Consider the following 57553-nt stretch of genomic DNA (forward strand, 5'->3'; position numbering starts at 1 on the left):
TAAATGATGATAATGAAGAAATAAAACTTAGAGAATCAGTAGAAGATGAAATAGAAGATATAGGTGTTAATATAGAAGGAAATGAAGAATTTATTCCACCAACTCCAAGTGATGAGTATATAGAAAATGAGGAAGTTGAAGAAGAACTGGAAATTGATTATGATGATTTACCTTTAGATGAACTTGAAGGTGATTTAGAAATAGATGATTTTAATGATGAACATTAGGAAGGGAGGATGTACCCTTGTTTGAATTAAACAATTTTGATGCACTACAAATAGGCTTAGCGTCACCAGAAAAAATTAGAGAGTGGTCAAGAGGTGAGGTTAAGAAACCTGAGACTATAAATTATAGAACCTTAAAACCTGAAAGAGACGGATTATTTTGTGAGAGAATTTTTGGACCAATTAAAGATTGGGAATGTCACTGTGGTAAATATAAGAGAATAAGATATAAAGGAATAGTTTGTGACAGATGTGGTGTAGAGGTAACTAAAGCTAAGGTAAGACGTGAGAGAATGGGTCATATTGAGCTTGCAGCGCCTGTATCTCATATATGGTACTTTAAAGGAATACCATCACGTATGGGACTCATACTTGATATGTCTCCAAGAGCACTAGAAAAAATACTATATTTTGCATCTTATGTTGTTCTAGATCCAAAGGAAACACCATTATTAAAGAAACAACTATTAAATGAGAAAGAGTATAGAGAAGCAGCAGATAAATATGGGGAAGAAAATTTCGTAGCTGGCATGGGAGCAGAGTCTGTTAAAAGGCTTTTAGAGGAAATACACCTTGAAAATTTATCTGTTGAATTAAAAGAAGACCTAAAAAACAGCACAGGACAGAAAAAAGTAAGAATAATTAGAAGACTTGAGGTTGTAGAATCCTTCAGAAAATCTGGAAATCGACCAGAGTGGATGATTATAGATGTAATACCTGTAATACCTCCAGACTTAAGACCTATGGTTCAGCTTGATGGAGGAAGATTTGCAACATCTGACTTAAATGACCTTTATAGAAGAGTTATTAATAGAAATAACAGACTTAAAAAACTTCTAGATTTAGGTGCGCCTGACATCATTGTTAGAAATGAAAAAAGAATGCTGCAAGAAGCAGTAGATGCACTAATAGATAATGGAAGAAGAGGAAGACCAGTAACAGGCCCAGGAAATAGACCTTTAAAATCATTATCTGATATGCTCAAAGGTAAGCAAGGAAGATTTAGACAAAATCTACTAGGAAAGCGTGTTGACTACTCAGGACGTTCGGTTATAGTTGTTGGACCAGAACTTAAAATGTATCAATGCGGACTTCCAAAAGAAATGGCACTAGAATTATTCAAGCCTTTTGTAATGAAAAAGCTTGTTGAAAGTGGTGTTGCACATAATATAAAGAGTGCGAAGAGAATGGTTGAGAGAGTTCAAGCACAAGTGTGGGATGTTCTTGAAGAAGTAATAGCAGACCATCCAGTTCTTCTGAACCGTGCTCCTACTCTTCATAGACTAGGAATTCAAGCTTTCCAACCTGTGCTTGTTGAAGGTAGAGCGATAAAGCTTCATCCTTTATCATGTACAGCATATAATGCTGACTTTGATGGAGACCAGATGGCGGTACACGTTCCATTATCTGTTGAAGCGCAGGCAGAAGCTAGATTTTTAATGCTTGCAGCACATAATATAATGAAACCATCAGATGGTAAGCCAGTTGTAGTTCCTACACAGGATATGGTACTTGGTTCATATTATCTAACTATAGATAAAGATGGTGAAAAAGGTGAGGGAAGAATGTTCTCATCACCAGATGAAGTAATTATGGCATATCAACTTAGTGAAATAAGTATTCATGCAAAAATTAAAGTTAAAATGACAAAGATTAAGGATGGTAAAGAAGTAAGAGGAATAATTGAAACTACTCCTGGAAGAATAATATTCAATGAAGCTATACCTCAAGATTTAGGATTCATTGATAGAAGCAATCCAGAAAATGAGTTTAAGCTAGAGGTTAATTTCCTTGTTACCAAGAAAAATCTTGGAAATGTTATAGATAAGTGTTATATGAAGCATGGTGCAACAAAGACATCTATAATGCTTGATTTAATAAAAGCTAAAGGCTATCACTATTCAAGTATAGGAGCTATAACGGTTTCTACATCAGATATGGTGGTTCCAGAAGCTAAGAAGAGATTACTTGCTGAAGCGGATGCTGCAGTTGATAAGATTGAAAAGATGTATAGAAGAGGATTCATATCAGAGGAAGAAAGATATGAAAGAGTTATAGAAAAGTGGACTAAAACTACTGAAGATGTAGCAGATGAGCTTATGAGTAATTTGGATAAATTTAATCCAATATTCATGATGGCAGATTCAGGGGCCAGAGGTTCAAAGAGTCAGATCAAACAGCTTGCTGGTATGAGAGGTCTTATGGCTAACCCATCTGGTAAGATTATAGAATTACCTATAAGAGCTTCATTTAGAGAAGGTCTTGATGTAATTGAGTATTTTATATCAACCCATGGAGCTAGAAAGGGTAATGCCGATACAGCTTTAAAAACAGCAGACTCTGGATACTTAACAAGAAGACTTGTTGATGTAAGCCAAGATGTAATAGTAAGAGAAGAAGACTGCGGAAGTAATGAAGGTTTTGAAGTTTCTGAAATAAAAGAAGGTAATGAAGTAATAGAAAGTATAGCGGAAAGACTTACAGGAAGATATCCAGCTGAAGATATTATACATCCACAAACTGGCGAAGTATTAGTAGTAAGAAATACTTATATGGACCCTAAAATAGCTGAGATGGTTCAAGATGCAGGTGTTAAGAAGATTAAGATTAGATCTGTATTCACATGTAAATCAAAGCATGGAGTATGTTCTAAGTGTTATGGAATGAACATGGCTACCGCAGAAAAGATTAATATAGGTGAAGCCGTTGGTATAGTAGCAGCACAGAGTATAGGAGAACCGGGTACTCAGCTTACAATGAGAACCTTCCATACTGGTGGAGTTGCTGGATCAGATATTACACAAGGTCTTCCTAGAGTTGAAGAGTTATTTGAAGCTAGAAAGCCTAAGGGTCTAGCTATAGTAAGTGAAGTTGCTGGAACTGTAAGAATGGAAGAAACTAAAAAGAAGAGAACAATTTCTGTTATCACAGAAGGCGGCGAAGAAGTTACTTACGATATACCATTTGGTTCAAGACTGAAGGTATCTAATGGGGATGTAATCGAAGCTGGAGATGAAATAACAGAAGGATCTGTTAACCCACATGACGTTCTAAGAATTAAGGGTGTTCTTGGTGTTAAAAATTATCTTTTGTCAGAAGTTCAAAAAGTTTATAGACTACAAGGTGTTGATATTAATGATAAGCATCTTGAAGTTGTAGTAAGACAAATGACTAGAAAAGTTAAAATAGAAGAATCAGGAGATACAGAGTTATTACCTGGTACTATGATTGATATATTTGATTTTGATGAGGCAAATGAAAAAGTTATAGCTGAAGGTGGAAGTCCTGCTCAAGGTAGAATCGCTTTACTTGGTATAACTAAAGCAGCACTAGCTACAGATTCATTCCTTTCAGCAGCATCATTCCAAGAGACTACAAGAGTTCTTACTGATGCAGCTATTAAGGGAAAGATTGATCCATTATTAGGATTGAAAGAAAATGTTATAATTGGTAAGCTGATACCAGCAGGTACAGGTATGACAAGATACAGATCTATCAGAATAAACACTGAAAGAGAAATAGAGGAAAAAAAGTTAAATAATGAATTGCAAGCTTAGCGTTTAATTTATTGACATAGTAGTGCTAAAATGATAAAATACATCTGTATGTTTCAAATGGAGACAAAGTTTTTAATCTTTGTCTCTGTAGCACTGTAAGGGGGAACAGAGATTATGGTTTACAGACTTGAGGGAAACAAAGTTGTCGGTGTAAAGCAAACCATAAAAGCTATAAAAAATGGTGTTGTAAAAACAGTATATATAGCAAAGGATGCTGATAACAAGTTATTACAGTCAGTAAAGGTATTAGTTGATGAAAATTCCCTAGAACTAGTATATATAAATACTATGAAGGAATTAGGAAAACTCTGTGGAATAGATGTTGGAGCTGCTACAGCTGCAATACTAAAAGAGTAGTTTTCCAAGTTTAATTGCTTACAGATTAAATTAACATAAATTTTCAATATGTAAGTCTTGGGATTAATTATGGCAATATGCCTAATTAGCTCATATCTTTGAAGGAGGTGTAAACATGCCAACTATAAGCCAATTAGTAAGAAAAGGCAGAAAGACAGTAGGTACAAAATCAACAGCACCAGCACTAAAGGAATGTCCTCAAAAAAGAGGAGTTTGTACAGTAGTAAAAACTACAACACCTAAGAAACCAAACTCAGCGTTAAGAAAAATTGCTAGGGTTAGATTAACAAATGGTTTCGAAGTTACTGCATACATTCCAGGTGTAGGCCACAACTTACAAGAGCACAGCGTTGTTCTTATAAGAGGTGGAAGAGTTAAAGACCTTCCAGGTGTTAGATACCACATAGTAAGAGGCGCATTAGACTCAGCTGGAGTAGCTAACAGATTACAAAGTAGGTCAAAATATGGTGCTAAAAGACCAAAACAAAAATAGGTTTTGGTTAAATTAAGTTGAAAAGTGGTGCGATGTCTTCAGCATTTATATATAGATTTTATAAATAATCTGCAGAAGTACAGAGCGCTTTACGGTTAAGTGCATTATAAAGTAAGCAGTTAATCGAGTACCGATGAACTTAAAAGTTTTAAATTGTTAAGGAGGGAAGAAAAGTGCCAAGAAAAGGACATATAGCTAAAAGAGATGTATTACCAGATCCAATGTACAATAGCAAGGTTCTAACAAAGTTTATAAACAACCTAATGGAAGACGGTAAAAAAGGGGTTGCACAAAAAGTTTGCTATGCTGCTTTTGATATAATCCGTGAAAAAACAAGTAAAGAACCAATGGAAGTTTTTGAAGAGGCAATGAATAATGTAATGCCACTACTTGAAGTAAAAGCAAGAAGAATAGGTGGTGCTACATATCAAGTTCCTATGGAAGTTAGACCTGAAAGAAGACAGACTCTAGGAATAAGATGGATGCTTGCTGCAGCAAGAAAAAGAGGCGAGAAGTACATGAGAGACAGACTTGCTGGAGAATTAATGGATGCTGCTAACAATACTGGCGCAGCTGTTAAGAAAAGAGAAGATACTCATAAAATGGCTGAAGCTAATAAAGCTTTTGCACATTATAGATATTAATATTAAAAACTGTTTTGGTATTGACCAAAACAGTTTTGTCAAATTTAAAATTCATATTCAAGGGAGGAAACTTAAGTGGGAAGACAATATCCATTAGAAAAGTTCCGTAATATCGGAATAATGGCACACATTGACGCTGGTAAAACTACAACAACTGAACGTATACTTTTCTACACTGGAAGAACTCATAAAATAGGAGAAGTTCACGAAGGTCAGGCTACAATGGACTGGATGGTTCAAGAGCAAGAAAGAGGTATAACAATAACTTCTGCAGCGACTTTCTGTATGTGGAAAGGTCACGCTGTAAACATAATAGATACACCAGGACACGTGGATTTTACAGTAGAAGTTGAAAGATCATTAAGAGTTCTTGACGGAGCAGTTACTGTACTAGATGCAAAAGGCGGAGTTGAGCCACAAACAGAAACAGTATGGAGACAGGCGGATAATTACAAAGTTCCTAGAATGGTTTATGTAAATAAGATGGACTCAACAGGCGCAGATTTCTTTATGTGTGTAAACATGTTAAGAGATAGACTACACTGTAATGCAGTTCCAATTCAACTTCCAATAGGAGCAGAAGATCAATTCAAGGGAATTGTAGATCTTGTAAAGAATGAAGCAATAATATATGAAGATGATTTAGGAAAAGTTCTTGATACTGTTGAAATACCAGCAGAATTAAAGGATAAGGCAGCTGAATACAGAACGGCTTTAATGGAAGCAGTAGCTGAGCAAGATGAAGAATTAATGATGAAATATCTTGAAGGAGAAGAGCTAACTGAAGAAGAAATAAGAGGAGCTCTTAGAAAAGGTGTTATAGCAAATACTATAGTACCAGTTACATGTGGATCATCATATAAAAATAAAGGCGTTCAGCCAATGATAGATGCTGTTGTTGACTATATGCCATCACCAGTTGATATTCCAGCAATTAAGGGTACAAATCCAGATACTGGTGCAGACGATGAAAGACCAGCAGATGATAATGCACCAATGTCAGCATTAGCATTTAAGATTGCAACTGACCCATTTGTAGGAAGACTTGCATTTACAAGAGTTTATTCTGGAGTTATGAAGAGTGGTACTTATGTATACAACTCAACTAAAGGAAAGAAAGAAAGAATAGGAAGACTTGTTAAGATGCATGCAAATCATAGAGAGGAAGTTGAAGAACTTCTTGCTGGTGATTTAGGAGCAGTAGTTGGATTAAAAGAGACTACTACAGGTAATACTCTTTGTGATGAAGCAAATCCAATCGTTCTTGAAAGTATGGAATTCCCAGAACCAGTTATAGACGTTGCTATAGAGCCAAAGACTAAAGCTGGTCAAGAAAAGATGGGTATAGCATTAGCTAAGCTTGCTGAAGAAGATCCAACATTTAGAACATTTACTAACCAAGAAACAGGTCAAACAATTATATCAGGAATGGGTGAGCTTCACCTTGAAATAATTGTTGATAGACTTCAAAGAGAATTTAAAGTTGAATGTAACGTTGGTAAACCACAAGTTGCATACAAAGAAACAATTAAGAAGACTGTTAAGGCTGAAGGTAAGTTTGTTAGACAATCCGGTGGACGTGGTCAATACGGTCACTGCTGGATAGAAATGATACCTACAGAAGAACCATATTCATTTGAAAATGCTGTTGTTGGTGGAGCTATTCCAAAAGAATATATCTCACCAATTGATAATGGAATTAGAGAAGCTGCAGATACAGGGGTAGTTGCTGGATATCCAGTTATTAACTTCAAAATCAGACTTGTTGATGGTTCATATCATGATGTTGACTCATCAGAGATGGCATTTAAGATAGCTGGTTCTATGGCATTTAAGAATGCAATGGCGAAAGCAACTCCAGTATTACTTGAACCGATGATGAAAGTTGAAGTTGTAATACCAGAAGAATATATGGGAGACGTAATGGGAGACATTAACTCAAGAAGAGGAAGAGTTGAAGGTATGGACCCAAGAGCAGGTGCTCAAGTAATAAGAGCTTTTGTACCACTTTCAGAAATGTTTGGTTATGCAACAACTTTAAGATCAAGAACTCAAGGTAGAGGAGTTTACTCAATGGTATTTGATCATTATGAAGAAGTTCCAAAGAGTATTCAAGAACAAGTTACAGGAAGCAAAAATAATTAATTATAAATAGATTACTTAAATTTAAGGAGGAATACAAAAATGTCAAAAGCAAAATTTGAAAGAAATAAGCCACACGTAAACATAGGAACAATAGGACACGTAGACCATGGTAAGACAACATTAACAGCAGCAATCACAACAGTATTATCAAAAAAGGGATTTGCAGAAGCATTTGATTATGCTGCAATAGATAAAGCGCCAGAAGAAAGAGAAAGAGGAATCACAATCAACACAGCACACGTTGAGTATGAAACAGAAAACAGACACTATGCTCACGTTGACTGTCCAGGACACGCTGACTATGTAAAGAACATGATAACAGGAGCAGCGCAAATGGATGGAGCAATACTAGTTGTAAGTGCAGCAGATGGTCCAATGCCACAAACAAGAGAACATATACTACTAGCATCAAGAGTTGGAGTACAATATATAGTAGTATTCTTAAACAAAGCTGATATGGTAGACGATGCTGAATTATTAGAGTTAGTTGAAATGGAAGTTAGAGAATTACTTAGCGAGTATGATTTCCCAGGAGATGATACACCAATAGTTGCAGGATCAGCATTAAAAGCATTAGAAAACCCAACAGATGAAGAAGCAATAAAGCCAATAATGGATTTAATGGATGCAGTAGATAGCTATATCCCAACTCCAGAAAGAGCAACAGATAAGACATTCTTAATGCCTGTAGAAGATGTATTCACAATCACAGGAAGAGGAACAGTTGCAACAGGAAGAGTTGAAAGTGGAATATTAAAAGTTGGAGACGAAGTAGAAATCGTTGGATTAAAAGAAGAAAAAGGCAAAACTGTATGTACAGGAGTAGAAATGTTCAGAAAGCTTCTTGATCAAGCGATGGCAGGAGATAACATCGGAGCATTATTAAGAGGTGTTCAAAGAGATGATATCGAAAGAGGTCAAGTATTAGCAAAACCAGGTTCAGTTCAACCACACAAAAAATTCGTAGGTCAAGTATACGTACTTAAGAAAGAAGAAGGCGGAAGACACACACCATTCTTCGATGGATACAGACCACAATTCTATTTCAGAACAACAGACGTTACAGGATCAATCAAATTACCAGATGGAATGGAAATGGTTATGCCTGGAGACCACATAGACATGAAAGTTGAATTAATCACTCCAGTAGCAATGGATGAAGGATTAAGATTCGCTATAAGAGAAGGCGGAAGAACTGTTGGTTCAGGAGTTGTTACTACAATATCTGAGTAATTAGATGTTAAACTAAAGGCCTTTAAAGTTAAGAAATGGAAAAGGAAAGAGGACGCTCTTTCCTTTTTATAAAGTTGCTTAAAGTTAAAAAAATGTGCTTGTCAAAAATAAAAATATATTGTATAATTAAGAAGTTGTAAAGTGATAACAGCGATGAGGCAAGAGGTTGCCGGGCTTCCGGGTAATTCTTGACTGAGTATGCTAGGGTCTTGAACCAGGCGACGGGGGTTCTGTGTTTAGTGTTGCTTTGATTTAAAACATGCAACGCGTGGAACAGTTTACAGAATACATCCGCTGTTGTACGTAGGAAGTAAAGCGTGCATGAAAAGGAGGGAAATAGTAATGGCAAAACAAAAAATAAGAATCAGATTAAAAGCTTTTGATCACAATATATTAGATCAATCAGCTGAGAAGATTGTAGAAACTGCAAAAACAACTGGAGCGAAGGTAGCAGGTCCAGTGCCACTACCAACTGAAAAAGATATTGTAACAATATTAAGAGCTCCACATAAATATAAAGACTCAAGAGAGCAGTTCGAAATAAGAACTCACAAGAGACTTATCGATATAATAAGTCCATCACCAAAAACTGTTGATGCTTTAATGAGACTTGATTTACCAGCAGGCGTTGATATTGAAATAAAATTATAATTGTAATAGATACTACTATTACTAACTATTATGATCGCTAAGGCGATCCGCTAATATGTTGAGGAGGTGCAAGATAATGAAAAAAGGTATACTAGGTAGAAAACTTGGTATGACTCAAATATTTGATGAAAACGGAAAAATAATTCCTGTTACAGTAATTGAAGCAGGCCCATGTGTGGTTGTTCAAAAGAAAACTGTAGAAAAAGACGGATATGATGCTATACAGGTAGGATTTGATGATATAAGAGAAAAACTTGCTAACAAACCTAAAAAGGGACATTTTGCTAAAGCGGGTGCTTCTTTAAAGAGATTTGTGAAAGAATTCAGACTTGAAGACACAAGCTCATATGAAGTTGGTCAAGAAATAAAAGCAGACGTATTTGCTGCTGGAGAAAAAATTGATGTTTCTGGAATATCCAAAGGTAAGGGATTCCAAGGTACAATCAAGAGATGGAATGGACACAGAGGACCTATGTCTCACGGATCTAAGTTCCACAGAGCAGTTGGTTCTATGGGAGCTTCATCAAGTCCATCAAGAACATTTAAAAACAAGAAATTACCAGGACATATGGGTAATGTAAATACAACAGTATTAAATCTACAAGTAGCTAAGGTTATGCCTGAAAAGAACATAATATTAATAAAAGGCGGAGTACCAGGACCTAATAAAGGCTTTGTAGTAATAAGAAACTCAGTTAAAGCTTAAGTTTCGGTAGAAAGGAGGATGCAGAATGCCTACAGTAGGATTATTTAACAAAGAAGGTCAAAAAGTTGGAGATTTTCAACTATCAGATAATGTGTTCGGAGTTGAAGTAAATCAATATGCTTTACATCAAGTAGTTGTTGCTTTACTTGCAAACAAAAGACAAGGAACTCAATCAGCAAAAACAAGAGCTGAAGTTTCTGGAGGCGGAATTAAGCCTTGGAGACAAAAAGGAACTGGTAGAGCAAGACAGGGTTCAACAAGAGCACCACAATGGATTCATGGTGGTATGGTTTTTGCTGTAAAACCGAGAAGTTACAGAACTTCTGTTCCAAAATCAATGAGAAGATTAGCTATGAAATCTGCTCTTACAAGCAAAGTTAACGATAATGAAATTTTTGTTTTAGAAAGTTTAGAACTAGACGCTCCAAAAACAAAGGAAATTGTAAAAATGTTAACAGCATTAGATGCAAAGAAAACATTAATCGTTACTGCTGAATCAAATGAAAATGTATATAAATCAGCAAGAAACATAGAGGGAGTTGCTGTATTACCAGTAAATAACTTAAATGTTTATGATTTATTAAAATATGAGAACCTTATAGTAACTAAGGAAGCTGTATCAAAAATTGAGGAGGTGTATGTATAATGAAGCTAACTAATTATGATATCATCAGAAGACCAGTTGTTACTGAAAAAAGTATGGCTTCTATGAGTGAAAAAAAATACACCTTTATAGTTGATATACATGCTAATAAGTCAATGATAAAAAGAGCTGTTGAAGATGTATTCGGAGTAAAAGTAGAAGACGTTAAGACTGCTAGATATATAGGAAAAACTAAAAGAGTTGGCGTACATGTTGGAAAAAGACCTGACTATAAGAAAGCAGTTATTAAGTTAGCTGAAGATAGCAAGTCAATAGAGTTCTTTGAAGGTATGTAATAAAATAAAGCAGTTATTGGCTAAAAGCCAGATAAGCTAAAAGAAGGAGGGAATACCGAAATGGCAGTTAAAGGTTTTAGACCTACTACCCCTTCAAGAAGAGAAATGACAATGAGTACTTTTGAAGAAATAACTACAAATGTACCTGAGAAATCACTTCTTGTTGCTAAAAAGAGAACTGGTGGTAGAAACGCAAACGGTAAAATAACAGTTCGTCATATTGGTGGCGGAGCGAAACAAAAGTACAGAATAATAGATTTCAAGAGAAATAAAGATGCAGTACCTGCAAAGGTAGCAACTATAGAATATGATCCAAACAGATCAGCATACATAGCTCTTGTAGTTTATGCAGATGGTGAAAAGAGATATATAATAGCTCCAGTTGGATTAAAAGTTGGAGATGTTATAGTTTCAGGACCAGACTCAGATATAAAAGTTGGTAACTGTCTTCCGATGAAGAACATACCAGTTGGTACAGTTGTTCATAACGTTGAGTTATCAATAGGTAAGGGAGCACAGCTTGTTAGATCAGCTGGAACTTCAGCTCAGCTTATGGCTAAAGAGGGAGACTATGCTACTTTAAGATTACCAAGTGGTGAAATGAGATATGTTAGAATAGAATGTAGAGCAACTATAGGAACAGTTTCTAACCTAACACATGAAATCATTAATATTGGTAAGGCTGGTAGAAAGAGACACATGGGTATAAGACCAACAGTAAGAGGTTCTGTAATGAATCCTAACGACCATCCACACGGTGGTGGTGAAGGTAAATCACCTATAGGACACCCAGGTCCACTTACTCCATGGGGTAAACCAGCACTTGGATATAAAACAAGAAAACATAAAAAATATTCAGATAGATTTATCATTAAGAGAAGAAATACTAAATAGTAGGAAGAGAATATTTTATTCTCTTCACTAACTATTAATCTCATTGTATGAAGGGAGGCCAACAAAGTGAGCAGATCAGTTAAAAAAGGACCTTTTGTTCAAGAAGCACTTTTAAAAAGAATAAACGAAATGAATAAGGCTGGGGAAAAGAAAGTTGTAAAGACTTGGTCAAGAAGTTCAACTATATTCCCACAAATGATCGGTCATACTATAGCAGTTCATGACGGAAGAAAACATGTGCCTGTATACATATCAGAAGATATGGTGGGACACAAATTAGGAGAATTTGTGTTAACTAGAACTTATAAGGGTCATGTAGCTAAAACTGAAAGATCATCAAAAGCAAGATAACTCAGAAAGGAGGTAACATACAATGGAAGCTAAGGCTATAGTTAAATACGTAAGAATGTCCTCAATGAAAATAGGGATTGTTCTTGATTTAATAAGAGGAAAGAATGTTAATGAAGCTTTTGCTATATTAAAATATACTCCAAAGGATGCAGCTGAGGTTGTTTACAAACTTCTTAAATCAGCTGTTGCAAATGCAGAGAACAATCTGAACCTAGATAAAGCTAACTTATATGTTGCGGAAGCATATGCTTGTCAAGGACCAACATTAAAGAGATTTAGACCACATGCTCAAGGTAGAGCGTTTAGAATAAAGAAGAGAAGTAGTCATATAACTCTAGTAGTTAAAGAAAGAGCTTAAGAAGGAGGGAAACAGATGGGACAGAAAGTACATCCACATGGCCTAAGAGTTGGCGTTATTAAAGATTGGGATGCTAAATGGTATGCAGATAAGAAGAATTTTGCAGATAATCTAGTTGAAGACAACAAAGTTAGAGAATTTGTAAAGAAAAAGACTGCTGCTGCTGGAGTTTCAAGAATTCAAATTGAAAGAGCAGCTAAAAGAGTTAAATTAAATATACACACTGCTAAACCTGGTATGATAATAGGAAGAGGCGGTTCAGGAATAGATGCTTTAAAAGCTGAAATAGTAAAAATGGTTGGAGAAAAGAACGTTTTAATCAACATAGTTGAAGTTAAAACTGCAGAGTCAAATGCTCAGTTAATGGCTGAAAGCATAGCACAACAGCTTGAAAAGAGAATTTCATTCAGAAGAGCTATGAAACAGACAATTCAAAGAGCAATGAAGACTGGTGTTAAGGGAGTTAAAACTGCATGTGCAGGAAGACTTGGTGGAGCTGAAATAGCAAGAAGTGAATCTTATCATGAAGGTACAATTCCACTACAAACACTAAGAGCCGATATAGATTATGGATTTGCTGAAGCAGATACAACATACGGGAAAATTGGTGTAAAAGTTTGGGTATACAAGGGAGAAGTACTTCCTACTAAGAAAGTTGTTCAAAGCAAGGAAGAAGCTAACGCATAAGGAAGGAGGAATATGACATGTTAATGCCTAAAAGAGTTAAACATCGTAAGGTACAGCGTGGCAGAATGAAGGGTAAGGCTACAAGAGGTAATTTTATAGCATACGGAGATTATGCTATACAGGCTACTGAATGTGGATGGATTACTAGCAACCAAATAGAATCTGCCAGAATAGCTATAAATAGATATATCAAAAGAGGAGGAAAACTTTGGATAAAGATTTTCCCAGATAAACCAGTAACAGAAAAGCCAGCTGAAACTCGTATGGGTTCCGGTAAAGGTTCACCAGAATACTGGGTAGCAGTTGTTAAACCAGGTAGAGTATTATTCGAACTATCAGGAGTTAACGAAACAGTTGCAAGAGAAGCTATGAGACTTGCAATGCATAAGTTACCTATTAAGACTAAGTTCGTTACAAGAAGAGATTTTGAAGAAGTGGGTGGTGAAATCAATGAAGGCTAAAGAATTGCAAGAATTAAGACAAAGCAGCCCTCAAGATTTGCAGGCAAAACTTGATGATCTTAAGGCGGAATTATTTAACTTAAGATTTCAGTTAGCTACAGGTCAATTGGAAAACCCAATGAGAATAAGAGAAGTAAAAAAATCTATAGCCCAAATTAAAACCATCCTTAGAGAAGAAGAACTAAGGGCGTTTGAACAGTAGGCTGAAAGGAGGTTTGTCCTGTGGAAAGAAATAATAGAAAGACAAAAATAGGTAGAGTCGTTTCTGATAAAATGGATAAAACTGTAGTAGTTGCTGTAGAAACAAAGGTTCGTCATCCTTTATATGGCAAGACAGTTAACAGAACTACAAAATTTAAGGCTCATGATGAAAATAATGAGGCTCAAGTTAATGATAGAGTTTTAATAATGGAAACAAGACCATTATCAAAAGATAAGAGATGGAGACTTGTAGAAATAGTAGAAAAGGCTAAATAGTTAGAAAGCTGAAAGGAGGGTATTTTCAATGATTCAGCAACAAACATTGTTGAAAGTTGCAGATAATTCCGGTGCTAAGGAAATTATGTGTATAAGAGTATTAGGTGGATCCACAAGAAAGTGGGGAAACATTGGAGATATAATAGTTGCTAGCGTTAAAAGTGCAACACCAGGCGGTGTTGTTAAAAAAGGTGACGTTGTAAAGGCAGTTATAGTAAGATCAGTTAAAGGATTAAGAAGAGCAGATGGATCATACATCAGATTTGATGAAAATGCTGCTGTTATAATAAAAGACGATAAGCAACCAAAGGGAACTCGTATCTTTGGACCAGTTGCAAGAGAGCTAAGAGATAAAGATTTTACAAAAATATTATCATTAGCACCTGAAGTTCTATAGAATAAGGAGGTGGCTATAATGGCAACAAATAAGATGCACGTTAGAAAAAACGATACGGTTATGGTTATATCCGGAAAAGATAAAGGTAAAACAGGTGAGGTTTTATCAGTAATGCCTAAAACAGGCAAGATAATCGTTAAGGGTATAAATGTAGTAACAAAACATCAAAAACCAAATAGAGCTAATATGCAGGGCGGAATAATTCAAAAAGAAGCTCCAGTATATAGTTCAAAAGTAATGTTATACTGTGATAAATGCAAATCAGTAACAAGAATAAGCCATAAATTACTAGAAGATGGAACTAAAGTTAGAGTTTGTAAAAAGTGCGGAGAAACATTCTAATCTTTGAAAGGAGGGCTACAAATGACTTTAAGATTACAAGAAAAATATGAAAATGAAGTAGTTAAAGCTTTGATGGATAAATTCGGATATAAGAATATAATGGAAGTGCCAAAGCTTGAAAAAATAGTTATAAACATGGGTGTTGGAGAAGCAAAAGATAATCCAAAAGTTCTAGAATCAGCAGTAAGTGATTTAACAATCATTACAGGACAAAAACCAATCTTAACTAGAGCTAAGAAATCTATAGCTAACTTCAAGATAAGAGAAAACATGGCTATAGGTTGTAAAGTTACATTAAGAAAGCAAATGATGTATGAGTTTGCTGATAAGTTAATGAGTGTTGCACTACCTAGAGTTAGAGATTTCTCTGGTGTTTCAGATAAAGCATTTGATGGAAGAGGAAACTATTCATTAGGAATTAAGGAACAGTTAATATTCCCTGAAATAGAGTATGATAAGATAGATAAAGTAAGAGGTATGGATATAATCTTCGTTACAACTGCAAAAACAGACGAAGAAGCAAGAGAATTATTAAGATTTCTTGGTATGCCATTTGCTCAAAAATAAGGAGGGAAAAACGTGGCACGTAAGGCTTTAATAGAAAAATGGAATAAAGAACCTAAATATTCAACTAGAGCTTACACAAGATGCAGAATATGTGGAAGACCACATGCTGTATTAAGCAAGTTTGGAATATGCCGTATTTGTTTTAGAGAACTAGCATACAAAGGTGAAATACCTGGATGTAGAAAAGCAAGTTGGTAATCTTAGTTATTGATGAAAGGAGGCACAATAAATGGTAATGACTGATCCTATAGCAGATTTACTTACGCGTGTAAGAAACGCAAACATAGTTAGACATCAAGTAGTAGAAGTTCCTTCTTCAACTATAAAGAAGGCTATATTAAATATAATGCTTCAGGAAGGATACATAAAGGATGTAGAGGAATATACCGATGGTTCCGTAAACATGCTAAGACTTTCAATGAAGTATGGTCAAAATAAAGAAAGAGTTATAACAGGACTTAAGAGAATATCTAAGCCAGGTTTAAGAGTTTACTGTCAAAAAGAAGAAATTCCTAAAGTATTGAACGGACTTGGAATTGCTATAATATCAACTTCAAAGGGAATTGTTACAGATAGAGAAGCAAGAAAACTTGGAGTAGGTGGAGAAGTACTTTGCTACCTTTGGTAGTAAGTATAATGAATCACAGGTAGATTAGTAAATGATACTTATTCAAAGCCTGGAGAAAATACAGAAAGCATAACAAAGCATATTTGTTATGAGCTTTTTAGGAATACAGGAGGTGTAATCATGTCAAGAGTAGGAAAGCTTCCAATAGCTGTACCAAATGGCGTAACGGTTACAGTAACACCAGATAACGTTGTTACTGTAAAAGGACCTAAAGGCCAACTTGTTAGAGCTATGAGAACTGAAGTTAAAATAACTGTTGAAGATAATGCAGTAGTAGTTACAAGAGACAATGATCAAAAGCAAACTAGAGCTCTTCATGGCTTAACTAGAGCTTTAATTAATAATATGGTAGTTGGAGTAACTGAAGGATATGCTAAAACATTAGAATTAGTAGGTGTTGGTTACAGAGCTCAATTACAAGGTAAGAAATTAGTTATGAATCTTGGATATTCACATCCAGTTGAAATAGAACCAGTTGAAGGTGTAACATTTGAAACACCTGCTGCTACAAAAGTTATTGTTAGAGGTATCGACAAAGAACTAGTTGGTGCTGTTGCAGCAGATGTAAGAACTTGGAGAAAACCTGAACCTTACAAAGGAAAAGGAATCAAGTACGATAACGAAGTTATAAGACGTAAGGAAGGTAAAACTGGTAAGAAGTAATAGAAAGGAGTGACCTTTATGTTTAATAAAGATGACAGAAAAAAGGCAAGAGTAAGACGTCATTTAAGAGTTCGTAAGAAAGTTTCTGGAACGACTGAAAGACCAAGACTTGCAGTTTATAGAAGTGAAAAAAACATATATGCTCAAATTATAGATGATATAAACGGAATCACTTTAGTTTCTGCTTCAACCTTAGATAAAGAATTCGAAGGATTAGGAAGCAATAAGGAAGCAGCGAAAGTTGTTGGCGAAACAGTAGCTAAGAGAGCTATTGAAAAAGGAATTAAAGAAGTTGTTTTTGATAGAGGCGGATACGTATATCATGGAAGAATACAGAATCTTGCAGAAGGCGCAAGAGAGGCTGGCTTGCAGTTCTAGAGAAGGAGGGAAATAAATGAGAATCGATCCTAGCACTTTAAATCTTAAAGAAAAAGTTGTATTTATAAACAGAGTTGCTAAGGTTGTTAAAGGTGGTAGAAATTTTAGATTTAGTGCCCTTGTCGTTGTTGGTGACGAAGAAGGTCATGTTGGTGTAGGAACTGGTAAATCTATAGAAATACCTGAAGCAATCAGAAAAGCAGTAGAAGATGCTAAAAAGAATTTAATAGAGGTTCCAATAGTTGGTACAACAGTACCACATAATATAGCAGGTGAATTTGGTACTGGTAAAGTACTTATAATGACAGCTTCAGAAGGTACTGGAGTTATCGCTGGTGGTCCTGCAAGAGCAGTACTTGAGCTTGCTGGATTAAAAGACGTTAGAGCTAAGTCATTAGGTTCTAATAACCCAAGAAATATGGTTAATGCTACTTTAGACGGTTTATCAAGATTAAGAACAGCAGAGCATATTGCAAGTCTTAGAGGTAAATCCGTTGAAGAGATTTTAGGTTAGGAGGGAATGACCTTGGCTAAACTTAAAATAACTTTGAAAAAGAGTTTAATAGGAAGAAAAAAGGACCACATTGCTACTGTTAATGCTTTAGGATTAAAGAAAATAGGCAAAACTGTAGAACATGAGGAGACTCCTCAAATCAGAGGTATGATAAATAAAGTTAGCTATCTTCTATGTGTAGAAGAGGCATAATACAGAGGAGGTGTAGATACAAATGAAACTTCATGAGTTAAAACCAGCAGCAGGCGCTAAAAAAGCACCAAAAAGAGTTGGTAGAGGTACTGGTTCAGGATTAGGAAGAAATGCTGGTAAAGGTGAAAAAGGTCAGAAGGCTAGATCAGGTGGTGGAGTAAGACCAGGTTTTGAAGGTGGTCAGATGCCATTATACAGAAGACTTCCAAAAAGAGGATTTACTAACATATTCGCTAAAGATTATGCTGAGATAAATGTTGAAAGATTAAATATATTTGAAGATGGTACAGAAGTTACACCTGAATTACTATTACAAAAAGGAATAGTAAAAAAATCTAAAAATGGAGTTAAGGTTCTAGGTAATGGTGAATTACAAAAGAACATAACAGTTAAGGCAGCAAAATTCACAAAAGCTGCGGCAGAGAAAATAGAAGCAGCTGGAGGAAAAGTTGAGGTGATATAGATGCTATCAACTTTACGTAATGCTTGGAAGGTTCCTGATCTTAGAAAAAGATTATTATTTACATTATTTATGGTAGCAATTTTCAGGATGGGAAATTTTATTCCTGTTCCTGGAATTGACACAGCAAAGCTTACTAATCTGACTCAGAGTGGATCACTATTTGGATTTTATGATTTAATATCCGGTGGTGCATTTAGTAGATTTAGCATATTTGCAATGGGAGTAGTTCCTTTTATAAATTCATCTATAATAATGCAGTTGTTGACAATTGCAGTTCCTCGTTTGGAACAGCTTTCAAAAGAGGGCGAAGATGGAAGAAAGAAGATACAACAGTATACTAGATATGCTGCAGTACCTTTAGGGATAATACAAGCATTTAGTACATATGCAATTATAACTAGAGCAAATGCACTTCAAGATCCATCTAATAAGCTTAATGTATTCTTAATAATACTTACTTTGACCACAGCTTCAACTTTTTTAATGTGGTTTGGAGATAAGATTACGGAAAAAGGACTTGGAAATGGTATATCGTTATTGATCTTTGTGAATATCATTTCAAGATTTCCACAAACACTTTTTCAAATTGCAGGCCTACAGAAGGCTGAGACTATTAACTTTGTTGAAGTTATGATACTTGGTGTAGGTATATTAGCTTTATTTATAGCTGTTGTAATTATGAGTCTGTCAGAAAGAAGAATTCCTGTGCAATATGCAGGAAAAACTACTGGTGGAAAAGTGTATAAAGGACAATCAACTCATATTCCTATTAATGTAAATGGAGCAGCTGTTATTGGAATAATATTTGCAATATCAGTTATGCAATTCCCAATGACTATAGGACAGTTTTGGCCAGAGTCAGCTTTCTATAAATTTATAACTACAAGTCAGTTTAGTTTATTTAGAGAAAGTAGTTGGCCTTATGCTATAACCTATTTTATATTGACAATTTTCTTCACTTGGTTTTATACTGTGGTTACATTTAAACCAGATGAAATGGCTGAGAATATGCATAAATCATCAGGTTTTATACCAGGAATTAGACCAGGAGAACAGACAGCTAACTATATAGAAAAAGTTCTAGGAAGAGTTTCAATATTAGGAGGAGCTTTCGCTGGAATAATAGCAATTACTCCTATCATTGTTGAAGCATACTCAAATTTTAAAGGAATATATTTTGGTGGTACGGGTTTACTAATTATTGTTGGCGTTGCTCTAGATACTCTAAGGCAAATGGAGTCACAATTGGTAATGCGTCATTATCAAGGATTTTTGAGATAATGAAGATATTTGGAGATGATGCGGTTTGAAAATAATTTTACTAGGTCCTCCGGGAGCTGGAAAAGGAACACAGGCTAAGTTAATTAGTGAAAAATATGTTATTCCTCATATATCAACTGGGGACATTTTTAGGAAAAATATTTCAGAAAAAACCCCTCTTGGAATTGAGGCTAAGAGATATATAGATAACGGTCAGCTAGTACCTGACGAAGTTACTATAGGAATAGTAAAAGACAGGTTGAGCATGGATGACTGTGAGAATGGATTTTTATTAGATGGCTTTCCAAGAACGGCTATGCAAGCTGATGCTTTAGATTCATTTTTAAATGACAATGGACAGAAAATTAATACTGCACTTTTAATAGATGTTCCAAAGGAATTTATATTAGAAAGAATGACAGGAAGAAGAGTTTGTCCATCATGCGGAGCTAGTTATCATATAAAATTTAATCCTCCTAAAGTTGAGATGAAGTGTGATATTTGCAACAATTCATTAATTCAAAGAAAAGACGATACTGAATCAACAGTAAAGGAAAGACTTGACGTTTATGATAAGCAAACACAGCCACTTATCCAATACTACAAAGATCAGAATAACCTGTCAGTAGTAAATGGAACGGGAGAAATTAATGAAGTGTTTGGAGATATTTGCAACATCTTAGGAGCAGTTAAATAGATGATACTAATTAAGACCGATAATGAAATTGAATATATGAGGCAGGCTGGTAAAATTGTTGGTGATACCTTGTTGAAACTTGAAGAGGTAATAAAACCTGGTATAACCACTGCAGAATTGGATAGAATTGCAGAAGAGTACATTGTAAAGCAAGGTGCAAGGCCATCTTTTAAAGGCTATTGTGGCTTTCCAGCCTCAATTTGTGCCTCAGTTAATGAGGAAGTAGTTCATGGAATACCATCGAATAAGCTTGTTTTACAAGAAGGCGACATAATAAGTATTGATTGTGGAGCTATGTTAAATGGCTTTCACGGAGATGCAGCAAGAACTTTTCCAGTTGGAAAAATTTCTGAAGAAGCAAATCGCTTGATTGAAGTTACTAAAGAAAGCTTCTTTAAAGGTGTTAAAAATGCAGTTGTAGGTAATAGACTAACTGACATATCTGCTGAAATTCAGAAATATGCTGAAAGTTTTGGGTATTCTCTAGTAAGAGAATATGTAGGGCATGGTATAGGTAAAGATATGCATGAAGATCCCGAGGTTCCTAATTTTGGGATGCCAGGAAGAGGGCCTAAGTTATGCAAGGGTATGGTATTAGCTATAGAACCTATGGTTAATATGGGAAAATATCATGTAAGAGTAGAACCCAATAACTGGACTGTTGTGACAGAAGATGGAAGTTTATCAGCTCATTATGAAAATACTGTTGCTATATTAGAAAATGGACCTGAAATACTTACCCTAATTTAACAGAGGTGAATATATTGTTGGACACTAATGACTATTTTGGAAGAGTGGTTTTTTCAAAAGCAGGAAGAGATAAGGATAAGTTTTTTATAATACTAGATGTAGTAGACAGTAACTATGTATACATTAGTGATGGTTTACTTAGAAGTGTTGAAAAACCAAAGAAGAAAAAAGTGAAACATTTGGCTTTTACTCATGTAATAGCTGAAGAAATAAGAAACTTATTGATGGCAAGTGAAAAAGTTAGTAATGCAGTGATAAGAAAATTTTTGCAGTCTTACGACAACGATAAGGAGGTTTGATTACCTTATGTCAAAAGATGATGTTATAGAAATGCAAGGTACCGTTTTAGAATCATTACCTAATGCAATGTTTGAAGTAGAGTTGGAAAGCGGACACAAAATACTAGCACATATATCAGGCAAGTTAAGAATGAATTTTATAAGAATTCTGCCAGGTGATAAAGTTACAGTAGAACTTTCTCCATATGATTTAACTCGTGGAAGAATAACCTGGAGAGCAAAGTAATTAAGGAGGGTTAGCTATGAAAGTAAGACCATCAGTTAAGCCTATTTGTGAAAAATGCAAAGTTATAAAGAGAAAAGGAAGAGTAATGGTTATCTGTGAAAATCCTAAACATAAGCAAAAACAAGGCTAATAGAATTTTTAATACTTAAAAGTTCTATGAAATAAACTGGAGTTAATAATGCTTTAGGTGCGGCTGTAATAGAATGCATAACATTCTATTAACCTAAAACTTTATATAAAAAAATATAAAGAGATTAAATGATCTTTATCAATTAGATATTCAGGAGGTGTAAATTTTAATGGCAAGAATAGCAGGTGTCGACCTACCAAAGGAAAAAAGAGTAGAGATAGGTCTAACTTATATATATGGCATAGGATTACCAACTTCTCACAAAATTCTTAACGATACTGGAGTTAATCCAGATACAAGAGTTAAAGAGTTAACTGAAGAAGAGGTTAATGCTTTAAGAGATTATATAAACAAGAACGTTAAAGTTGAGGGTGATTTAAGAAGAGAAATAGCTCTTAACATAAAGAGATTAATGGAAATTGGTTGTTATAGAGGAATAAGACACAGAAGAGGACTTCCTGTGAGAGGACAAAGAACTAAGACAAATGCAAGAACAAGAAAAGGTCCTAAGAGAACAATTGCAGGTAAGAAGAAATAAATAACCGTATAAGGAGGGAAAATGATGGCAGCTGGATCAAAGGCTAAAAAGACAAGAAGAAAAAGAGAGAGAAAAAATGTTGAGCACGGTTGTGCACACATAAAATCTACTTTTAATAATTCAATAGTTACACTAACAGATGCTGTTGGAAATACTTTATCATGGGCTAGTGCGGGTGGATTAGGCTTTAGAGGCTCAAGAAAGAGTACTCCATTTGCAGCTCAAATGGCAGCTGAAACATCAGCTAAAGCAGCTATGGAACACGGATTAAAGAGTGTTGAAGTTTATGTAAAAGGACCAGGAGCAGGTAGAGAAGCTGCAATAAGATCATTACAGGCTGCTGGATTAGAAGTTACATTGATAAAAGATGTTACTCCAATTCCACACAATGGATGTAGACCACCAAAAAGAAGAAGAGTTTAGTAATAGGAGGTGTAATTTAAATGGCAAGATATACTGGAGCGGAATGCAGAATTTGCAGAAGAGAAGGTTTAAAACTATTCCTTAAGGGGGATAGATGCTATACAGATAAGTGTGCATTCTCAAGAAGAGGCTATGCACCAGGACAGCACGGTCAAGGTAGAAAGAAATTATCTAACTATGGCTTACAATTAAGAGAAAAGCAAAAAGCTAGAAAAATATACGGAGTACTAGAAGGACAATTTAGAAAGTACTACGAAAGAGCTGAAAGAATGAGAGGAATATCAGGTGAAAACCTATTAAAGCTTCTTGAATTAAGACTTGATAACGTAGTATATAGACTAGGATTTGGTGGATCAAGAAGTGAAGCTAGACAGCTAGTTACACACGGACATTTCTTAGTTAATGGCAAGAAAGTAGATATTTGTTCTTACACTGTATCAGCTAATGATGTTATCACAGTACGTGAAAAGAGCAGAGCATCAGAAAAGTTTAAGACTTTTGCTGAAAATCCAAAGACTTTACCAGCTTGGTTAGAGGGAAGCACAGAAAACTTTGAAGGAAAAGTAGTTAGAGAGCCTTCAAGAGAAGATATAGATGTTCCTGTTAACGAAACATTAATAGTAGAGTTATATAGTAAGTAATTAATATAGAATCAGTTGCCCTCAAAATACATTAATAGATAAATAGAAGGAGGGTTATATTCATGTTAGAGATAGAAAAGCCTAAAATAGAGTGTGTTGAAGTTAGTGAAGATGGTACCTATGGTAAGTTTGTCGTTGAACCATTAGAAAGAGGTTATGGTATTACTCTTGGCAATGCACTTAGAAGAATTCTACTTTCTTCATTGCCAGGAGTTGCTGCTAACCACATAAAAATCGATGGAGTACTTCATGAGTTCTCAACTGTTCGTGGAGTAAAAGAAGATGTTTCTGAGTTAATTCTAAACATAAAAGGTCTTGCTTTAAAGATGAATGGAGACGGTCCTAAAACTATATACATAGATTCTCAAGGACCAGGAGAAGTTACTTCAGGTGACATTAAAACCGATGGTGACGTAGAAATAATTAATAAAGATTTACATATAGCAACTCTTGATGATGATGGAAAGTTATATATGGAAATCATAATTAATAGAGGAAGAGGATACGTTTCTCAGACTAAAAATAAAGCTGAAGAAATGCCTATAGGCACTATTCCTGTAGATTCAATATATACTCCTATCAAAAGAGTTAACTTTGTTGTAGAAAATACAAGAGTAGGTCAGATTACTGATTATGATAAGTTATCTCTTGAAGTATGGACTAATGGAACAATTATGCCAGATGAAGCTATAGGTTTATCTGCAAAGATTCTTATAGAACACTTTAAACTATTTATGACTTTAACTGACCATGCAAATAATGTTGAGATAATGGTTGAGAAAGAAGAAGACAAAAAAGAAAAAGTTCTAGAAATGACAATTGAAGAACTTGATCTTTCTGTTAGAAGTTATAACTGTTTAAAGAGAGCTGGTATAAACACAGTTCAGGAATTAACTGAAAGAACTATGGATGATATGATGAAAGTTAGAAATCTAGGTAAGAAATCTTTAGAAGAAGTTGAACAAAAACTTGAAGCTTTAGGATTATCACTAAAGCAAAGTGAAGAGTAAAATATAGCATAAATATTTTACCCGTGAAGAAGAGTTAAGATAAGGAGGTATAGAGATGGCAGGATATCGTAAATTAGGTCGTCCAAGTGATCAAAGAAGAGCAATGCTTAGAAACCTTGTTACTAGTTTTTTAAAGCATGGCAAAATCGAAACTACAGAAACTAGAGCCAAAGAAACAAGAAGCATAGCAGAAAAAATGATTACTCTTGCAAAAAGAGGAGATCTTCATGCTAGAAGACAGGTGCTTTCTTTTGTAACTGAAGAGGAAGTAGTAAGAGATTTATTTGATAATGTTGCTCCTAAATATGCTGAGAGAAACGGTGGATATACAAGAATCTATAAAGTAGGTCCAAGAAGAGGCGACGGAGCTGAAGTAGTTATACTAGAATTAGTATAAGTTAAAACTTGTATCAGTAGGGAATATCCAAACTGATACTAAGTTTTAATTGTCTTTAAGGTTACGCCACTTAATCTTCTTTGATTAAGTATGATGATAGTGGTGACAATCTGTAGGATAAAAAAACAGGGATTAAGTACTTTAGCTTAATCCCTGTTTTGCTATAATTATTACAGGGTTTTCTTTATTGCTTTATTAAGTTTGTGGGGTGTTTCCATGGAGGAAAAAATGATAGAATGTAAGAATGTTACTTATAAATATGAAAATAGTGATAAAGATGATATAAAGTTAGCATTAGATGATGTTAACCTTCAAGTTAAAAAGGGAGAATTTCTTGTTATCTTAGGTAGAAATGGGTCAGGCAAGTCTACTATAGCAAAACATATGAATGCATTGCTAATACCAAGTGGTGGCAATGTATATGTTAATGGCCTAGATACATCAGATGAAAAAAACATCTGGGATATAAGAAATAAAGCTGGCATGGTATTTCAAAATCCTGACAATCAAATAGTTGCAACAATAGTAGAAGAAGATGTAGCTTTTGGACCAGAGAATTTAGGGGTTGAGTCTTCCGAGATTAGAAAAAGAGTGGATGATTGTTTAAGAAAAGTAAATATGTATGACTACAAAAAACATGCACCACATTTATTATCTGGAGGACAAAAGCAAAGAGTTGCAATAGCTGGTGTATTAGCAATGATGCCAGAGTGTGTAGTATTTGATGAATCAACTGCAATGCTTGATCCATCTGGGAGAAGAGAAGTAATAAATACAATTAAAGAGATAAATAGTAATCATAATATCACTGTAGTACTTATTACTCACTATATGGAAGAAGCAGTAGAGGCAGATAGAATTATTGTTATGGATAGTGGAAAAATCATAACAGAGGGTGTTCCTAGAGATGTCTTTAGTAATGTAGAAAAAATGAAGAATATAGGGCTTGATGTACCGCAAATGACGGAATTATCATATGAACTGAGGAAAAATGGTATGAATGTCAGCGCTAATATATTAACTATAGATGAGATGGTGAATGAATTATGTCGATTAAAATAGAGAATTTAACGCATATATATATGAAGGGATCACCCTTTGAAAAAAAGGCACTTGATAACGTTAATATTACCATTAATCAAGGGGAATTTGTTGCCTTAATAGGACATACTGGTTCAGGTAAGTCTACACTTATTCAGCACATAAATGGACTTTTAAAGCCAGATTCAGGCAAGATAATAATAGAAGATATAGATATTACTCAGAAAAAGATTAACTTAAACTTTATAAGAAAAAAAGTAGGGCTTGTGTTTCAATATCCTGAATACCAGTTATTTGAGGAAACAATAGAAAAGGACATTGCTTTCGGTCCTAAAAATTTAGGCTTGAGTGATGATGAGATAAATAGAAGAGTAAAAAGAGCTATGGTGATGGTTGGTCTTGAATATGAAAAGTATAAAGATAAATCACCTTTTGAGCTTAGTGGCGGTCAAAAAAGGAGAGTAGCTATAGCTGGAGTTGTAGCTATGGAGCCAAAGATTTTAATATTAGACGAACCAACAGCAGGGCTTGATCCTAAAGGTAGAGATGATATCTTAGGAAAGATAAAAGATTTGCGTAAAGAATATAACATGACTATAATATTAGTTTCACATAGTATGGAAGATGTAGCAAAACTAGCTGATAGGGTACTTGTTATGCATAAAGGAAGATGTATTTTGGATGGAACTCCGAGCAAAGTATTTAAAGAAGCTGATACATTAGAAAGCGTTGGCCTTGCGGTACCACAGGTAACTTATCTTGTAAAAAACCTAAGAGAAAAAGGGTTTAACATATCTGAAGATATATTTACTGTAGAACAAGCTAAAAATGAGATACTTAAAATATTAAATAAAGGGTAGGGGAGCTAATAAATGATTAAAGATATTACAATAGGCCAATATGTTCCCGGTGATTCATTTGTACATAAGTTAGATTCAAGAGTTAAAATATTAATATCTTTAATATATATTATAGATTTATTTATAGTTAACAATTTCAAGGGATACATATTCATAGTAGCGTTTGCTTTACTCTCAATAATTATATCCAAGGTTCAATTTACATATATTTACAAGGGTCTTAAACCTATATTAATTTTAGTACTAATAACAGCAGCTTTAAATATACTCATGACATCAGGAAGTAACCCACCATTATACCATTGGAAATTCATAACTATATATAAAGAAGGGTTAACGTTAGCAGCATTTATGGTTTTAAGGCTTGTATTTTTAATAATAGGAACGTCTTTGCTAACATTAACTACATCTCCAATAGAACTGACAGATGGCATTGAAAAGCTTCTGAATCCTTTAAAAAGAATAGGCATACCAGCTCATGAACTTGCAATGATGATGACTATTGCATTGAGATTTATTCCAACATTAATGGATGAAACTGATAAGATTATGAAAGCACAAATGGCAAGAGGTGCAGATTTTGAATCAGGAAACCTTCTTCAAAGAGCTAAAAGTCTAATTCCTATATTAGTTCCTCTCTTTATAAGTTCATTTAGACGTGCTGATGAGCTAGCTATGGCTATGGAGGCAAGATGTTATAGAGGGGGAGAGGGTAGAACTAGAATGAATATTCTAAAGCTATCTAGTAAGGATTTTATTGCATCTATATGTACAATATTATTGGTTGCTGTTTCTATATGGAGTAGGATGTGGAGCTAATGAGAAATATTAAGTTGACAATTGAATATGATGGAACTAATTATGCAGGGTGGCAGAGGCAAAATAATGCAGTTACAATTCAACAAAAAGTTGAAGAAGCAATAAGAGATGTCACTGGTAAAGTTTCAGAGGTTATTGGTTCAAGTCGAACAGATTCAGGGGTACATGCGAAAGGGTTTGTGTGTAACTTTTTAACTGAAAGTAAAATACCTGCTGAAAAGTTTAAAAAGGCTTTAAATAGTTTTCTTCCAGAAGATATTGTTATCTTACAATCTGAAGAAGTAGAAATAAGTTTTCATGCAAGGTTTAATAGTATAGGTAAAAGATATGAATATACTATTATAACAGGAGACCAAAGGCCTGCAATAGGTAGAAATTATATGTACTATTTTTATAGAAAACTAGATATAGAGAACATGAGAAGTGCATCAAAGTATATTTTGGGAACACATGATTTTTCAGCGTTTAAAAATGCTGGAAGTTCTGTAAAGACATCTGTTAGAACTATAAAAGAAATAAATATAGTTGAAGATGGAAATATGATAAGATTTATAGTTATGGGAGATGGTTTCCTATACAATATGGTTAGAATTATTGTAGGAACTTTACTGGAAGTAGGAACTGGTAGATTTAAACCTGAGTATGTAGTAGATATACTTAAATCCAAAGACAGATCTAAAGCTGGTAAATCAGTGCCGGCTAATGGATTGTGCCTAAAAGAAGTTTTTTATTAAATTTTATTTTACTAGTAATATAAAAGCTAATGTGTATAACTAGGAAGTTTTTACTTGGATGTTGCTACGTATATATTCTAAAATATACAAGTAATCATCAAGAAGTTTTTCTTTAATTTAAGGGCTAGAGCATGATTTAATATATAAAAGAAAAAAATTTATAATAGTGAAACTTGTTGACACACCCGGCTGATTGTATTATAATATATTGTGTTTGTATCTAAAGTATAAAAGATCCACTAGCCCCGGATCTTTATATATAGAAACGTATTTTATGTAGAAGAATTCAGGGAGGGAAAATGATGAAATCATACATAGCAAAACCACAAGAAGTTGAAAGAAAATGGTATGTTGTTGATGCTGCTGGAAAGCCATTAGGAAGAGTAGCAAGTCAGGTTGCAACAATATTAAGAGGAAAAAACAAACCTACATTTACACCAAATGTTGATACTGGAGATTTTGTTATAATAATAAATGCAGAGAAGATTGTTTTAACTGGTAAGAAGTTAGATCAAAAAATGTTAAGACATCACTCATTATACCCAGGTGGATTAAAAGAGACTCCATATAGAGAAGCTATAGCAAAGAAGCCTGAGTTTGTATTCACAGAAGCTGTTAGAAGAATGCTTCCAAAAGGAGTATTAGGAAAACAAATGCTTAAAAAGCTAAAAGTATACAGAGGTGCTGAGCACAATAATGAAGCTCAAAAACCAGAAGTATTAGAATTAAGATATTAATTGGAAGCTGGAAGGAGGAAGAAAAATGGCTAAAGTTCAGTATTTCGGAACAGGAAGAAGAAAAAAATCTGTTGCAAGAGTAAGACTTGTACCTGGTGAAGGTAAAGTAGTAGTAAATAAAAGAGATATAGAAAACTATTTTGGATTAGAAACTCTAAGAGTTATAGTTAACCAACCATTAGTTTTAACTGGAACTAAGGAAAAATTTGATGTATTAGTAAATGTTCACGGTGGTGGATTTACTGGTCAAGCGGGTGCTATAAGACATGGAGTATCAAGAGCACTTTTAAAAGCTGATGAAAACTTAAGACCAGAGCTTAAAAAAGCTGGTTTCTTAACAAGAGACCCAAGAATGAAAGAAAGAAAGAAATATGGTCTTAAAAAAGCAAGAAAAGCATCACAGTTCTCAAAGAGATAATGAAAAGAGAGGAATATCCTCTCTTTTTTTATTTGTAAAAGATCCTGCTATTCAGGTTAAGGCACAAAAATTCTAATAATGAATTAAAAACAAAGATATTTAAGTTTATTTATATTAAAATTATATTAATTAAATGGTATTTTCACAGCATAAAATATATATGAAGTTCTATTTCGGAGGGGGTAAAAGTGTACTATAAAAGTAGAAAACTAATAACAATCATATTGGTTATATTTTTAGGAATGGTCTCTGTATTTTATGCGAATATAAAGTTCTCAACACCTGCAGCTAAAAATAAATTTCATAATAATGATATCAAGTATAAAGTTATACTTCTAGATCCAGGACATGGTGGAGTTGATGGCGGAGCGGTGTCTAAAAGCGGTATTATGGAAAAGGATATTAATCTAAAAATTAGCTTAAAACTAAGGGACAAGTTAACAAAGGAAGGTTATAAAGTGCTAATGACTAGGGAAGAGGATAAGGGATTATATGAAGATGAAGGAAGAATAAGAAAGAAGAAAATAGAGGATTTAAATAATAGGTGCAAAATAAAAGAGCAGTCTAATTGCGATATGTTTATTAGTATACACCTAAATGCATTCCCTGAATCTAAATATTATGGAGCACAAGTTTGGTACTCTAGAAATAGAGATAGCCAAAAGCTAGCGAGGATAATTCAAGAAAACTTTAAAAACGATTTAGACTCAAGTAATAATAGGCATCAGAAGTCAGCGCTTGATTCATATAAGGTATTACGTGTTAATGATGATATGCCTAGCGTATTAGTCGAATGTGGATTTTTATCCAATACAATTGAAGAGGCAAAATTGAATAGTGATGAGTATCAAAGTAAAATAGCCGATTGCATAACTAAATCTATAAAATTATATTATAATCAATAGAATAAATAAAAGTGCTGCATTAGTATAAAATAAAGTGCAGCTTTTTTCCTTTGCTTAATCAAAACGTATTAAGGATAAAGTGGAAATTTATTAACCTTATTAATGAAATAAAATAAATTATTAGTACAAGAGTAAAGTTTTTCAATGATTAGGAATAATGGATAACTATTAAGTAACAATAAATAATCAATCAGAAAAATTTTATTCACTGGTGAATTTTCTGAATATTGCAGCTTATGAAAAAGTTATTGATGTCCATTTTGGACTATGATATTATTAAAGCATAAAATGGAATGATCCATTAATCCAATGAACTTTGAGGTGATTATCATAGAAATTAGAATAAATAAGGATAGTGGTGTTCCACTATATGTGCAAGTAAAAAAACAAATAATGAACTTAATTAGAAATGGTATTTTAAAGGTTGGAAATAAAATGCCTACAGAAAGAGAACTATCGGAAACACTGAAGGTAAGCAGGAATACCGTAAGTACAGCTTATAACGAATTAGAGCAAGAAGGTGTTTTAAAATCTTACCAAGGTAGAGGAACCTTTGTTGCGGAAGAAGCAACTCCCTGGAAGGCACAAAATATAAAAGATAAGATTAATAAATTTATAGATTTGGGATTAGAAGAAGCTATAGAGACAGGAATGGATGTTGATGAATTTTTAGAAATAGTTACCCAAAGAGTAAAAGAGAAAAAAGAAATAATGAGTAAAATAACAGCATTATATATAGAGTGTAATATAGAGCAATCTAGAATGTTTAGCAAGCAGTTAATGGATAGTACCAATATGAATGTGATTCCATTTACACTAGATGATATAAGAAGCATCAGTAGTGAAAATCAAGAGATGCTAGAGAAAGCTCAAGTTATAATAGCTACATTTAATCATGTTAATGAAGTAGTAAAGCTGACAAGGCCATTTAATAAAGAGGTAATAGGGGTAGCTATTAATATAGATTTAGAAACTATTGTGAAAATTGCTAGATATTCAAATGATACTAAATTTGGTTTTGTATGTATATCACAGGAGTTTATGTTTAAGGCTAGGGGGGCTTTAGAAAAAGCGGGACTAGGTAATATAAACATTCAATATACTAATACTACTGATACTAATGAACTATCCAAACTTTTAAGTAACTCAGATGTGATAATAGTTTCACCAGGTAGGTATAAAGATGTAAAGCAAATTATAGGTGAAGAAAAAGAAATACTACGATTCTTATATAGCTTGGATGATAGTTCAGTAAAGGCATTAAAATCTAAGATAATGGAATTAAAATATCAAAAATAAATTGGGGGAAGCTCATAATGAAAACTTTAGTTATAGGTGTAATTGGCTCTGATTGTCATGCAGTTGGGAATAAAATATTAGAGCATGCATTTACGGAGGCAGGCTTCAATGTTGTTAACATTGGAGTTCTATCTCCCCAAGAGGATTTCATAAATGCAGCAATAGAAACCAATGCAGATGCAATAATAGTTTCATCACTTTATGGACATGGAGAAATAGATTGTAGAGGATTAAGAGAAAAATGTGATGAAGCAGGTCTAAAAGACATACTGATGTATGTAGGGGGAAACTTGGTGGTAGGAAAACAAGACTGGAAGGAAGTATATGCAAGATTTAAAGATATGGGATTTGATAAGGTGTATCCACCAGGAACATCGCCAGAAACTACAATTGCAGACCTAAAGGTTGATCTAAAAGTTAAGCAATGAAGTGGAAAATTGAATCAGATGGGGTTCAAACACCGACTGATTGTTGAATAAATAAAATAAATCTCTGTGGGGAAAAACAGGAGTGATGGAGTTGGATAGTTATTTGCTCATAGATTTCGGCAGCACATATACAAAACTTACTGCTGTAGATATAGAGAGTGAAGAGATAATTGCCACTGCAAAAGACATAACAACGGTTGAAAACGATATAATGGTTGGTTTTAACAATGCTTTTGAAAAACTTCAACAGCAGTTAAGAGGAAAGAGTGTTAACTTTGTAAGAAAGTTGGCTTGTTCTTCTGCAGCAGGTGGATTAAAAATGGTTGCTATTGGGCTTGTACCAGAACTGACAGCTGAAGCAGCCAAGAGAGCTGCATTAGGAGCAGGCGCAAGAGTGCTAAATGTTTATAGTTACGATTTAACATCTAAAGAGATAGAAGAAATAAAGAAATCAAAGCTGGATATTATTCTTTTGGCTGGCGGGACAGATGGAGGAAATAAAGATTGTATTATCCATAATGCAAGGATGCTTGCTGAAAGTGGAATAAAACTTCCAATTGTAGTAGCTGGAAATAAGGTGGCTGTAGACACGGTAGAAAAAATACTAAAAGATGCAGGTATGTTTTATAAGATAACTGATAATGTAATGCCTAAGCTTAATGTTTTAAATGTAGAACCTGCAAGAGAAGAAATAAGAAAGATGTTTATGGAAAAAATAGTTGAAGCTAAAGGAATGAAAAAGGCAGAAGGCTATACAAGTGGAATATTGATGCCAACACCAGCAGCGGTATTAAAAGCTGCAAGAGTTTTAAGTCAAGGAACAGATAAGGAAGATGGTATAGGAGATTTGGTAGTTGTAGATATAGGCGGAGCTACTACAGATGTGCATTCATTAGCGGAAGGTGAGCCATCAAAACCAGGAGTAACTTTAAAAGGACTTCAAGAACCTTTTGCGAAAAGAACTGTAGAGGGAGATTTAGGAATGAGGTACTCTGCAGTTTCATTATGGGAAGCTGCAACAACTAAAAAAATACAAAGATATTTAGAGGATAAAAGCATAGATGTAGAAACTAATTGTAGGTACAGGGCTGAGAATATAGGAATGATACCTAAAACTGAAGTAGAAATAAAATTTGATGAAGCAATGGCAAAAACCGCAACAGAATTGGCATTGGAAAGGCATGTAGGGGCGCTTGAGATGTTATATACACCATGTGGAGTAATATACTCTCAGGAGGGAAAAGACCTGCTAGAGGTTAAGTATATAATAGGGACTGGAGGAGTATTAGTTCATAGTGAAAATCCAGCCTCAATATTAAAGGCAGGGGTCTTTGACGAAAACACCCCCACATATTTAAAGCCTAAAAATCCGGAATGTTTAATAGACAAAACCTATATATTATCTGCTATGGGACTATTGGCAGAAGATCATCCAAATATGGCGGTAAGAATAATGAAAAAGTATTTGGTTAAGGTTAATTAGGAGGTAATTGCATTGAAGCTTAAAAATAAAAAATGGACTGACGAAGAATTTTTTAGCATGAGAAAAGAAGTCTTAAGTCAATGGCCTACTGGGAAAGAAGTGAATTTAGAAGAAGCAGTGGAATATTTAAAAAAGATACCTGAACACAAAAGTTTTCCTGATAAACTAAGAAAAGCTAAGGGATTAGGTATAACGCTAGCTCAGCCAAGAGCAGGTGTTGCTTTAATAAAGGAACACATAGAACTTTTAATACATCTTCAAAATGAAGGTGAAGCAGATTTGCTTCCATCAACTATAGATAGTTATACAAGACAAAATAGGTATGATGAATGTGAAGTAGGAATACAGGAGAGTTTAACTGCAGGAAGATCATTACTAAATGGATTCCCAGTGGTTAATCATGGAGTAAAAGGGTGTAGACAGGTATTTGAAGCTGTAAGCTTGCCACTTCAAGCTAGACATGGTACACCAGATGCAAGGTTGCTTTCAGAAATAATTCATGCAGCTGGATGGACATCAAATGAAGGTGGTGGAATATCCTATAATATTCCCTATGCTAAGAATGTATCTATAGAAAAAACCTTATTAGATTGGCAGTACTGCGATAGACTTGTTGGATATTATGAGGAACAGGGTATATCAATAAATAGAGAGCCATTTGGACCGTTAACTGGAACATTAGTACCGCCAAGCACATCAAATACTGTAGCAATAATAGAAGCTTTACTTGCAGCAGAGCAGGGAGTTAAAAATATAACTGTTGGGTATGGACAATGTGGAAATTTAATTCAAGATATTGCAGCTATAAGAGCCTTAGAGGAACAGGTAAATGAATATTTGGTTGAATTTGGATACAAAGATGTTTATATAACTACAGTTTTTCATCAGTGGATGGGAGGTTTTCCACAAGATGAATCTAAAGCTTTTGGCGTTATAGCTTCAGGGGCCACAACAGCAGCTTTAGCTGGAGCTACAAAGGTTATAGTAAAAACTCCACATGAAGCTATAGGAATACCAACAAAGGAAGCAAATGCAGCAGGAATAAAGGCTACAAAAATGGCTTTAAATATGCTTCAAGGGCAAAGGCTTCCTATGTCAAAAGAATTAGAAACTGAAATAGCTATAATTAAAGCTGAAACTAAGTGTATGATGGATAAATTATTGCAACTTGGAAATGGTGATTTAGCTATAGGAACTGTAAAAGGATTTGAGGCAGGTGTAGTAGATATACCCTTTGCCCCAAGTAAATATAATGCAGGAAAGATGATGCCAGCAAGAGATAATAATGGTGCAGTAAGATACTGTGACTTTGGAAATGTACCTCTAAATGAAGAATTAAAGGCATATAATATGAAGAAGCTAGAGGAAAGAGGAAAGTTTGAAGGAAGAGAAGTAAGCTTTCAAATGACTATAGATGATATATTTGCAGTTGGTAAAGGAAAGCTTATAGGGCGACCTGAAAAATAGTAATTTTAATCTGAGACTATCACTTAAATGGTGATAGTTGAAGATTATTATTTTAAATTGATTAAAAGGTATTTAGTAATATAAGAACTATTGAAGAAAGACAGGTGAGTTATATGAAGATAGTCGATGTTATCTGTTCAGAAGGAAAAACTGGATTTTACTTTGATGATCAAAGAGCGATAAAAAAGGGTGCAAAACATGATGGATTTACTTATATAGGAGAACCTGTAACAGATGGATTTATAAAGGTTAGACAGGCAGGGGAAGCAATATCTGTAATGATAATACTTGAAGATGGCCAGGTAGCATATGGAGACTGTGCAGCTGTTCAGTATTCAGGAGCTGGAGGAAGAGACCCATTATTCCTAGCAAAGGACTTTATACCAGTAATAGAAAAGGAAATAGTTCCTAAGCTTGTAGGCAGAGAAATAACTGAATTTAAAGCATTAGCAGAAGAGTTCGATAGGATGATGGTTGATAGAAAGAGATTACATACTGCAATAAGATATGGTGTAAGTCAGGCTATACTTGATGCTGTAGCAAAAGCTAAAAAAATAACTATGGCTGAGGTTATAAGGAATGAATATAATCCAGATGAAGAAATAAGGAGAGTTCCGATATTTACTCAATCTGGTGATGATAGATACGATAATGTTGATAAAATGATAATAAAAGGTGCAGATGTAATGCCTCATGCACTTATAAATAATGTAGAAGATAAACTTGGTCTAAAGGGAGAAAAACTATTAGCGTATGTTAAGTGGTTAAGTAATAGAGTCTTGAAGTTAAGAAGTTGTCAGGAATATAATCCAATATTACATATAGATGTTTATGGAACGATCGGTACCGCTTTTAATTATGATATAAAAGATATGGTTGATTATTTAGCAAGTCTTGAGGAAGCTGCAAGGCCATTCAAATTAAGAATAGAAGGCCCTATGGATGTAGAGGACAGACAAAAGCAAATGGAAGCATTAAGAAATTTAAGAACTGAAATTGATAGCAGAGGAATAAATGTAGAAATAGTTGCAGATGAATGGTGCAATACTATTGAAGATGTCAAATTTTTTGCAGACAATAAAGCGGGGCATATGGTACAGATTAAAACTCCAGATCTTGGCGGAGTAAATAATATAGCTGAAGCTATTATTTATTGTAAAAAACACGGTATGGGAGCTTACTGCGGTGGAACTTGCAATGAAACTAATAGATCCGCGGAAGTAACTACAAACATCGGTATGGCCTGTGGGGCAAAGCAAGTGCTTGCTAAACCAGGGATGGGTGTTGATGAAGGATATATGATAGTTAATAATGAAATGAGCAGGGTACTTGCATTAGTAAGTAGAAGAAAATAATAATAGATGTTATACTAATTACTGGGCAGTTTTTGTTAAACTGCCTTTTCATATATTAATTTGTTATAATATTAATTAAATTTGTGATTTTTAGAAAGGAAGAAGGATATTAAACTATGAGAGAAATAAACGTATTAGAAATAACTAAGGCAGTAAAGAAACTATGTGTAGATGCCAATTACTATCTTTCAGATGATGTAAAAAATAAAATAAAGGAAGCTTATAATGATGAATCTTGGGATATGGCAAAAGGTATATTAGATAAGATTCTTACTAATGTAGAAATAGCTAAAAACGAAGATATGCCTATATGTCAAGATACAGGTATGGCCTGTATATTTATAGAGCTTGGACAGGAAATACATATTGTTGGTGGAAGCTTAGAAGATGCAATAAATGAAGGAGTAAGACAAGGATATACAGAGGGATATCTGAGAAAATCCGTGGTAAAAGATCCTTTAGATAGAGTTAATACGAAGGATAATACTCCTGCTATCATATACTATGATATTGTACCTGGAGATAAATTAAAAATAGTTGTGGCACCAAAAGGATTTGGATCAGAAAATATGAGCCAGCTAAAAATGTTAAAACCATCAGACGGATTGCAGGGAGTTAAGGATTTTGTGCTTAAGGTAGTTAAAGAAGCAGGGCCTAATCCGTGTCCACCAATTGTTGTAGGTATTGGAATTGGTGGATCTTTTGATAAAGCTGCTAATTTAGCAAAGAAAGCTTTAATCAGACCATTAGCAGAAAGAAATAGTAATAAATTCTATGCTGAATTAGAAGAAGAACTTCTAGCTGAAGTAAATGCTTTAGGAATAGGTCCACAAGGCTTTGGGGGGAAATCCACTGCACTTGCAGTAAATATAGAAACCTATCCAACTCATATAGCTGGTTTGCCAGTAGCGGTTAACATAAATTGTCACGTTACAAGACATGCAGAAGTAGAGCTTTAGTTTTAGTATAATTTCTAATTTATCGTATGGAGGTATAAGTATGGATAAGAAAATAACAACTCCTCTAACAGAGGAAAAAATTAAGGATTTAAAAGCTGGAGATAGTGTTCTAATATCAGGAACTATATATACAGCAAGAGATGCGGCTCATAAAAGGCTTGTAGAGCTTTTAGATAAGGAAGAAGCCTTACCTATAGATATGAAGGACACAATTATTTACTATGTAGGACCAAGCCCAGCAAAGCCAGGTCAAGTTATAGGTTCAGCAGGTCCTACTACTAGTTATAGAATGGATTCTTATGCACCAAGACTTTTAGATATAGGTTTAAAGGGCATGATAGGAAAAGGAATAAGATCTGAGGAAGTAGTAAATTCTATGAAAAAAAATAAAGCTGTCTATTTTGCTGCAATTGGTGGAGCAGCTGCATTAATGGGCAAATCAATAAAAAAAGCTGACCTTGTTGCTTATGAAGATTTAGGCTCTGAAGCAATAAGAAAGCTTGAGGTAGAGGATCTACCAGTAGTTGTAGTAATAGATTCAGAAGGAAATAACCTTTATGAACAGGGACAGATGAATTATCTTCAGTCATTAAAATAAAGAGTTCCAATGTTAGGGGGAGCAAATATGATAATAAATAAAATAGCTAAAGCTGGGACACTTGAATCAAATGATATATTAATTATGGTAATGCCTAACGAAAATGGTGGAATAGAATTAGAGCTTGAGAGTATAGTAATTAAGCAATTCGGAAATCAAATAAAGAAGACAATATTAGATAAAGTTCAGGAACTAGGTGTAGAAGATATAGTTATAAAGGTACAGGATAAAGGTGCACTGGATTGTACAATTAGAGCTAGAGTACAAACAGCTATAGAAAGGGCAATATGAATTCCAATTTAACTTAGGGGTGATATAAATGAAAAAGCTAAGAAGAACAATGCTCTTTATGCCTGGAAACAATCCCGGAATGCTTCAAAGTGCACCAATACTTGGAGCAGACTCTGTAATACTTGATTTAGAGGATGCAGTAGGCCTTACTGAAAAAGATAGTGCAAGAACACTTGTTAAAGAAGCTGTAAAGTTTATAGATTATTCACAGGTAGAACTGGTTGTAAGAGTTAATCCATTGGATACAGAGTTTGGATTGAAAGATATAGATGTTATAGCAAGAGTTAAGCCAGATAGTTTAATGATTCCAAAAGCTACAGAAGAGCAGCTTAAATGTATAGAACAAATGTTAACAGTAATAGAAGAAGAAGAAGGTTTTGAGAAAGGCTATATAAAACTTATGCCAATTGTTGAAAGTGCTTATGGATTAGAAAATGTGTATAGCATAATAAATTCTTCTAAAAGAGTAGTTGCTATACTTCTAGGAGCAGAAGATTTAACCTCTGATTTTGGTATTAAGAGAACTAAAGAAGGAGAAGAAATCTTTTATGCAAGAAACAAGGTTTCTACTGCATGTAGAGCTGCAAGAGTAGATGCGATAGATACACCTTTTACTGATACAAATGATTATGAAGGGCTTGTAAAGGATACTTTAAAAGCTAAAAGCTTAGGTTTCACAGGCAAAGCGGCTATAAATCCAAGACAAATAGACACTATACATTCAGTTTTGGCACCGACAGAAATTGAAATTAGGTATGCTCTTAGAGTTCTTGAAGCTAGAGATGAGGCTAAAGAAAAAGGGCTTGGAGTATTTTCTTTAGATGGAAAGATGGTTGATGCACCTATAATAAATAGAGCAATTACTACTGTACAATTAGCAAGAATGTTAGGGATTATCTCTTAGCTTTACTCATAGTCAACAATTTCATAAAAAGTGAGGGATTCAAATGAAGAATGTGCTAGGAAGAGAAATTCCTGATTATATAGAAGGTTACGGAAAAGTAGAACTATTTAAAGGCGCTTTTAAGAACTATGGTCTTAAAGAAAAAATTGGGGTAAAAGTAAACAGTGTAAAACCTGGAGAAGAAAAACTATTAGATAGTATTGATGATGCACTAAATAAGATTGGAATAAAAGACGGAATGACTATATCTTTTCACCATCATTTGAGAAATGGTGATTTTGTACTTAATAATGTAATGCATGCTATTGCTAAAAGGGGAATAAAAGACATTGTCATAGCTGCTAGCTCCATTTTTCCAGTACACGAGCCATTAGTAGAATATATTAAAAATGGAATAGTAACAGGAATAGTTACAAACTATATGTCAGGACCAGTAGCAGAAGCTGTATCAAAAGGATTATTAAAGAAGCCTGCTATTATGATGACTCATGGAGGAAGGCCAAGGGCTATAGAAAGTGGAGATTTACATATTGACATAGCATTTATTGGAGCACCAACTGCAGATACTTACGGCAATATAAATGGTGTTTATGGTAATGCTGCCTGTGGGTCATTAGGATACGCCACTGTAGATGCTGAATATGCAGATAAAGTAGTGGCTATAACGGACAATTTAGTGACTTATCCAGCATGTCCTATAGAAATAAGCCAAATATATGTAGACTATGTTGTAAAAGTTGATTCAATAGGAAACCCTGCAGGCATTGTATCCGGCACTACTAAAATAACTAAAGATCCAGTAGGACTTAAAATAGCTAAGATTGCAACAAAAGTTATTGAACTGTCAGGACTTGTTAAGGATGGCCTGTCATTCCAAACTGGAGCTGGAGGAACTTCTCTTGCTGTGGCAGAGGAGTTAAAAAACCTAATGAGAGAAAAATCTGTAGTAGGGAGTTTTGCAGCTGGAGGAATAACAGGATATATTGTAGAGATGTTGGAAGAAGGACTATTTAGAAATATTTTTGATGTTCAGTGCTTTGATTTAAAAGCAGTCGAATCATATAGGCATAATCCAAAGCACCAAGGAATGTCTGGTTCTATGTATGGGAATCCTCATAATAAAGGGGCTGTTGTGAATAACTTAGATGTTATGATTCTTGGAGCAACAGAAATAGATATTGATTTTAATGTAAATGTTACAACAGGATCAAGTGGAGTTATAATGGGGGGATCTGGAGGACATAGTGATACAGCGGCAGGAGCGAAGCTTGCTATGGTTGTTACAAATCTTATAAAAGGAAGATTGCCTATTATAAAAGATAGTGTAACTACAGTTACTACCCCCGGTGAAAGTATAGATATAGTTGTTACTGAGTGGGGAATAGCAGTAAATCCTAAAAGAAAAGACTTAATAGAAAAATTAAGTAGTTCTAGTATTCCAACAATGACAATAAAAGAATTAAAAGAACTAGCAGAAAAAATGACAGGAAAGCCAGAAGCAATAGAAATGAGCGATGAGATTGTAGCTATAGTTGAATATAGAGATGGGACTGTAATAGATGTTGTCAGAAAACCAGTAGACTAAGGCTGAATGAAGTGAAACTTGAATCAGATGGGGTTTCAACCCCATCTGATTCTTAGTTGAACGAATTCAGGGACGTATCCGCTCGCAACGTACACTTTGAAGAAGATGGGAGTATTAGAGCGGGTAGTCATCGGATAAATGTAAGATGCTTTGTAACGTATTAATTATAAGGTTATAAAAGTATCTTACTGTTTTAATAGGCATTATTAAATGAAATTTGAATGCATATATTTTTAAGTATTTTACATAGAGGAGTTAAACTAATGTATGATGATTTAAACTTTCAGCAGATAAACTTAAAAGATAAAAATGAAAAACAAGAAGTAAGCAAGTTTTTAGAAGGCTTTGGGCTAATATTAGATTTAGATGTAGATTATACTGTAGTTCTAAGGGACTTCAGCGGCAGTATTAAAGCTACTTGTTCTAAAGCTAAAAATGTTTTAAAATGTTTTGCTATATCTGAAGATTTAAGAGGAGAGAATGTAACAGCTTCTCTTATATCCCATCTAGTGGATAAACTTTTTCAAGATAACATATTCCATTGTTTTATATTTACAAAACCTGATAAGATAAAAGTATTTACTTCATTAAGCTTTAAGCTTTTGTATGAAGTAGAGGATGCAGCCTTATTAGAATACGGAGTTCACGATATAAACAAAGCATTAAAAGATATGAGAAATAAGTATAATATAGATTCAAATACAGCCAAAGGTGCTTTAGTTATGAATTGTAATCCTTTCACTAAGGGACATAGATATTTAGTTGAAGAAGCATCTAGGACTTGTGAAAAGGTTTTGTTATTTTTAGTAGAGGAGGATAAATCTCTTTTCCCATTTAAAGATAGATATGACATTGTAAAAGAAGGGGTACAAGATTTAAAAAATGTAACAGTAGTTCCCGGAGGCCAATATATAATTTCTTCAGCTACATTTCCTTCCTATTTTATAAGAAAAGAAGATGAAAGAATGAGGGCCTATCAAAATATAGACTGTGGCATTTTTGCAAAGTATTTTTGTGATAAATTCAATATAATAAAAAGATTTGTTGGTCAAGAACCTTATTGTAGTGTCACTAATTCTTATAATGAAACATTAAAAAGTATATTACCACAATACGGTGTTGAAATTATAGAAATAGAAAGAAGTAAACATGATGAGTATTATATAAGCGCTTCCAAAGTAAGAGAGTTGATAAAAGTAGGTGAGCTAGAAAAGGTTAAAAGTATTGTTCCAGAAGTTACATGGGAATTTTTAAATTCCAAGATAGGAAAGGAGATAGCTGAGAGAATAAAAATTAGTAATTCTCCCCACTAAGTTTATTAAGGAAGGTGTAATTGAGTTTTTTGAAAGATTCATAAAATATAAATCTGAATATTAATGTGATATAAAGCTGATAAAGTTAATGATATACTTAATAAATTAGTATAGAAAACATACATAACAGAATAATGAAAGGAGAACATCATGAGATTCAAAGATAAACGTAATGATTTTTCTGGAGGCCTATTAAAAAGATTCTCCTTTAAGTCTAAAATAATAATATTTTGTATATTAAGTCTAGTTGTTGCGGTAATAGCATATAAAGAGGCTATTAATAATAGAGAAAATAATAAAAGTAAAATAGAAAAAATAAACAATACAAACACAAACTCACAAACATTTATAAAGGCAGATAACCAAGAAAAGAATAATGAAGAAGAATTAAAAAAATTAAAGGAAGAAGAAAATAAAAAGTTAGAGAACAGATATCAGGAAAGTGTAAAGGCTTTTGGAAATAAAAAGTATGCAGATGCTATAAACATAGCAAATAGTATTATAAGTGAAAATGAGAACTTTTTCAAAGCTTATAATATTAAGGGCATAGCTTTATGTTACAGCAATAATTATAATGAAGGAATGAAAAATATAGATAAGTCACTAGAGCTTAAATCGGATTTTGGGTATGCTAGATTTAATAAAGCCCTAGCATATGAACTTTATGGTCATTATGATGAATCCCTGCAGTGGTATGATAAAAATTTAGAGATTGAAAACTATATATGGAGTTATTACGGAAAAGCTAGTATATACGGAAGAAGAGGGGATGTAGAAAATACTATTAAATACTTAAAGATTGCAGTAGATATGTCTCCGGATATTAAGGAAATTGCTAGAGAAGAAGAGGATTTTAATCCGGTAAAAAACTCAAAAGAATTTCGAGATTTAATAAAATAGAACTTAGTGGATTTTTAAAAGTATAAAATAATCCCCAGTGGTTTTCAACCACTGGGGATTATTTTATATAAAAAATGTGGATAAAAGTTAAACTATATTGCCTTAAATAAGGTTGTCTACATCTATACCATATTTTTTGCATTTTAGGGCTACGGTTCTATGAGTAATTCCTAGAGCTTTTCCTGTTTTATTATAGCTTCCATACTTTTTTATAGCTAATGTTATTATCTCTTTTTCATATTCCTCTAAAGGAGGAAGTTCTCCATTTCTAAGATTTATTAGGTTATTGCTTGCTGAATTTTCATTTTTAATATAGAAAGGTAAATCTTTTTCTGTGATTATGCTATTTTCGCACATGTTAATAGCACGCTCTATAATATTCTCAAGCTCTCGAATATTCCCAGGCCAATGGTATTCCTGAAGATACATAAGAGTTTTTTTATCTATATCTCTAACATTCTTATTCAATTTCAAACTTATTTTTTCAATAAAGTGTTCAACTAAAAGATTTACATCTTCTTTTCTATGCCTTAAGGGAGGCAGCATAATACTAATGACATTTAACCTATAATATAAATCCTCCCTAAACTTATTTTCTTCTATCATTTTCTCAAGGTTTCTATTAGTTGCTGCTATTATTCTTACATCTACGGTTTGAGTAGTAAGACCACCGACACTTTCGAATTCTCTTTCTTGTAATACTCTTAAGAGCTTAACTTGCATGGAAATAGGCATATCACCTATTTCATCCAAGAATATAGTTCCTTCATTTGCTATATTGAATTTACCAGGTTTGCTTTTTACTGCTCCTGTAAATGCCCCCTTTTCATATCCAAATAGTTCACTTTCAAGTAAATTTTCAGGAATAGCAGCACAGTTTACTCTAACAAAAGGTTTATCCTTTCTATTACTATTATTATGAATAGCTTTTGCTATAACTTCTTTTCCTGTTCCGCTTTCACCTCTTATCAGCACTGTAGAAGTTGACTGAGAAGCCTTTTGAGCCATGATTATACAATCCTTAAGAGAACTGCTACAGCCGATAATAGAACTGAAAGAACTACTTAAATTTGTATGCCTTTTTAATTCTTCTTTATAGTATCTTAATTCTTCCTCAGAATCTTCAAGTTTTTTTACTAAGTCTTTTAATTCGTTAACTGATTTTGATATAGAAATAACGCCTTTAAAAATCCCATCTATAAATATAGGTTGTACTGAGGTTATTATACTTATATTATCTTTACGATTAACTATATTTTCTACAGGCTCTTTTGAGTTAAATACTTTAATTCTTAATCCATTAGGAGATATTTTTAAAAGATCCTTACCTACAATTGCAGAGCTCTTTATACCAAAGTGTTCTTCATAAGAAGGATTTACATAACTTATAATTCTTCTTTCGTCTACAAAACAGATTAAGTCATGAGATGTCTCCAATATTTTACTAAACTTTTCGTTTAACTCTTTTACTCCAATAAGTTCTGATATATCCTGAAATACCCCTAAGGCACCGATTACCTTATTGTTAGAAAATATAGGAGATCTATTAGTGATAACAAGGTGATTATTTATATATTGAGTTTCTCCAACTTTTCGTTCTTTAGATAAAACTACATTAGGAAGATCAGAAGTGGGAATAATATCTTTTATGTTTCTACCAATGACATCCTTTAGTTGTTTATCAACAATCTTTAATGAATAATCATTCATTGCGGTAATATATCCATTAGTATCTATAACTAAAATACCTACGGGGATGTTTTTTACAATCTGCTCATAAGCTATAGTATTTTCCTCAATAATATCATCTATTTTAGATAATGTAGAGTTATTAGTTACTATGTCTTTAGTAATAAAGTTACAGAGTTCCAGCACAGAATTCTGACCAGCTTGGGAATCTTCTTTGCAAGAAATTTCAATTATTTCATTTTCTTTTACCTTTAGTGATATTAAGGCTAACATACTAATAGCTAAGGGTTCCTCTGTAGATAGATTTCTTATATAAAGATTTATATTATATTTATTTTTTAGTTCTGTAGATTTATGAACTATCATTGCTGCAATTCTTGTATGGATACCATTAGGTATAGGGATTATTATACTGTTTTTATACATAATTCACCTCATTTTGACAAAAAATAAAATCTATATTGAAAAAATTAATAAAAATATTATAACTAATTCAATGAGTTGATAAAAAGTATCATACATCAGTAGAGTATTGATAAAAAATATCAACTAATATAATAGCTTAAAAACCAGCATAAGTCCAGTCCTACTAAAAGTTTTTCCATCGACATATAGTAATTGCATGAAAAGTCCTTGTTAATTTTTATCAAGTTCCACTTCGATATATAATTGTTTTTTTCGTCAATAAAATTAGTAATTTAAACTTTTATATAAATTTTGTTTATAAAAGCTTAGCTTTACACAAAATATCTATGTAACAAATAGAAAGTATTAATCTTTTTGAAGGTTTGGCATAAAAATTGCTATAAATTATTATAGCTAAAAGAAAATTACACTAAATTTAAAATATAGATTTATAGATAAAAAGTTATAATTTAGGAGGATAAACGATGAAAAAAGGTATAGCAGCGTCAAAAGGATATGCAATAGGTAAAGTTTTAATAAAAGAAGAAATTGAAGTAAAGGTAGAAGAAAAAGTAATAGAAAATGTTCAAGAAGAAGTTACAAGATTCAATAAAGCACTTGAAGCTTCAAAGGAACAGTTATTCAAGATAAAAGAAAAAGCGGAAAAAGAACTAGGTGCTGATAAAGCAGCAGTTTTCGAAAGCCATGCGATGCTACTAGAAGATCCTGAATTTGCAGGAGCAGTTCAAATGGGAATAGAAAGCAATAAAGTAAATGCGGAAAAGGCTCTTGAAGATGTTTTAGAAATGTACAGCAATATATTTGCATCTATGGAAGATGAATATATGAGAGAAAGAGGAGCTGATATAAAAGACGTTGGTAAGAGAATACTTGCTAATTTAGTTGGAAAGGCTTCTGGCGTTTCAGAATATGAGGATAATACAGTAGTAGTTGCTCATGACTTAACGCCATCAGATACTGCACAGCTTGATAAGAGCAAAGTTATAGCTTTCTTAACTAACATAGGTGGAAGAACTTCTCACAGTGCAATTATGGCAAGAACTCTAGAAATACCAGCAGTTGTTGGACTTCAAGATATAACTTCAGCTGTTAAAGATGGAGATTCTATTATTGTTGATGGAATAGAAGGGATAGCAATAATAAATCCTGATGAAGAAACAATAAAGACATATGAAGAAAAGAAAGTAGCTTATGAAGCAGAAAAAGAAGAACTTAAAAAGCTAATAAGTGTTAAGACTGTTACTAAAGCTGGAAAACGTGTAGAAGTTGCAGGAAACATAGGAAAGCCAGAAGATGTTCATCAAGTATTAGCAAATGGTGGAGATGGAATAGGACTATTTAGAACAGAGTTCTTATATATGGATAGAGATGATGCTCCTACAGAGGAAGAGCAATATGAAGCATATAAATATGTTCTTGAAAAAATGGAAGGAAGACCAGTTGTTATAAGAACATTAGATATTGGTGGAGATAAAACACTTCCATACTTACCATTACCAGAAGAAATGAATCCATTCTTAGGTTATAGAGCAATAAGATTATGTTTAGATAGAAAAGAGTTATTTAAAATCCAATTAAGAGCATTATTAAGAGCTTCAGTATATGGAAATTTAAAGGTAATGTTCCCAATGATCTCTGGATTAGAAGAATTCTTACAAGCTAAAGAGGTTGTTGAAGAATGTAAAGCTGAATTAAAAGCTGAGGGAATAGAAGTTTCAGAAAATATTGAGTGGGGTATTATGGTTGAGATACCAGCAGCTGCAGTTTATGCTGATGAACTAGCTAAGCATGTTGATTTCTTCTCAATAGGAACTAATGATTTAATACAATACACATTAGCAGCAGATAGAATGAGTGAAAAAGTATCATATCTTTATAATCCAATGCACCCAGCTGTATTAAGACTTATAAAGATGACTATAGAAGGCGCACATAAAGAAGGAAAATGGTGTGGTATGTGTGGAGAAATGGCTGGAGATGAAAAAGCTATTGCTACTCTAGTTGAATATGGATTAGATGAGTTCTCAATGAGTGCATCATCTATATTAAATGCTAAAAAATTAATAATGCAAAACTAATAAAGCCAGCTTACTCAAATTAACATAACATAAACAAAACCTGAACTATATCTAATTTAGTTCAGGTTTTGTTTATATTTAAAATATCAACTATTAGAGGATATTTTGGTATATAATATAAGAATAAGATTATTAATCTAAGGAGGAATTTATTCATGATAAGATTAAAAAATAAAAAAAGAATATACACTCTTTGTTCAATGGCAGTAGTTTTGTCCCTAGGATTAACCGCTTGTGGGACTCAGGAAAATAAAACGAATACCAATAATACTCAAACGTCTACTCAACAGCAAAAGCCAACTGAAAATACTTCTTCAGTTAATAACAATATAACAAATAATACTTCAAACGAAGTAAAAAATGATGCTAAATCGACAAATCCGAAAAATGATTATGTACCTAAAATTTCGAAAGTCCAATTAGCACAAGGCAAAAAACCAACCTTTAGCACAGCTTGGAAAACTTCTGCTGATGGAGTTTTTAGTGCTTGTATAGAAGGAAAAGGTCAGGAAGCAGCAGAAGAAGGTGTTGGTAAAATATTTGTAAAAGATAGTAATAATAATATTTCTAGCTTTGAGATTGTTAACGATAATAAAATTTCACCTTTATATATTGAATGGTTAGATAACAAAAATCTATTTGTGATAATAGGATCGGCTCATGGAACTGTTGCTAAAGGTGGTAACTTATATTTACTTAATGTAACAACAGGTAAGTTATCTTCTGTATTGCAACCATCTGATAAGAAACAGCAAATAATGACTGCCCAAAAGTCAGGAAGTAATGTAAGTTTAAAAGTAAATGTATATGAAGATGACGCATATAATAAGTCACATATAGAAAACTGGACTATTTATTCCTTTGATGCAAGCTTAAGTAAGGTTATGAATGTAAAAAACTCTGAAGGAAAATTAATTTATGTAATTAATGGAGCTAATCAATAGATCTAAGGGGAATAATCAATGGATAAATCCAAAAAGTTGTATGTTAAGGCATTAGATAAGTACAATGAGGGCCATATAGATAAAGCAATTGGATTGTGTGAAGAGAGTATATCTAAAGATATGAAAAACTCAGCATCAATAAATCTGAAAGGATTACTTTGCTATTTAAAGGGTGATTTAGATAGTGCTCAAAGACTTTGGAAAATGAATTATGGAGTTAACAAGGATGAGGTTTCACAAAGATATTTAGAGGATACAAAGCAAGATAAGGAAAGATTGCAGCTTTATATAGCAGCTTTAAGTCTTATCAAGGAATTAAAAATAAATGAAGCACTAAGCCTTTTAGAGCAGTGTGAAGGAAGTGATTTTAATTGTATAAATGTAAATAATCACATTGCTCTATGTTATATAAGAATCGGAGAATACAACAAAGCTTTAGAATACATAGAAAAAGTATTAGAGATAGACAGAAATAACAGTATGTCTAAGCAAATTATGAAAACTCTTAGGACTTATGGAGATAGAAGCTTAGTTAAAAATCATAATAAAATAAATTTTAAATACGTATTTATTGCCCTAATAGGCCTAGTCATATTAAGTTCCTTTTTTGTGATATATGATAAGTTTATTAAAGATAACAAGAGTTTAAACGCTCCCAAAGAATCTCCGAAAAAAGTAATAAATAAGACAGATACAGGAGAAACTAAGAAAGATAAGGTTATTACAAATAAAGAAGAAAATGAAATTTTTCCTTCTGATAAGGTGAAAAGTGATATAGAAAATAAAAATTTTTTAAATCTTTATGAAGAGACAGCTAAGTGGAAAGAGAAGAGCATATCTGATAACGATAAAATAATTTTATCAAAGGCAAATGAATTGCTAGGAAGTGAAGGTGTTGAGTATTTCTATAATAATGGCTGCACATATATGAGTAGTAATGATTATAATAATGCAAAGACATATTTAGTTAGGGCATATGAAATTGGTCAGGGAAGCTATTTATATCCTCACATAATATATATGACTGGCAGTGCTTTTTACTCTTCAGGAGATGCTGAAAGTGCTATAAAATACTATGTACAGTACGACAAAGATTTTTCTAATGGAAATTATGAGGATACTGTATTATATAATCTAGCTATTATATATAAAGATATAGATAAGTCTACAGCAAAAACATATGCTGAAAAACTATTAAATAATTATCCAGAATCAATTTATAGTAATTCAATAATTAGAGGATTAGTAACTGCTATTGACTAAACAAAAATTTTAATATAAAATATAAAATATAAATACCCCCAAAGGGTATATCGGAGGTAGAAAAATGATAAGTGAGATAAAAGATACAAACTTTGCTGAAATAATAAAAAGTTCATCAGAACCTGTAGTTGTAGATTTTTGGGCATCATGGTGTGGTCCGTGTAAAATGCTTGCTCCTGTTATAGATGAAATCTCTGGAGAAATAGGTGACAAAGCAAAATTTTTCAAGCTAAATGTTGATGAAAATCCTGTAACCTCAACGCAATATAAAATTGCTAGCATACCTACTGTTATGGTTTTAAAAAATGGAGAAGTTGTAGATACTTTAGTTGGTTTCAGACCAAAAGATGCTATAAAAAGTGTTATAGAAAAACATATTTAATTACAATTTAAAAATAAAGCAACTAACTTAAATGACAAATTGACAATATGTTGATTTGTCATTTTAAGCATCTGGGGGGAAGTATACTTCAAATATATTGGTATATTCACTATCAAATTTTTAGATACTTTAATATTATAAATAATAAGGAGTGAAATTCATGGGTGATAGATATGATATAGCTATAGTGGGCAGTGGACCAGCGGGATTATCTGCTGCAATAAATGCTAAAATAAGAAACAAGAACATAATTATATTTGGTAATAAAAATTTAAGTAGTAAGGTAGAAAAGGCACCAAAAGTAAATAATTATCTAGGATTTTATGAAATAACAGGAACGGAGTTAAGAGACCAGTTTCAGAAGCATATCAATTCAATGAATATAGATATAACAACAGAGAGAATAAACACCATATATGCTATGGGAGAATATTTTGCTTTAGCTGTTAACGAGAAAATGTATGAAGCAAAAGCTATTATATTAGCAACAGGCATAGAATACACAAAACCATTAAAAGGAGAAGAAGAATTTTTAGGACGTGGTGTTGGCTATTGCGCTACCTGTGATGCACCGCTTTATAAAGGAAAGGTAGTAACAATCATAGGATATAATAGAGAGGCAGAAGAAGAAGCTAATTATGTAAGTGAATTAGCAGAGAAGATTTTCTATGTTCCCATGTACAAAGCTGAATATAATTTAAAAAGAGGTAATATAGAAATACTGAAGGATAAACCTTTAGAAATACAAGGAGACGATAGAGTTAGAAATGTTATATTAAAGAATGAAACAATAGCCACTGATGGAGTTTTTGTGTTAAAAGATAGTGTGGCACCTAATCAACTAGTGCCAGGGCTTCTAGTGGAAAATGATCATATAAAAGTAGACTTAAATATGAGCACAAACATAAAAGGATGCTTTGCTGCTGGAGATTGTACTGGAAAACCATATCAATATATGAGAGCAGCAGGTCAAGGTCAGGTAGCCGCATTAAATGCAGTTTCATACTTAGATTCCTTATAGAACTAAAATTAACCACAAATCCATGCAATTTAATTTTACAGAGGGTTTGTGGTTATATATGTGCTTAGCTACAAACTAGCTAAAAAATTATATGTCTAATTTACTACGAAAAAAACATGATTGCCAATTGTTGTAATGTTTTTCTTGTTTATATTCTTCATCCACTGAGATGTTGCTATTCTTGGGTTATAGAAGAATATTGCTTTCCCAGTAGGGTCTGCCCCCTTTAGAGCTTGAAATACAGCCTTATAACTACTCTCATCAGGGACTACATTTATATCCCCATTTCTTACACAGGAGAAAGCACCTTTTTGCCTAACTACGCCATCTACTGTTTTAGGGAACTCAGGATATTTTAGGCGGTTTAATATTACAGATGCTACTGCAACTTTACCTTCAAAGGGTTCGCAATTACTTTCTGCGTATACAACCTTTGCCATAAGATGTATATCATTCTGAGTGATAGGTATTGTTCTGTTATTATAGTTAAAAACTTGAACTATTTCATCTTGTTGATTAAATAATGTGGAGTCTGCATTACTAGGATCTTTTGCACTAACTTTAGTACAAAAAACAGTTAATAATAAAATTAACAATGCTAAACAAATGGTAATTTTTCTCAATTTAATCCTCTCCTTATTACCAACGGGGTTAGCTGACGGGTTCGGTAAAGGCAAAACCTACGTAAAATACGATTCACCCCAAAATCTTTGGTTTCCCCGCGTTTTATAAAAAACTTAGGCTAATGGTATTGTACCCAGTAATCTGAAAAAAATACAGAGAATAATATTTTTTTATTAATATTTTATAAAATAAGTTTCGTTTTAGATATAAATAGTATTAAATGGTGTATAATTGTAGTAGGTATTATTTATGAGGATGGTGAAACTGTTGGAGATTCTAAATATTGTAATTAATTCCGTTAAAAACATTAGCGTATCATCTGTAATGGACATATTAGCGGTTTCCTATATATTTTACAAGGCTTACATGTTAATAAGAGAAACAAGGGCAGAACAGCTTTTAAAGGGAATCATATTTATAATTTTGCTTATACCAGTTAGTAGTTTTTTTAATCTAACTATGCTTAATTGGATTTTAACTAAAACTTTAACTATTGGTGTGCTTTCTTTTATTATTATATTTCAGCCAGAAATTCGCAGAGCACTTGAGCATTTAGGAAGAACCGCTTTTAATGATAAGCATATATTAGAGGATGATGAAACAATGGAGAAGGTTGTTTCAGAAATTGTTAACTCAACAGAGAATTTATCCAAAAGTAAAACCGGAGCTTTAATAATAATAGAGCAACTTACAGGTCTTGGAGATATAATTAATACAGGAACACAATTAGATGCAATAGTTTCATCAGCACTTTTAGAAAATATATTTGTAGTTAATACACCTTTGCATGACGGAGCTACTATTATAAGAAATAATAGAATAGTCTCTGCTGGGTGTTTTTTGCCTTTAACAAGTAATAATGATATTAATAAAAAGCTCGGAACAAGGCATAGAGCAGCTATTGGAATATCGGAAAATTCCGATGCCCTAATAATTGCTGTATCTGAAGAGACTGGGACCATTTCACTTGCAGTAAATGGAGTTCTTACAAGAAATTATAATAAAGAGCGACTTAAGGACATTCTTATTAGAATAATTAAAAAAAGACAGCATACAAAGCTGACTTTTAGGGAGCAGGTGAAGGAATGGAAGAAAAGAGTAAAAGGCAGCAAGTAATTATTAAAGTATGTTGTGTTATAGCTTCTTTTGTTTTATGGCTCTACATATTCAACGTAGAGAATCCTGTGAGAGAACGTAAACTTGTTGTCCCTGTTCAGATGGTAAATAAAGATATTTTAGCTCAATCTAAATTAGTGCCGGTTGGAGAGGAAAATATAAGTATAACCTTAGATATAAGGGGAAATGCTTCAGATATTTACTCAGTAAAGCCGGAGGATTTTAAATTAGAGTCGGATTTAAGTGCTTATGTTGTGAAAAAGGGAGAAAACAGAATACCAGTTGAAATTAAAAAGAGTCCTGGAAGTATAAGAATAGTAAATAATGAAAATTTATGGATTAGTATCAACCTGGATGAAATAATACAAAAGACTGTTTCTGTGAAAGTGATAGTTGAAGGAAAAGCTAAAGAGGGATTTTATGCTGAACAGCCTATAATAAGAACAGAAAATGTACAAATAACTGGACCTCAACAAGATGCTAACTCTGTAAACAGAGTGGTGGCAATATGCAATATTAAAGATGCATCTAAAGATATAAATATTACAGCATCTCTTAAGCCAGAAGACTCTTCAGGGAATATAGTTAAGAATGTTAGTGTAAAGCCTGATTCTCTACAAGTTATTGTTCCGATTAAAAATATAAAGGGTGTACCAATAAGTGTAAAGACACAGGGGAATTTAGTAAATGGAGGAGTATTAAAATCTGTAGTACCATCACCAGAAAAGATTGATATATCTGGTGAAGAAGAGATATTATCTAACATAAATGTTTTGAATACAGAAATTATTGATTTAGGTAAATTAACTGAAAATGATACGGTTGAAATTAAAGTATTAGTGCCAAAGGGGGTAACCCTTGTAAATAGTAACGGTATAGTTAAGGTTAAAATTAACTTTGATAAAGGTATACAAAAAACATTAAGCCTAGATATAAAAACTATAAATGTTGGTAATAACTATAGTATTACTATGGATAATAATAAAGCTGATCTAACTATTTCAGGTTTAGAAAGTACTGTAAATAATTTAAAAATTGAAGATTTGAGCTGTTTTGTAGATTTAAACAATCTAGCAGAAGGAGAATATGATGTACCGGTTACTATAAATGTTCCCGATGGCATATCAAAGGTTTCCCAGCAGCCTACAAGTATTAAAGTAACTATAAAGAAAACCACTGGAGGTTAAAAATGTCAATTAGAGTAAATAATATAGCAATGAATATAGAAGAGGACATGAGTACTTTAAAAAATAAGGTATCCAAAAAGCTAAAAATATCTATTGAAGACATAAAAGAATTTAAAATTTTAAAGGAATCTATAGATGCCAGAAAAAAGGATAATATAAAATTCAATTATGCAGTAGAAGTGATTTGTGATAATGAAGAAAAGATTGTAAAAAGATCTAATGATAAGGATGTTAAGCTTGAAGATGCAGTTATAGAAGAATTTAAGCTTGGAAATAAAAAAATGAAGCATAGACCTATTATCGTTGGAATGGGGCCTGCAGGCATGTTTGCAGGTCTTTTGATGGCCCAAAAAGGATATAGACCTCTAATAATAGAGCGAGGAGAAAAAGTTGAGGATAGAACAGAGACGGTAAATAGGTTTTGGAGTACAGGGGAACTTAACTTGGAATCAAATGTTCAGTTTGGTGAAGGTGGTGCAGGAACTTTTTCTGATGGAAAGCTTACTACTAGAATTAAGGATAATAGATGCGATTTTGTCCTTGAGGAGTTTGTAAATAGTGGAGCACCTAGTGAAATTATTTATAGTGGAAAACCCCATATTGGGACAGATATTCTAAAGAATGTTGTTAAAAATATAAGACAAAGAATTATAGACCTTGGAGGAGAAATAAGATTTAATTCTAGGTTTGAAGACATAGTTATAAAAGATAACTATATAAAAAGTGTTGTGGTAAATGGAGAAGAAATTCCTTGTGACAATTTAATACTGGCAATAGGCCATAGTTCAAGAGATACTTATGAAATGCTCTATAAAAGAGGGGTTTTTATGGCACCTAAGGCTTTTGCAATAGGTGTAAGAGTAGAACATTCTCAAAATATGATTAATACAAACCAATATGGAAAATATGCTAATCACCCTAGACTTAAAGCTGCAGATTATAGACTTTCATATACAACCCAAGCCACAGGTAGAGCGGTATATAGTTTTTGTATGTGTCCTGGTGGTGAAGTAGTTGCTGCTGCTTCAGAAGAAGGAATGTTAGTAACTAATGGAATGAGCTATTACGATAGAGATAAAGATAATGCTAATGCAGCTATAGTAGTTACTGTAGGAGAAGATGATTTTGAAGGAAATACTCCTTTAAAAGGAATGGAATTTCAAAGATATTATGAAAAATTAGCTTATACTGTAGGTGGCGGTGGATATAAGGCGCCTATTCAATTAGTAGGTGATTTTTTAGAGGATAGAACAACAACAAGGTTAGGAGCAATAAAACCTACATATAATCCAGGCTATGAATTTAAAGATTTAAAAGAATGTCTTCCTAGGTATGTAACTCAATCACTAAAAGAAGGATTAATCAATTTTGATAGAAAGATAAAGGGCTTTGCAACTAGTGATGCTGTTTTAACTGGTATCGAAACAAGAACTTCTGCGCCGGTAAAAATTACGAGAAATGAAAATTTACAAAGTATTAATGTAAAAGGTTTATATCCTTCTGGAGAGGGTGCAGGATTTGCTGGAGGAATAATATCTGCAGCAGTTGATGGTATAAAAAGTGCAGAAAGCATAATGAAAGAATATTGTCCATTAGATTAGAAATATGATGAAGGGTACAGGATTTATAAAGATTCCTGTACCTTTTTTAGCTAATTACTTACTATTGTTACTATATGTAAATTGTAATATAATATTGTAGTATAAGTAGTGTAAATGAAGAATTTTGTACTTATATAACAATTATAAATAAACATACATATAATGTGATTGAAGTTAATTAAATTGTATCTAATAAACAAAAAGAGAGGTATCACTATGCAGAGAATGTTTGGAACAGATGGAGTTAGAGGTATTGCAAATAAGGAATTAACAGCAGAGTTAGCATATAAATTAGGAAGATCAGGAGCCTATGTTTTAACAGAGGGAACTCATAAACCAAAAATACTTGTAGGTATGGACACAAGAATATCAGGAGATATGCTTGAAAATGCATTGGTTTCAGGGATACTATCTGTGGGAGCAGAAGCAGTTTGTGTAGGTGTTATACCAACCCCAGCAGTAGCTCATTTAACGAGAAAGTATGGAGCAGATGCAGGTGTTGTAATATCAGCATCACACAATCCAGTGGAGTATAATGGAATAAAGTTTTTTAATAGTCAGGGATATAAGCTATCTGATGAATTAGAAGATAAAATACAGAGTGTTATAGAAAACAATTTTGAAGGAGTTTCGCTCCCAACAGGAGGAGAAATAGGTAGAAAAATAGAGGAAGCAGGAGAAGCCGTTGGAGATTATGTTGAATTTGCAAAGTCAACTATAGACATTGATTTAAAGGGTTTAAAAGTAGCATTAGATTGTGCAAATGGTGCTGCTTATATAACTGCAGTAAAGGCATTTAAAGAACTTGGAGCAGAGGTTTATGTTATAAACAATGACCCAGATGGAATAAATATAAATAAAAATTGCGGCTCAACTCATCCAGAGGAATTAATGGATTATGTAGTGAAAAAAGGCTGTGATTTAGGTCTAGCCTTTGATGGTGATGCAGATAGATGTTTAGCTGTAGATGAGAAAGGGAAACTAATAAATGGCGATTTTATAATGGCTATTATGGGTAAATACTTTAAGGATCAAGGCAAATTAGACAAGAATGTAGTAGTAGTAACTGTTATGAGTAACCTAGGGCTAAATATAGCACTAGATAAACAAAATATAGGAACAGTTAAAACTAAAGTTGGAGATAGATATGTTCTTGAGGAAATGGTTAAGGAAGGATATAAACTAGGTGGAGAACAATCCGGACATATTATAATGATTGACTATAACACTACTGGTGATGGTCTTGTTACAGGACTACAATTATCAGCTATAGTAAAAAAGAGCCGTAAGACTTTATCAGAACTTGCATCAATGATGAAGGAACTTCCACAGATTTTAGTTAATGCTACCGTTCCAAATAGCAAGAAAAATATACACAATGAAGATGAAGAAATAGTAACAGAGATAAAAAAGATAGAAGAAAAATTAAATGGATGTGGAAGAGTCCTAATAAGACCTTCAGGGACTGAACCATTAGTTAGAGTAATGCTTGAAGGTGAAGTTCAAAGTGAACTTGATGAAATGGCCCACAGTTTAGCAGAACTTATTGAAAAAAAAGCAAATAATTAAGAGAAGTGTATGAAAAGGCATGGGGAGTATCTCATGTCTTTTTTTTATGCAGTTAATCTAAGTTTATCCGATGACTAACCGCTCTAATACTCCCATCTTCTTCAAAAGTGTACGTTGCGAGCGGATATGTCCCTGGATTCGTTCAACTAAGAATCAGATGGGGTTTTAAACCCCATCTGATTCAAGTTTCCATTTGATAAGAAAAGAATATATTTAGATTGTATTAGAAGGATGGATTATATTTCAACATATATAAGAGAATATAAAGTAGGTTTTAATATATTGTTGTAATTTTAAATTTGTCATTGAAAACGTATCTCAACTTTGAACTTGTTCAAATTGAAATAGAGGCTTGTATACCTTATCATAATAACTGTAGACGAAATAATATTAAGTTACTTGAGAAAATATATTTAATAATTAAGGAGGTCTAGCTATGCAATATGTTTCAAATCAACAAAAATCATCAGCAAAAGAAAAGATTCAAAGATTTGGTAATTTTTTAAGTAGTATGGTAATACCGAACATTGGTGCATTTATTGCTTGGGGCTTAATAACAGCTTTATTTATACCAACTGGGTGGATGCCAAATGAATATTTAGCAAAATTAGTAGGACCAATGATAACATACATGTTACCACTGTTAATTGGTTTCCAGGGTGGTAAGCTTGTATATGATACAAGAGGTGGTGTAGTTGGTGCAGTAGCAACAGCAGGTATTATAATTGGCTCTTCAATTCCTATGTTCTTAGGTGCAATGATAATGGGGCCTGTAGGTGGATATATTATTAAAAAATTTGACAAAGTTATTGAAGGTAAGGTTCCAGCAGGTTTTGAAATGTTAGTTAATAATTTTTCAGCTGGT

At 33.2% G+C, this 57553-nt stretch carries 70 protein-coding genes and 1 riboswitch (2 of these 71 cut by a window edge); of the genes, 68 read left to right on the plus strand and 2 right to left on the minus strand.

The window, feature by feature from the left end; genetic code table 11:
- From rpoB to CLMAG_RS01225, 58 genes are all read left to right on the plus strand, one after another.
- Positions 1–227, plus strand: the end of a protein-coding gene (rpoB, locus tag CLMAG_RS00940) for a DNA-directed RNA polymerase subunit beta (RefSeq protein WP_066616631.1). 3472 nt of this gene lie to the left of the window's left edge; 227 of the gene's 3699 nt are visible here — the last part of the coding sequence; the start codon falls outside the window, past its left edge; it ends in the stop codon at positions 225–227.
- Between the two features lie 17 nt (positions 228–244).
- Positions 245–3781, plus strand: coding sequence for a DNA-directed RNA polymerase subunit beta' (gene rpoC, locus CLMAG_RS00945; protein WP_066616634.1), 3537 nt, complete (start codon positions 245–247; stop codon positions 3779–3781).
- A gap of 114 nt (positions 3782–3895) precedes the next feature.
- Positions 3896–4138 (plus strand): ribosomal L7Ae/L30e/S12e/Gadd45 family protein, encoded by a 243-nt coding sequence (locus CLMAG_RS00950; RefSeq protein WP_066616637.1) that lies wholly within the window; start codon positions 3896–3898, stop codon positions 4136–4138.
- 115 nt (positions 4139–4253) lie between these two features.
- Complete coding sequence (rpsL, locus tag CLMAG_RS00955) at positions 4254–4631, plus strand: 30S ribosomal protein S12 (RefSeq protein WP_066616640.1); 378 nt, start codon at positions 4254–4256, stop codon at positions 4629–4631.
- A gap of 173 nt (positions 4632–4804) precedes the next feature.
- Positions 4805–5275, plus strand: a complete 471-nt coding sequence (gene rpsG / locus CLMAG_RS00960) for a 30S ribosomal protein S7 (RefSeq protein ID WP_066616643.1) — start codon at positions 4805–4807, stop codon at positions 5273–5275.
- 75 nt (positions 5276–5350) lie between these two features.
- Entirely contained in the window at positions 5351–7420 is a 2070-nt protein-coding gene (gene fusA / locus CLMAG_RS00965; RefSeq protein WP_066616646.1) for an elongation factor G, read from the plus strand.
- A 39-nt stretch (positions 7421–7459) separates the two neighbouring features.
- The gene (gene tuf / locus CLMAG_RS00970) at positions 7460–8653 is read left to right on the plus strand and encodes an elongation factor Tu (protein WP_066616609.1); all 1194 of its coding nucleotides are present in this window, start codon (positions 7460–7462) and stop codon (positions 8651–8653) included.
- Positions 8654–8995: 342 nt separating this feature from the next.
- A complete protein-coding gene (rpsJ, locus tag CLMAG_RS00975) occupies positions 8996–9304 on the plus strand; it encodes a 30S ribosomal protein S10 (RefSeq protein WP_066616649.1) in 309 nt (102 codons plus the stop codon).
- A gap of 76 nt (positions 9305–9380) precedes the next feature.
- The gene (gene rplC, locus CLMAG_RS00980) at positions 9381–10010 is read left to right on the plus strand and encodes a 50S ribosomal protein L3 (RefSeq protein WP_066616652.1); all 630 of its coding nucleotides are present in this window, start codon (positions 9381–9383) and stop codon (positions 10008–10010) included.
- A 25-nt stretch (positions 10011–10035) separates the two neighbouring features.
- Positions 10036–10656, plus strand: coding sequence for a 50S ribosomal protein L4 (gene rplD / locus CLMAG_RS00985; RefSeq protein ID WP_066616656.1), 621 nt, complete (start codon positions 10036–10038; stop codon positions 10654–10656).
- Complete coding sequence (rplW, locus tag CLMAG_RS00990; RefSeq protein ID WP_066616658.1) at positions 10656–10949, plus strand: 50S ribosomal protein L23; 294 nt, start codon at positions 10656–10658, stop codon at positions 10947–10949. Before rplD ends, rplW begins: the two co-directional genes overlap by 1 nt.
- 60 nt (positions 10950–11009) lie before the next feature.
- Positions 11010–11843 (plus strand): 50S ribosomal protein L2, encoded by an 834-nt coding sequence (gene rplB / locus CLMAG_RS00995; protein WP_066616661.1) that lies wholly within the window; start codon positions 11010–11012, stop codon positions 11841–11843.
- 66 nt (positions 11844–11909) lie between these two features.
- Positions 11910–12194 carry a 30S ribosomal protein S19 gene (gene rpsS, locus CLMAG_RS01000; RefSeq protein WP_066616663.1) on the plus strand — a complete coding sequence of 95 codons (285 nt, stop codon included), beginning with the start codon at positions 11910–11912 and terminating at the stop codon, positions 12192–12194.
- 22 nt (positions 12195–12216) lie between these two features.
- Positions 12217–12552 (plus strand): 50S ribosomal protein L22, encoded by a 336-nt coding sequence (rplV, locus tag CLMAG_RS01005; RefSeq protein WP_066616672.1) that lies wholly within the window; start codon positions 12217–12219, stop codon positions 12550–12552.
- A 15-nt stretch (positions 12553–12567) separates the two neighbouring features.
- The gene (gene rpsC, locus CLMAG_RS01010) at positions 12568–13239 is read left to right on the plus strand and encodes a 30S ribosomal protein S3 (RefSeq protein WP_066616674.1); all 672 of its coding nucleotides are present in this window, start codon (positions 12568–12570) and stop codon (positions 13237–13239) included.
- Positions 13240–13256: 17 nt separating this feature from the next.
- Positions 13257–13700: a 50S ribosomal protein L16 gene (gene rplP / locus CLMAG_RS01015; protein WP_066616676.1), complete on the plus strand. Its 444-nt coding sequence runs from the start codon at positions 13257–13259 to the stop codon at positions 13698–13700.
- Positions 13690–13902 carry a 50S ribosomal protein L29 gene (gene rpmC / locus CLMAG_RS01020; RefSeq protein ID WP_066616679.1) on the plus strand — a complete coding sequence of 71 codons (213 nt, stop codon included), beginning with the start codon at positions 13690–13692 and terminating at the stop codon, positions 13900–13902. The genes rplP and rpmC overlap by 11 nt, the downstream gene beginning before the upstream one ends.
- Positions 13903–13922: 20 nt before the next feature.
- A complete protein-coding gene (gene rpsQ / locus CLMAG_RS01025; RefSeq protein WP_066616681.1) occupies positions 13923–14177 on the plus strand; it encodes a 30S ribosomal protein S17 in 255 nt (84 codons plus the stop codon).
- A gap of 28 nt (positions 14178–14205) precedes the next feature.
- Positions 14206–14574 carry a 50S ribosomal protein L14 gene (gene rplN, locus CLMAG_RS01030; RefSeq protein WP_066616682.1) on the plus strand — a complete coding sequence of 123 codons (369 nt, stop codon included), beginning with the start codon at positions 14206–14208 and terminating at the stop codon, positions 14572–14574.
- A gap of 18 nt (positions 14575–14592) precedes the next feature.
- The gene (gene rplX / locus CLMAG_RS01035; RefSeq protein WP_066616684.1) at positions 14593–14916 is read left to right on the plus strand and encodes a 50S ribosomal protein L24; all 324 of its coding nucleotides are present in this window, start codon (positions 14593–14595) and stop codon (positions 14914–14916) included.
- Between the two features lie 21 nt (positions 14917–14937).
- On the plus strand, positions 14938–15483 hold the full coding sequence (gene rplE / locus CLMAG_RS01040; RefSeq protein ID WP_066616685.1) for a 50S ribosomal protein L5: 546 nt from the start codon (positions 14938–14940) through the stop codon (positions 15481–15483).
- A gap of 12 nt (positions 15484–15495) precedes the next feature.
- Positions 15496–15681 carry a type Z 30S ribosomal protein S14 gene (locus CLMAG_RS01045; protein ID WP_066616686.1) on the plus strand — a complete coding sequence of 62 codons (186 nt, stop codon included), beginning with the start codon at positions 15496–15498 and terminating at the stop codon, positions 15679–15681.
- 31 nt (positions 15682–15712) lie between these two features.
- On the plus strand, positions 15713–16111 hold the full coding sequence (gene rpsH, locus CLMAG_RS01050) for a 30S ribosomal protein S8 (protein ID WP_066616694.1): 399 nt from the start codon (positions 15713–15715) through the stop codon (positions 16109–16111).
- A gap of 120 nt (positions 16112–16231) precedes the next feature.
- Positions 16232–16774 carry a 50S ribosomal protein L6 gene (gene rplF, locus CLMAG_RS01055; protein WP_066616695.1) on the plus strand — a complete coding sequence of 181 codons (543 nt, stop codon included), beginning with the start codon at positions 16232–16234 and terminating at the stop codon, positions 16772–16774.
- An 18-nt stretch (positions 16775–16792) separates the two neighbouring features.
- Positions 16793–17152 (plus strand): 50S ribosomal protein L18, encoded by a 360-nt coding sequence (rplR, locus tag CLMAG_RS01060; protein ID WP_066616697.1) that lies wholly within the window; start codon positions 16793–16795, stop codon positions 17150–17152.
- A gap of 16 nt (positions 17153–17168) precedes the next feature.
- Positions 17169–17666: a 30S ribosomal protein S5 gene (gene rpsE, locus CLMAG_RS01065; RefSeq protein WP_066616700.1), complete on the plus strand. Its 498-nt coding sequence runs from the start codon at positions 17169–17171 to the stop codon at positions 17664–17666.
- A gap of 12 nt (positions 17667–17678) precedes the next feature.
- Positions 17679–17858, plus strand: coding sequence for a 50S ribosomal protein L30 (gene rpmD / locus CLMAG_RS01070; RefSeq protein ID WP_066616703.1), 180 nt, complete (start codon positions 17679–17681; stop codon positions 17856–17858).
- Between the two features lie 22 nt (positions 17859–17880).
- Positions 17881–18321, plus strand: a complete 441-nt coding sequence (gene rplO / locus CLMAG_RS01075; protein WP_066616710.1) for a 50S ribosomal protein L15 — start codon at positions 17881–17883, stop codon at positions 18319–18321.
- Positions 18322–19602: a preprotein translocase subunit SecY gene (gene secY / locus CLMAG_RS01080; RefSeq protein WP_066616713.1), complete on the plus strand. Its 1281-nt coding sequence runs from the start codon at positions 18322–18324 to the stop codon at positions 19600–19602.
- A 25-nt stretch (positions 19603–19627) separates the two neighbouring features.
- Complete coding sequence (locus tag CLMAG_RS01085; protein ID WP_066616716.1) at positions 19628–20278, plus strand: adenylate kinase; 651 nt, start codon at positions 19628–19630, stop codon at positions 20276–20278.
- Entirely contained in the window at positions 20279–21028 is a 750-nt protein-coding gene (gene map, locus CLMAG_RS01090) for a type I methionyl aminopeptidase (protein WP_066616719.1), read from the plus strand.
- Between the two features lie 11 nt (positions 21029–21039).
- Entirely contained in the window at positions 21040–21327 is a 288-nt protein-coding gene (locus CLMAG_RS01095) for a KOW domain-containing RNA-binding protein (RefSeq protein ID WP_139264211.1), read from the plus strand.
- A 7-nt stretch (positions 21328–21334) separates the two neighbouring features.
- Complete coding sequence (gene infA / locus CLMAG_RS01100) at positions 21335–21553, plus strand: translation initiation factor IF-1 (RefSeq protein WP_066616721.1); 219 nt, start codon at positions 21335–21337, stop codon at positions 21551–21553.
- 16 nt (positions 21554–21569) lie between these two features.
- Complete coding sequence (rpmJ, locus tag CLMAG_RS01105; RefSeq protein ID WP_003373491.1) at positions 21570–21683, plus strand: 50S ribosomal protein L36; 114 nt, start codon at positions 21570–21572, stop codon at positions 21681–21683.
- Between the two features lie 169 nt (positions 21684–21852).
- Positions 21853–22221, plus strand: a complete 369-nt coding sequence (rpsM, locus tag CLMAG_RS01110) for a 30S ribosomal protein S13 (RefSeq protein WP_066616723.1) — start codon at positions 21853–21855, stop codon at positions 22219–22221.
- 24 nt (positions 22222–22245) lie between these two features.
- Positions 22246–22644 (plus strand): 30S ribosomal protein S11, encoded by a 399-nt coding sequence (rpsK, locus tag CLMAG_RS01115; protein ID WP_066616725.1) that lies wholly within the window; start codon positions 22246–22248, stop codon positions 22642–22644.
- Between the two features lie 20 nt (positions 22645–22664).
- The gene (gene rpsD / locus CLMAG_RS01120; RefSeq protein ID WP_066616727.1) at positions 22665–23285 is read left to right on the plus strand and encodes a 30S ribosomal protein S4; all 621 of its coding nucleotides are present in this window, start codon (positions 22665–22667) and stop codon (positions 23283–23285) included.
- Between the two features lie 62 nt (positions 23286–23347).
- On the plus strand, positions 23348–24295 hold the full coding sequence (locus tag CLMAG_RS01125) for a DNA-directed RNA polymerase subunit alpha (protein WP_066616729.1): 948 nt from the start codon (positions 23348–23350) through the stop codon (positions 24293–24295).
- A gap of 55 nt (positions 24296–24350) precedes the next feature.
- A complete protein-coding gene (rplQ, locus tag CLMAG_RS01130; protein WP_066616731.1) occupies positions 24351–24692 on the plus strand; it encodes a 50S ribosomal protein L17 in 342 nt (113 codons plus the stop codon).
- Between the two features lie 216 nt (positions 24693–24908).
- Complete coding sequence (locus CLMAG_RS01135; RefSeq protein ID WP_066616733.1) at positions 24909–25754, plus strand: energy-coupling factor transporter ATPase; 846 nt, start codon at positions 24909–24911, stop codon at positions 25752–25754.
- Positions 25739–26593, plus strand: coding sequence for an energy-coupling factor transporter ATPase (locus CLMAG_RS01140; protein ID WP_066616734.1), 855 nt, complete (start codon positions 25739–25741; stop codon positions 26591–26593). Before CLMAG_RS01135 ends, CLMAG_RS01140 begins: the two co-directional genes overlap by 16 nt.
- Before the next feature lie 12 nt (positions 26594–26605).
- The gene (locus CLMAG_RS01145) at positions 26606–27412 is read left to right on the plus strand and encodes an energy-coupling factor transporter transmembrane component T family protein (protein ID WP_066616736.1); all 807 of its coding nucleotides are present in this window, start codon (positions 26606–26608) and stop codon (positions 27410–27412) included.
- Positions 27412–28146, plus strand: a complete 735-nt coding sequence (gene truA, locus CLMAG_RS01150; RefSeq protein WP_066616739.1) for a tRNA pseudouridine(38-40) synthase TruA — start codon at positions 27412–27414, stop codon at positions 28144–28146. The genes CLMAG_RS01145 and truA overlap by 1 nt, the downstream gene beginning before the upstream one ends.
- 302 nt (positions 28147–28448) lie before the next feature.
- Positions 28449–28883, plus strand: coding sequence for a 50S ribosomal protein L13 (gene rplM / locus CLMAG_RS01155; protein ID WP_073393243.1), 435 nt, complete (start codon positions 28449–28451; stop codon positions 28881–28883).
- Positions 28884–28908: 25 nt separating this feature from the next.
- Positions 28909–29301 (plus strand): 30S ribosomal protein S9, encoded by a 393-nt coding sequence (rpsI, locus tag CLMAG_RS01160; protein ID WP_066616743.1) that lies wholly within the window; start codon positions 28909–28911, stop codon positions 29299–29301.
- Between the two features lie 242 nt (positions 29302–29543).
- The gene (cwlD, locus tag CLMAG_RS01165; protein ID WP_139264210.1) at positions 29544–30206 is read left to right on the plus strand and encodes an N-acetylmuramoyl-L-alanine amidase CwlD; all 663 of its coding nucleotides are present in this window, start codon (positions 29544–29546) and stop codon (positions 30204–30206) included.
- A 309-nt stretch (positions 30207–30515) separates the two neighbouring features.
- Positions 30516–31505, plus strand: coding sequence for a GntR family transcriptional regulator (locus CLMAG_RS01170; protein ID WP_066616747.1), 990 nt, complete (start codon positions 30516–30518; stop codon positions 31503–31505).
- A gap of 17 nt (positions 31506–31522) precedes the next feature.
- Positions 31523–31933, plus strand: coding sequence for a methylaspartate mutase subunit S (gene glmS / locus CLMAG_RS01175; RefSeq protein ID WP_066616748.1), 411 nt, complete (start codon positions 31523–31525; stop codon positions 31931–31933).
- Between the two features lie 91 nt (positions 31934–32024).
- A complete protein-coding gene (glmL, locus tag CLMAG_RS01180) occupies positions 32025–33416 on the plus strand; it encodes a methylaspartate mutase accessory protein GlmL (protein WP_066616751.1) in 1392 nt (463 codons plus the stop codon).
- Positions 33417–33428: 12 nt separating this feature from the next.
- Positions 33429–34883 (plus strand): methylaspartate mutase subunit E, encoded by a 1455-nt coding sequence (locus CLMAG_RS01185; RefSeq protein WP_066616754.1) that lies wholly within the window; start codon positions 33429–33431, stop codon positions 34881–34883.
- A 113-nt stretch (positions 34884–34996) separates the two neighbouring features.
- Complete coding sequence (locus CLMAG_RS01190) at positions 34997–36238, plus strand: methylaspartate ammonia-lyase (RefSeq protein ID WP_066616757.1); 1242 nt, start codon at positions 34997–34999, stop codon at positions 36236–36238.
- 116 nt (positions 36239–36354) lie between these two features.
- The gene (locus CLMAG_RS01195) at positions 36355–37197 is read left to right on the plus strand and encodes a fumarate hydratase (RefSeq protein WP_066616759.1); all 843 of its coding nucleotides are present in this window, start codon (positions 36355–36357) and stop codon (positions 37195–37197) included.
- A gap of 40 nt (positions 37198–37237) precedes the next feature.
- Complete coding sequence (locus CLMAG_RS01200; RefSeq protein WP_066616767.1) at positions 37238–37795, plus strand: Fe-S-containing hydro-lyase; 558 nt, start codon at positions 37238–37240, stop codon at positions 37793–37795.
- A gap of 27 nt (positions 37796–37822) precedes the next feature.
- The gene (gene citD, locus CLMAG_RS01205) at positions 37823–38086 is read left to right on the plus strand and encodes a citrate lyase acyl carrier protein (protein ID WP_066616770.1); all 264 of its coding nucleotides are present in this window, start codon (positions 37823–37825) and stop codon (positions 38084–38086) included.
- Between the two features lie 28 nt (positions 38087–38114).
- A complete protein-coding gene (locus CLMAG_RS01210; protein WP_066616772.1) occupies positions 38115–38990 on the plus strand; it encodes an HpcH/HpaI aldolase/citrate lyase family protein in 876 nt (291 codons plus the stop codon).
- A gap of 43 nt (positions 38991–39033) precedes the next feature.
- Entirely contained in the window at positions 39034–40575 is a 1542-nt protein-coding gene (citF, locus tag CLMAG_RS01215) for a citrate lyase subunit alpha (protein WP_066616774.1), read from the plus strand.
- A gap of 263 nt (positions 40576–40838) precedes the next feature.
- A complete protein-coding gene (citC, locus tag CLMAG_RS01220; protein WP_066616775.1) occupies positions 40839–41888 on the plus strand; it encodes a [citrate (pro-3S)-lyase] ligase in 1050 nt (349 codons plus the stop codon).
- Positions 41889–42038: 150 nt separating this feature from the next.
- On the plus strand, positions 42039–42788 hold the full coding sequence (locus CLMAG_RS01225) for a tetratricopeptide repeat protein (protein WP_066616776.1): 750 nt from the start codon (positions 42039–42041) through the stop codon (positions 42786–42788).
- 102 nt (positions 42789–42890) lie between these two features.
- On the opposite strand, the gene CLMAG_RS01230 is transcribed toward CLMAG_RS01225, so the two are convergent.
- Positions 42891–44903: a sigma 54-interacting transcriptional regulator gene (locus CLMAG_RS01230; protein ID WP_066616777.1), complete on the minus strand. Its 2013-nt coding sequence runs from the start codon at positions 44901–44903 to the stop codon at positions 42891–42893.
- Positions 44904–45367: 464 nt separating this feature from the next.
- Between CLMAG_RS01230 and ptsP the strand changes: the two genes are divergently transcribed.
- From ptsP to CLMAG_RS01255, 5 genes are all read left to right on the plus strand, one after another.
- Positions 45368–46981, plus strand: a complete 1614-nt coding sequence (gene ptsP, locus CLMAG_RS01235) for a phosphoenolpyruvate--protein phosphotransferase (protein ID WP_066616778.1) — start codon at positions 45368–45370, stop codon at positions 46979–46981.
- A gap of 155 nt (positions 46982–47136) precedes the next feature.
- Positions 47137–47925, plus strand: coding sequence for a DUF4652 domain-containing protein (locus CLMAG_RS01240; RefSeq protein WP_066616779.1), 789 nt, complete (start codon positions 47137–47139; stop codon positions 47923–47925).
- Positions 47926–47943: 18 nt separating this feature from the next.
- On the plus strand, positions 47944–49188 hold the full coding sequence (locus tag CLMAG_RS01245; RefSeq protein WP_066616780.1) for a tetratricopeptide repeat protein: 1245 nt from the start codon (positions 47944–47946) through the stop codon (positions 49186–49188).
- A 64-nt stretch (positions 49189–49252) separates the two neighbouring features.
- The gene (trxA, locus tag CLMAG_RS01250) at positions 49253–49570 is read left to right on the plus strand and encodes a thioredoxin (protein ID WP_066616782.1); all 318 of its coding nucleotides are present in this window, start codon (positions 49253–49255) and stop codon (positions 49568–49570) included.
- Between the two features lie 160 nt (positions 49571–49730).
- Positions 49731–50591, plus strand: a complete 861-nt coding sequence (locus CLMAG_RS01255) for an NAD(P)/FAD-dependent oxidoreductase (RefSeq protein ID WP_066616784.1) — start codon at positions 49731–49733, stop codon at positions 50589–50591.
- 95 nt (positions 50592–50686) lie between these two features.
- Here the strand turns inward: CLMAG_RS01255 and CLMAG_RS01260 are convergent, their stop codons facing one another.
- Complete coding sequence (locus CLMAG_RS01260) at positions 50687–51214, minus strand: cell wall hydrolase (RefSeq protein ID WP_066616786.1); 528 nt, start codon at positions 51212–51214, stop codon at positions 50687–50689.
- Positions 51215–51216: 2 nt separating this feature from the next.
- A riboswitch (cyclic di-AMP (ydaO/yuaA leader) is annotated at positions 51217–51345 on the minus strand.
- Between the two features lie 137 nt (positions 51346–51482).
- On the opposite strand from CLMAG_RS01260, the gene cdaA reads away from it, so the two are divergent.
- From cdaA to CLMAG_RS01285, 5 genes are all read left to right on the plus strand, one after another.
- Complete coding sequence (cdaA, locus tag CLMAG_RS01265; protein ID WP_066620273.1) at positions 51483–52331, plus strand: diadenylate cyclase CdaA; 849 nt, start codon at positions 51483–51485, stop codon at positions 52329–52331.
- Positions 52301–53518: a CdaR family protein gene (locus tag CLMAG_RS01270; protein ID WP_066616789.1), complete on the plus strand. Its 1218-nt coding sequence runs from the start codon at positions 52301–52303 to the stop codon at positions 53516–53518. Before cdaA ends, CLMAG_RS01270 begins: the two co-directional genes overlap by 31 nt.
- 2 nt (positions 53519–53520) lie before the next feature.
- The gene (locus CLMAG_RS01275) at positions 53521–55119 is read left to right on the plus strand and encodes an NAD(P)/FAD-dependent oxidoreductase (protein ID WP_066616791.1); all 1599 of its coding nucleotides are present in this window, start codon (positions 53521–53523) and stop codon (positions 55117–55119) included.
- 216 nt (positions 55120–55335) lie between these two features.
- The gene (gene glmM / locus CLMAG_RS01280; RefSeq protein WP_066616793.1) at positions 55336–56688 is read left to right on the plus strand and encodes a phosphoglucosamine mutase; all 1353 of its coding nucleotides are present in this window, start codon (positions 55336–55338) and stop codon (positions 56686–56688) included.
- Between the two features lie 436 nt (positions 56689–57124).
- Positions 57125–57553 carry the beginning of a PTS mannitol transporter subunit IIBC gene (locus CLMAG_RS01285; RefSeq protein ID WP_066616795.1) on the plus strand. It continues 996 nt past the right edge of the window, so only the first 429 of its 1425 coding nucleotides appear in the window; it begins with the start codon at positions 57125–57127; the stop codon falls past the right edge of the window.

Origin of the sequence: Clostridium magnum DSM 2767, assembly GCF_001623875.1 — a bacterium.
Classification (GTDB): Bacteria; Bacillota; Clostridia; order Clostridiales; family Clostridiaceae; genus Clostridium_AM; species Clostridium_AM magnum.

Bases quoted from the DNA above. Each gene is read 5' to 3' on its own strand.
- CLMAG_RS01170 (WP_066616747.1), top strand. From the start codon at position 30,516: ATGAACTTTGAGGTGATTATCATAGAAATTAGAATAAATAAGGATAGT.
- glmM (WP_066616793.1), top strand. From the start codon at position 55,336: ATGCAGAGAATGTTTGGAACAGATGGAGTTAGAGGTATTGCAAATAAG.
- rpsE (WP_066616700.1), top strand. From the start codon at position 17,169: ATGAGAATCGATCCTAGCACTTTAAATCTTAAAGAAAAAGTTGTATTT.
- CLMAG_RS01135 (WP_066616733.1), top strand. From the start codon at position 24,909: ATGGAGGAAAAAATGATAGAATGTAAGAATGTTACTTATAAATATGAA.
- rpsI (WP_066616743.1), top strand. From the start codon at position 28,909: ATGGCTAAAGTTCAGTATTTCGGAACAGGAAGAAGAAAAAAATCTGTT.
- rplB (WP_066616661.1), top strand. From the start codon at position 11,010: ATGGCAGTTAAAGGTTTTAGACCTACTACCCCTTCAAGAAGAGAAATG.
- rplE (WP_066616685.1), top strand. From the start codon at position 14,938: ATGACTTTAAGATTACAAGAAAAATATGAAAATGAAGTAGTTAAAGCT.
- rpsC (WP_066616674.1), top strand. From the start codon at position 12,568: ATGGGACAGAAAGTACATCCACATGGCCTAAGAGTTGGCGTTATTAAA.
- cwlD (WP_139264210.1), top strand. From the start codon at position 29,544: ATGGTCTCTGTATTTTATGCGAATATAAAGTTCTCAACACCTGCAGCT.
- CLMAG_RS00950 (WP_066616637.1), top strand. From the start codon at position 3,896: ATGGTTTACAGACTTGAGGGAAACAAAGTTGTCGGTGTAAAGCAAACC.
- rplD (WP_066616656.1), top strand. From the start codon at position 10,036: ATGCCTACAGTAGGATTATTTAACAAAGAAGGTCAAAAAGTTGGAGAT.
- secY (WP_066616713.1), top strand. From the start codon at position 18,322: ATGCTATCAACTTTACGTAATGCTTGGAAGGTTCCTGATCTTAGAAAA.
- rpsM (WP_066616723.1), top strand. From the start codon at position 21,853: ATGGCAAGAATAGCAGGTGTCGACCTACCAAAGGAAAAAAGAGTAGAG.
- trxA (WP_066616782.1), top strand. From the start codon at position 49,253: ATGATAAGTGAGATAAAAGATACAAACTTTGCTGAAATAATAAAAAGT.
- CLMAG_RS01230 (WP_066616777.1), bottom strand. From the start codon at position 44,903: ATGTATAAAAACAGTATAATAATCCCTATACCTAATGGTATCCATACA.
- truA (WP_066616739.1), top strand. From the start codon at position 27,412: ATGAGAAATATTAAGTTGACAATTGAATATGATGGAACTAATTATGCA.
- rplQ (WP_066616731.1), top strand. From the start codon at position 24,351: ATGGCAGGATATCGTAAATTAGGTCGTCCAAGTGATCAAAGAAGAGCA.
- citD (WP_066616770.1), top strand. From the start codon at position 37,823: ATGATAATAAATAAAATAGCTAAAGCTGGGACACTTGAATCAAATGAT.
- rpsH (WP_066616694.1), top strand. From the start codon at position 15,713: ATGGTAATGACTGATCCTATAGCAGATTTACTTACGCGTGTAAGAAAC.
- CLMAG_RS01200 (WP_066616767.1), top strand. From the start codon at position 37,238: ATGGATAAGAAAATAACAACTCCTCTAACAGAGGAAAAAATTAAGGAT.
- rplF (WP_066616695.1), top strand. From the start codon at position 16,232: ATGTCAAGAGTAGGAAAGCTTCCAATAGCTGTACCAAATGGCGTAACG.
- map (WP_066616719.1), top strand. From the start codon at position 20,279: ATGATACTAATTAAGACCGATAATGAAATTGAATATATGAGGCAGGCT.
- CLMAG_RS01240 (WP_066616779.1), top strand. From the start codon at position 47,137: ATGATAAGATTAAAAAATAAAAAAAGAATATACACTCTTTGTTCAATG.
- rpsD (WP_066616727.1), top strand. From the start codon at position 22,665: ATGGCAAGATATACTGGAGCGGAATGCAGAATTTGCAGAAGAGAAGGT.
- rpsJ (WP_066616649.1), top strand. From the start codon at position 8,996: ATGGCAAAACAAAAAATAAGAATCAGATTAAAAGCTTTTGATCACAAT.
- CLMAG_RS01190 (WP_066616757.1), top strand. From the start codon at position 34,997: ATGAAGATAGTCGATGTTATCTGTTCAGAAGGAAAAACTGGATTTTAC.
- infA (WP_066616721.1), top strand. From the start codon at position 21,335: ATGTCAAAAGATGATGTTATAGAAATGCAAGGTACCGTTTTAGAATCA.
- CLMAG_RS01140 (WP_066616734.1), top strand. From the start codon at position 25,739: ATGTCGATTAAAATAGAGAATTTAACGCATATATATATGAAGGGATCA.
- CLMAG_RS01275 (WP_066616791.1), top strand. From the start codon at position 53,521: ATGTCAATTAGAGTAAATAATATAGCAATGAATATAGAAGAGGACATG.
- rplR (WP_066616697.1), top strand. From the start codon at position 16,793: ATGTTTAATAAAGATGACAGAAAAAAGGCAAGAGTAAGACGTCATTTA.
- tuf (WP_066616609.1), top strand. From the start codon at position 7,460: ATGTCAAAAGCAAAATTTGAAAGAAATAAGCCACACGTAAACATAGGA.
- CLMAG_RS01195 (WP_066616759.1), top strand. From the start codon at position 36,355: ATGAGAGAAATAAACGTATTAGAAATAACTAAGGCAGTAAAGAAACTA.
- rplC (WP_066616652.1), top strand. From the start codon at position 9,381: ATGAAAAAAGGTATACTAGGTAGAAAACTTGGTATGACTCAAATATTT.
- CLMAG_RS01270 (WP_066616789.1), top strand. From the start codon at position 52,301: ATGGAAGAAAAGAGTAAAAGGCAGCAAGTAATTATTAAAGTATGTTGT.
- glmS (WP_066616748.1), top strand. From the start codon at position 31,523: ATGAAAACTTTAGTTATAGGTGTAATTGGCTCTGATTGTCATGCAGTT.
- rplO (WP_066616710.1), top strand. From the start codon at position 17,881: ATGAAACTTCATGAGTTAAAACCAGCAGCAGGCGCTAAAAAAGCACCA.
- rpmJ (WP_003373491.1), top strand. From the start codon at position 21,570: ATGAAAGTAAGACCATCAGTTAAGCCTATTTGTGAAAAATGCAAAGTT.
- rpmC (WP_066616679.1), top strand. From the start codon at position 13,690: ATGAAGGCTAAAGAATTGCAAGAATTAAGACAAAGCAGCCCTCAAGAT.
- citF (WP_066616774.1), top strand. From the start codon at position 39,034: ATGAAGAATGTGCTAGGAAGAGAAATTCCTGATTATATAGAAGGTTAC.
- rplN (WP_066616682.1), top strand. From the start codon at position 14,206: ATGATTCAGCAACAAACATTGTTGAAAGTTGCAGATAATTCCGGTGCT.
- ptsP (WP_066616778.1), top strand. From the start codon at position 45,368: ATGAAAAAAGGTATAGCAGCGTCAAAAGGATATGCAATAGGTAAAGTT.
- rplP (WP_066616676.1), top strand. From the start codon at position 13,257: ATGTTAATGCCTAAAAGAGTTAAACATCGTAAGGTACAGCGTGGCAGA.
- CLMAG_RS01210 (WP_066616772.1), top strand. From the start codon at position 38,115: ATGAAAAAGCTAAGAAGAACAATGCTCTTTATGCCTGGAAACAATCCC.
- CLMAG_RS01145 (WP_066616736.1), top strand. From the start codon at position 26,606: ATGATTAAAGATATTACAATAGGCCAATATGTTCCCGGTGATTCATTT.
- rpsK (WP_066616725.1), top strand. From the start codon at position 22,246: ATGGCAGCTGGATCAAAGGCTAAAAAGACAAGAAGAAAAAGAGAGAGA.
- citC (WP_066616775.1), top strand. From the start codon at position 40,839: ATGTATGATGATTTAAACTTTCAGCAGATAAACTTAAAAGATAAAAAT.
- CLMAG_RS01255 (WP_066616784.1), top strand. From the start codon at position 49,731: ATGGGTGATAGATATGATATAGCTATAGTGGGCAGTGGACCAGCGGGA.
- rplV (WP_066616672.1), top strand. From the start codon at position 12,217: ATGGAAGCTAAGGCTATAGTTAAATACGTAAGAATGTCCTCAATGAAA.
- CLMAG_RS01225 (WP_066616776.1), top strand. From the start codon at position 42,039: ATGAGATTCAAAGATAAACGTAATGATTTTTCTGGAGGCCTATTAAAA.
- CLMAG_RS01245 (WP_066616780.1), top strand. From the start codon at position 47,944: ATGGATAAATCCAAAAAGTTGTATGTTAAGGCATTAGATAAGTACAAT.
- rplW (WP_066616658.1), top strand. From the start codon at position 10,656: ATGAAGCTAACTAATTATGATATCATCAGAAGACCAGTTGTTACTGAA.
- CLMAG_RS01125 (WP_066616729.1), top strand. From the start codon at position 23,348: ATGTTAGAGATAGAAAAGCCTAAAATAGAGTGTGTTGAAGTTAGTGAA.
- rpsL (WP_066616640.1), top strand. From the start codon at position 4,254: ATGCCAACTATAAGCCAATTAGTAAGAAAAGGCAGAAAGACAGTAGGT.
- rplM (WP_073393243.1), top strand. From the start codon at position 28,449: ATGAAATCATACATAGCAAAACCACAAGAAGTTGAAAGAAAATGGTAT.
- rplX (WP_066616684.1), top strand. From the start codon at position 14,593: ATGGCAACAAATAAGATGCACGTTAGAAAAAACGATACGGTTATGGTT.